The sequence below is a fragment of the Aeromonas sp. A04 genome (assembly GCF_047780465.1).
Classification (GTDB): domain Bacteria; phylum Pseudomonadota; class Gammaproteobacteria; order Enterobacterales; family Aeromonadaceae; genus Aeromonas; species Aeromonas bestiarum.
In genome coordinates, this window is the sequence record NZ_JBLNHP010000013.1 from 1 (window position 1) to 56931 (window position 56931).

Annotated in this window: 51 protein-coding genes (1 of these 51 only partly in view); 28 read left to right on the forward strand and 23 right to left on the reverse strand. The window is 61.0% G+C overall.

Annotated features, from left to right (window positions below; all coding sequences use genetic code 11):
- Positions 1-271: 271 nt before the first annotated feature.
- Genes hemG through pepQ form a run of 4 tightly spaced genes read right to left on the reverse strand, consistent with a single transcriptional unit; the run spans position 272 to position 4237 of the window.
- Positions 272-796: a menaquinone-dependent protoporphyrinogen IX dehydrogenase gene (gene hemG / locus ACM3N8_RS21265; protein WP_043135870.1), complete on the reverse strand. Its 525-nt coding sequence runs from the start codon at positions 794-796 to the stop codon at positions 272-274.
- 7 nt (positions 797-803) lie between these two features.
- Positions 804-2261 (reverse strand): TrkH family potassium uptake protein, encoded by a 1458-nt coding sequence (locus tag ACM3N8_RS21270; RefSeq protein WP_043135869.1) that lies wholly within the window; start codon positions 2259-2261, stop codon positions 804-806.
- Positions 2262-2297: 36 nt separating this feature from the next.
- Positions 2298-2915, reverse strand: a complete 618-nt coding sequence (locus ACM3N8_RS21275) for a YigZ family protein (protein ID WP_290019721.1) — start codon at positions 2913-2915, stop codon at positions 2298-2300.
- A complete protein-coding gene (gene pepQ, locus ACM3N8_RS21280) occupies positions 2915-4237 on the reverse strand; it encodes a Xaa-Pro dipeptidase (protein WP_416016571.1) in 1323 nt (440 codons plus the stop codon). Before pepQ ends, ACM3N8_RS21275 begins: the two co-directional genes overlap by 1 nt.
- Positions 4238-4427: 190 nt before the next feature.
- On the opposite strand from pepQ, the gene ACM3N8_RS21285 reads away from it, so the two are divergent.
- The 6 genes from ACM3N8_RS21285 to ACM3N8_RS21310 all read left to right on the forward strand — a co-directional run bounded on the left by ACM3N8_RS21285 (position 4428) and on the right by ACM3N8_RS21310 (position 13649).
- On the forward strand, positions 4428-6365 hold the full coding sequence (locus tag ACM3N8_RS21285; RefSeq protein WP_416016572.1) for an acetoacetate--CoA ligase: 1938 nt from the start codon (positions 4428-4430) through the stop codon (positions 6363-6365).
- 202 nt (positions 6366-6567) lie between these two features.
- Positions 6568-8715, forward strand: coding sequence for a fatty acid oxidation complex subunit alpha FadB (fadB, locus tag ACM3N8_RS21290; RefSeq protein ID WP_416016573.1), 2148 nt, complete (start codon positions 6568-6570; stop codon positions 8713-8715).
- 21 nt (positions 8716-8736) lie between these two features.
- A complete protein-coding gene (gene fadA, locus ACM3N8_RS21295) occupies positions 8737-9900 on the forward strand; it encodes an acetyl-CoA C-acyltransferase FadA (protein WP_416016574.1) in 1164 nt (387 codons plus the stop codon).
- Between the two features lie 286 nt (positions 9901-10186).
- A complete protein-coding gene (locus tag ACM3N8_RS21300; RefSeq protein WP_042867409.1) occupies positions 10187-10909 on the forward strand; it encodes a response regulator in 723 nt (240 codons plus the stop codon).
- A gap of 51 nt (positions 10910-10960) precedes the next feature.
- Positions 10961-12406, forward strand: a complete 1446-nt coding sequence (locus ACM3N8_RS21305; protein ID WP_042867408.1) for an ATP-binding protein — start codon at positions 10961-10963, stop codon at positions 12404-12406.
- Between the two features lie 4 nt (positions 12407-12410).
- Positions 12411-13649: an ABC transporter substrate-binding protein gene (locus ACM3N8_RS21310; RefSeq protein WP_098981351.1), complete on the forward strand. Its 1239-nt coding sequence runs from the start codon at positions 12411-12413 to the stop codon at positions 13647-13649.
- A 74-nt stretch (positions 13650-13723) separates the two neighbouring features.
- Here the strand turns inward: ACM3N8_RS21310 and ACM3N8_RS21315 are convergent, their stop codons facing one another.
- Positions 13724-13915 carry a hypothetical protein gene (locus ACM3N8_RS21315; protein ID WP_042036104.1) on the reverse strand — a complete coding sequence of 64 codons (192 nt, stop codon included), beginning with the start codon at positions 13913-13915 and terminating at the stop codon, positions 13724-13726.
- Positions 13916-14306: 391 nt separating this feature from the next.
- On the opposite strand from ACM3N8_RS21315, the gene tusA reads away from it, so the two are divergent.
- Genes tusA through ACM3N8_RS21330 form a run of 3 tightly spaced genes read left to right on the forward strand, consistent with a single transcriptional unit; the run spans position 14307 to position 15037 of the window.
- Positions 14307-14552 (forward strand): sulfurtransferase TusA, encoded by a 246-nt coding sequence (gene tusA / locus ACM3N8_RS21320; RefSeq protein WP_103472982.1) that lies wholly within the window; start codon positions 14307-14309, stop codon positions 14550-14552.
- A 19-nt stretch (positions 14553-14571) separates the two neighbouring features.
- Complete coding sequence (locus ACM3N8_RS21325; protein WP_043135848.1) at positions 14572-14919, forward strand: RidA family protein; 348 nt, start codon at positions 14572-14574, stop codon at positions 14917-14919.
- A gap of 10 nt (positions 14920-14929) precedes the next feature.
- A complete protein-coding gene (locus ACM3N8_RS21330) occupies positions 14930-15037 on the forward strand; it encodes an endoribonuclease L-PSP (RefSeq protein WP_098981349.1) in 108 nt (35 codons plus the stop codon).
- A 145-nt stretch (positions 15038-15182) separates the two neighbouring features.
- Here ACM3N8_RS21330 and ACM3N8_RS21335 read toward each other — a convergent pair whose 3' ends face one another.
- Positions 15183-15839: an OmpA family lipoprotein gene (locus ACM3N8_RS21335; RefSeq protein ID WP_043135845.1), complete on the reverse strand. Its 657-nt coding sequence runs from the start codon at positions 15837-15839 to the stop codon at positions 15183-15185.
- 254 nt (positions 15840-16093) lie between these two features.
- A complete protein-coding gene (locus tag ACM3N8_RS21340) occupies positions 16094-16666 on the reverse strand; it encodes a DNA-3-methyladenine glycosylase I (protein ID WP_416016575.1) in 573 nt (190 codons plus the stop codon).
- A 221-nt stretch (positions 16667-16887) separates the two neighbouring features.
- Here ACM3N8_RS21340 and glyQ point away from each other — a divergent pair, with 221 nt between their 5' ends.
- From glyQ to ACM3N8_RS21355, 3 genes are read left to right on the forward strand one after another with little or no spacing between them, the layout of a single operon-like run.
- Entirely contained in the window at positions 16888-17811 is a 924-nt protein-coding gene (gene glyQ / locus ACM3N8_RS21345; RefSeq protein ID WP_005320598.1) for a glycine--tRNA ligase subunit alpha, read from the forward strand.
- A 9-nt stretch (positions 17812-17820) separates the two neighbouring features.
- Positions 17821-19890, forward strand: a complete 2070-nt coding sequence (glyS, locus tag ACM3N8_RS21350) for a glycine--tRNA ligase subunit beta (protein ID WP_290019715.1) — start codon at positions 17821-17823, stop codon at positions 19888-19890.
- A gap of 26 nt (positions 19891-19916) precedes the next feature.
- Complete coding sequence (locus ACM3N8_RS21355) at positions 19917-21164, forward strand: DUF3800 domain-containing protein (RefSeq protein WP_290019714.1); 1248 nt, start codon at positions 19917-19919, stop codon at positions 21162-21164.
- Between the two features lie 151 nt (positions 21165-21315).
- Here ACM3N8_RS21355 and ACM3N8_RS21360 read toward each other — a convergent pair whose 3' ends face one another.
- Positions 21316-21912 (reverse strand): AAA family ATPase, encoded by a 597-nt coding sequence (locus tag ACM3N8_RS21360; protein WP_416016578.1) that lies wholly within the window; start codon positions 21910-21912, stop codon positions 21316-21318.
- A 150-nt stretch (positions 21913-22062) separates the two neighbouring features.
- Here ACM3N8_RS21360 and ACM3N8_RS21365 point away from each other — a divergent pair, with 150 nt between their 5' ends.
- Positions 22063-22542, forward strand: coding sequence for a DM13 domain-containing protein (locus ACM3N8_RS21365; protein WP_290019712.1), 480 nt, complete (start codon positions 22063-22065; stop codon positions 22540-22542).
- A gap of 146 nt (positions 22543-22688) precedes the next feature.
- On the opposite strand, the gene ACM3N8_RS21370 is transcribed toward ACM3N8_RS21365, so the two are convergent.
- The 6 genes from ACM3N8_RS21370 to norV all read right to left on the reverse strand — a co-directional run bounded on the left by ACM3N8_RS21370 (position 22689) and on the right by norV (position 29399).
- Positions 22689-23243: a hypothetical protein gene (locus ACM3N8_RS21370; protein WP_043135890.1), complete on the reverse strand. Its 555-nt coding sequence runs from the start codon at positions 23241-23243 to the stop codon at positions 22689-22691.
- Between the two features lie 262 nt (positions 23244-23505).
- A complete protein-coding gene (locus ACM3N8_RS21375; protein ID WP_103472976.1) occupies positions 23506-24732 on the reverse strand; it encodes an aromatic amino acid transporter in 1227 nt (408 codons plus the stop codon).
- Positions 24733-25017: 285 nt separating this feature from the next.
- Positions 25018-26235, reverse strand: a complete 1218-nt coding sequence (locus tag ACM3N8_RS21380; RefSeq protein ID WP_290019711.1) for a 4Fe-4S binding protein — start codon at positions 26233-26235, stop codon at positions 25018-25020.
- Positions 26236-26358: 123 nt separating this feature from the next.
- Positions 26359-26700: a DUF1971 domain-containing protein gene (locus ACM3N8_RS21385; RefSeq protein ID WP_241280909.1), complete on the reverse strand. Its 342-nt coding sequence runs from the start codon at positions 26698-26700 to the stop codon at positions 26359-26361.
- A 51-nt stretch (positions 26701-26751) separates the two neighbouring features.
- Positions 26752-27918 carry an NADH:flavorubredoxin reductase NorW gene (gene norW / locus ACM3N8_RS21390; RefSeq protein ID WP_290019710.1) on the reverse strand — a complete coding sequence of 389 codons (1167 nt, stop codon included), beginning with the start codon at positions 27916-27918 and terminating at the stop codon, positions 26752-26754.
- Complete coding sequence (gene norV / locus ACM3N8_RS21395) at positions 27915-29399, reverse strand: anaerobic nitric oxide reductase flavorubredoxin (protein ID WP_290019709.1); 1485 nt, start codon at positions 29397-29399, stop codon at positions 27915-27917. Before norV ends, norW begins: the two co-directional genes overlap by 4 nt.
- Before the next feature lie 171 nt (positions 29400-29570).
- Here norV and norR point away from each other — a divergent pair, with 171 nt between their 5' ends.
- Positions 29571-31100, forward strand: coding sequence for a nitric oxide reductase transcriptional regulator NorR (gene norR / locus ACM3N8_RS21400; RefSeq protein ID WP_098981322.1), 1530 nt, complete (start codon positions 29571-29573; stop codon positions 31098-31100).
- Between the two features lie 103 nt (positions 31101-31203).
- Here the strand turns inward: norR and ACM3N8_RS21405 are convergent, their stop codons facing one another.
- Positions 31204-31911: a GntR family transcriptional regulator gene (locus tag ACM3N8_RS21405; RefSeq protein WP_043135820.1), complete on the reverse strand. Its 708-nt coding sequence runs from the start codon at positions 31909-31911 to the stop codon at positions 31204-31206.
- A gap of 284 nt (positions 31912-32195) precedes the next feature.
- Between ACM3N8_RS21405 and ACM3N8_RS21410 the strand changes: the two genes are divergently transcribed.
- A complete protein-coding gene (locus tag ACM3N8_RS21410) occupies positions 32196-33785 on the forward strand; it encodes an alpha-glucoside-specific PTS transporter subunit IIBC (RefSeq protein WP_290019708.1) in 1590 nt (529 codons plus the stop codon).
- The gene (locus ACM3N8_RS21415) at positions 33782-35107 is read left to right on the forward strand and encodes a 6-phospho-alpha-glucosidase (RefSeq protein WP_290019707.1); all 1326 of its coding nucleotides are present in this window, start codon (positions 33782-33784) and stop codon (positions 35105-35107) included. Before ACM3N8_RS21410 ends, ACM3N8_RS21415 begins: the two co-directional genes overlap by 4 nt.
- Before the next feature lie 80 nt (positions 35108-35187).
- Here ACM3N8_RS21415 and ACM3N8_RS21420 read toward each other — a convergent pair whose 3' ends face one another.
- Positions 35188-36192 carry a substrate-binding domain-containing protein gene (locus ACM3N8_RS21420; RefSeq protein WP_043135813.1) on the reverse strand — a complete coding sequence of 335 codons (1005 nt, stop codon included), beginning with the start codon at positions 36190-36192 and terminating at the stop codon, positions 35188-35190.
- 435 nt (positions 36193-36627) lie between these two features.
- Here ACM3N8_RS21420 and ACM3N8_RS21425 point away from each other — a divergent pair, with 435 nt between their 5' ends.
- From ACM3N8_RS21425 to ACM3N8_RS21450, 6 genes are all read left to right on the forward strand, one after another.
- A complete protein-coding gene (locus ACM3N8_RS21425; protein WP_043135811.1) occupies positions 36628-37749 on the forward strand; it encodes a branched-chain amino acid ABC transporter substrate-binding protein in 1122 nt (373 codons plus the stop codon).
- A 65-nt stretch (positions 37750-37814) separates the two neighbouring features.
- Positions 37815-38741 carry a high-affinity branched-chain amino acid ABC transporter permease LivH gene (gene livH / locus ACM3N8_RS21430; RefSeq protein WP_042867383.1) on the forward strand — a complete coding sequence of 309 codons (927 nt, stop codon included), beginning with the start codon at positions 37815-37817 and terminating at the stop codon, positions 38739-38741.
- A complete protein-coding gene (locus ACM3N8_RS21435; RefSeq protein WP_043135809.1) occupies positions 38741-40009 on the forward strand; it encodes a high-affinity branched-chain amino acid ABC transporter permease LivM in 1269 nt (422 codons plus the stop codon). The genes livH and ACM3N8_RS21435 overlap by 1 nt, the downstream gene beginning before the upstream one ends.
- Before the next feature lie 97 nt (positions 40010-40106).
- The gene (gene livG, locus ACM3N8_RS21440; RefSeq protein WP_065402307.1) at positions 40107-40880 is read left to right on the forward strand and encodes a high-affinity branched-chain amino acid ABC transporter ATP-binding protein LivG; all 774 of its coding nucleotides are present in this window, start codon (positions 40107-40109) and stop codon (positions 40878-40880) included.
- A 10-nt stretch (positions 40881-40890) separates the two neighbouring features.
- Entirely contained in the window at positions 40891-41592 is a 702-nt protein-coding gene (locus ACM3N8_RS21445; protein WP_098981311.1) for an ABC transporter ATP-binding protein, read from the forward strand.
- Positions 41593-41595: 3 nt separating this feature from the next.
- Positions 41596-42438 (forward strand): AraC family transcriptional regulator, encoded by an 843-nt coding sequence (locus tag ACM3N8_RS21450; protein WP_241280904.1) that lies wholly within the window; start codon positions 41596-41598, stop codon positions 42436-42438.
- On the opposite strand, the gene ACM3N8_RS21455 is transcribed toward ACM3N8_RS21450, so the two are convergent.
- Complete coding sequence (locus tag ACM3N8_RS21455) at positions 42417-43010, reverse strand: LysE family translocator (RefSeq protein WP_098981309.1); 594 nt, start codon at positions 43008-43010, stop codon at positions 42417-42419. The genes ACM3N8_RS21450 and ACM3N8_RS21455 overlap by 22 nt on opposite strands.
- Positions 43011-43180: 170 nt before the next feature.
- Between ACM3N8_RS21455 and glpE the strand changes: the two genes are divergently transcribed.
- Complete coding sequence (gene glpE, locus ACM3N8_RS21460; RefSeq protein ID WP_043557281.1) at positions 43181-43504, forward strand: thiosulfate sulfurtransferase GlpE; 324 nt, start codon at positions 43181-43183, stop codon at positions 43502-43504.
- A 29-nt stretch (positions 43505-43533) separates the two neighbouring features.
- Entirely contained in the window at positions 43534-44367 is an 834-nt protein-coding gene (gene glpG / locus ACM3N8_RS21465) for a rhomboid family intramembrane serine protease GlpG (RefSeq protein ID WP_103472987.1), read from the forward strand.
- A 199-nt stretch (positions 44368-44566) separates the two neighbouring features.
- Here the strand turns inward: glpG and ACM3N8_RS21470 are convergent, their stop codons facing one another.
- Positions 44567-46990 carry a VolA/Pla-1 family phospholipase gene (locus ACM3N8_RS21470; protein ID WP_290019704.1) on the reverse strand — a complete coding sequence of 808 codons (2424 nt, stop codon included), beginning with the start codon at positions 46988-46990 and terminating at the stop codon, positions 44567-44569.
- 300 nt (positions 46991-47290) lie between these two features.
- On the opposite strand from ACM3N8_RS21470, the gene ubiK reads away from it, so the two are divergent.
- Positions 47291-47548 (forward strand): ubiquinone biosynthesis accessory factor UbiK, encoded by a 258-nt coding sequence (ubiK, locus tag ACM3N8_RS21475; protein WP_042867376.1) that lies wholly within the window; start codon positions 47291-47293, stop codon positions 47546-47548.
- 99 nt (positions 47549-47647) lie between these two features.
- Here the strand turns inward: ubiK and fre are convergent, their stop codons facing one another.
- The 5 genes from fre to trxA all read right to left on the reverse strand — a co-directional run bounded on the left by fre (position 47648) and on the right by trxA (position 52971).
- Entirely contained in the window at positions 47648-48346 is a 699-nt protein-coding gene (fre, locus tag ACM3N8_RS21480; protein WP_043135798.1) for an NAD(P)H-flavin reductase, read from the reverse strand.
- A 214-nt stretch (positions 48347-48560) separates the two neighbouring features.
- Positions 48561-50030: a 4-hydroxy-3-polyprenylbenzoate decarboxylase gene (gene ubiD / locus ACM3N8_RS21485; protein WP_043135797.1), complete on the reverse strand. Its 1470-nt coding sequence runs from the start codon at positions 50028-50030 to the stop codon at positions 48561-48563.
- Positions 50031-50060: 30 nt separating this feature from the next.
- Positions 50061-51065 (reverse strand): hypothetical protein, encoded by a 1005-nt coding sequence (locus ACM3N8_RS21490; protein WP_290019703.1) that lies wholly within the window; start codon positions 51063-51065, stop codon positions 50061-50063.
- 107 nt (positions 51066-51172) lie between these two features.
- Positions 51173-52438 carry a transcription termination factor Rho gene (gene rho / locus ACM3N8_RS21495; protein ID WP_042036072.1) on the reverse strand — a complete coding sequence of 422 codons (1266 nt, stop codon included), beginning with the start codon at positions 52436-52438 and terminating at the stop codon, positions 51173-51175.
- Positions 52439-52644: 206 nt separating this feature from the next.
- Complete coding sequence (gene trxA, locus ACM3N8_RS21500; RefSeq protein ID WP_005307306.1) at positions 52645-52971, reverse strand: thioredoxin TrxA; 327 nt, start codon at positions 52969-52971, stop codon at positions 52645-52647.
- 113 nt (positions 52972-53084) lie between these two features.
- On the opposite strand from trxA, the gene rhlB reads away from it, so the two are divergent.
- The 3 genes from rhlB to ACM3N8_RS21515 form a co-directional block, all read left to right on the forward strand.
- Positions 53085-54374: an ATP-dependent RNA helicase RhlB gene (gene rhlB, locus ACM3N8_RS21505; protein WP_042867371.1), complete on the forward strand. Its 1290-nt coding sequence runs from the start codon at positions 53085-53087 to the stop codon at positions 54372-54374.
- 13 nt (positions 54375-54387) lie between these two features.
- Positions 54388-55878, forward strand: coding sequence for a guanosine-5'-triphosphate,3'-diphosphate diphosphatase (gene gppA / locus ACM3N8_RS21510; RefSeq protein ID WP_043135795.1), 1491 nt, complete (start codon positions 54388-54390; stop codon positions 55876-55878).
- A gap of 208 nt (positions 55879-56086) precedes the next feature.
- Positions 56087-56931: the 5' portion of a DUF4382 domain-containing protein gene (locus ACM3N8_RS21515; protein ID WP_290066487.1), read on the forward strand. Its footprint extends 133 nt past the window's final position; only the first 845 of its 978 coding nucleotides appear in the window; it begins with the start codon at positions 56087-56089; the stop codon falls past the right edge of the window.

A 56931-nucleotide genomic window follows, 5' to 3' on the forward strand; every position in this document is an offset into this window, starting at 1 on the left:
CGCGTTGAGGAGGCGCATATTACGCTCCTCACTTCGAAAGTCAAGCGGTTGTTTTCGCTTTTCTTTCGGCGCCGGCTTCACGAGGAAGCTGGCTCATCAGGTTGGCGTGTTCTGCCGTGCTGGTAGGGGCGCATTATAGGGAGCCGCGCCGCGATGACAAGAGGAAATCTGCGAAAAATGGCACTTTTTGCCGTTTAGCGGTTCGAATGCCTATTTATCAAACAAAAAGCCCCGCATCCGCGAGGCTCAAGCCAGCAATGGCGCGGAGTTGCTATCTTTTTGACCAGAATTCACGGGCAAAACTGCGCACCTTTTCCCAATCGGTAAACTCGAGGTCCTTGCTGGTATCCGTACTGCCACCCGTGATCTTCATGATCAGCTGAATGATGCGGGTCTGCCACCAGTTATAGCGGGAGTACTGCAGTGCGCCGGCAAACACCCCCAGCGTTTTCGGCTTCCAGGGGGATAGACGCAGGAACTTCTTCATATAGGCATTGGTCTGCGGCGTCTGCTTCTCCGGCTTGCGCGCGGTCAGGTTGACGCAGAAGAAGGCCGCATTGGCCACCTCCAGCTGTTCATGGTGCGCATGGATAAAGCTGAGCAGGCTGGGATGGAAGTTGCCGTAACGAATGGAGGCACCGATCAATACCTTCTTGAACTTGCTGAGGTTGCACATGGGCAATGTGTGCAGGTCATGCATCACCACCTCGCAGCCTGGCATTTCCTCCAGCATGACATCCACGATTTTCCGTGTTTGCCCATCCCGAGAGGAATAAAGCACCAAAATCTTGTCCATACCTACCTCAACTACGCCAGAATGCGGGGGTAAACAGTACCAGAAGCGTGAAAATTTCCAATCGACCAAACAGCATGGCGACTATCAGGATCCACTGGGCCGTCGCCGATATATTGCCAAAGTTGCTGGAGACCTCACCCAGCCCGGGCCCCACGTTGGTGAAGGCGGCTGCCACGGCCGTGAATGCGGTCACCTCGTTCAGCCCTGTCATCAGCAACAGCAGCATAAAGATGAAGAACAGGATGATGTAGGTGGCGAAGTAGCCCCACACCGCCTCGACGATCCGCTCGGGCACAGCGCGGCGCCCCAGTTTGAGGGTATAGATGGCGCGTGGGTGTACCAGTCGCTTGAGCTCGCGCATCCCCTGCAGGAACAGGATCATGAAGCGCATGACCTTGATGCCGCCCCCGGTGCTGCCGGCACAACAGCCAATAAAGGCGGAGAACATCAGCAGCATGGGCAGGAAAGAGGGCCAGTCGGCATAGCTGGTCGTGCTATACCCTGTAGTCGTACCTAGGGACACAGCCTGGAACAGACCGTGGTTGAGCGCCTCCTGCCAAGTGGCGTAGTGGCCGTGGGTCAGCAAGGCGACGAAGCAAATCAGCACCAGGGTCGCCTGGATCGCCAGAAACACCTTCAATTCGGGATCGCGCAGATAACTGCTCAAGCGGACCGGCTTGTGGGCAAACACCATGAAGTGCAGAGCGAAGTTGACGCTAGCCAGCAGCAGGAACAGCACAGTGATCAGGTTGATGGCCGGGCTGTTGAAGAAACCGATACTGGCGTCATGGGTCGAGAAGCCCCCCACCGACAGGGTGGAGAAGGAGTGGCAGATGGCATCGAACAGCGTCATGCCGGCCAGCCAGTACGCCAGAGCGCAGAGCATGGTCAGCAACAGGTAGATGAACCAGAGTGCCTTGGCCGTCTCGGCGATGCGCGGCGTCACCTTGTTGTCCTTGACCGGCCCGGGGATCTCGGCGCGGTAGAGCTGCATGCCCCCGATACCGAGCAGCGGCAGTATGGCCACCGCCAGCACTATGATCCCCATACCCCCGAGCCACTGCAGCAACTGGCGATAGAAGAGGAAGGCCTTGGGCAGATTGTCCAACCCGGTCAGCACGGTCGCCCCCGTGGTCGTCAGGCCGGAGAAGGATTCGAAGAAGGCCTCGGAAACCGTCATGCCGGGCACCTCTCCCAGCAGGAACGGCAAGGCCCCCACGCTGCCCAGCACCACCCAGAACAGCACCACGATAAGAAAACCCTCCTTGGATCTGAGGTCTTTCTTATGATGGCGGTTGGGAAACCAGAGCAGAGCACCGAGCAACAGGGCGATGAAGAAGGCATTGACAAACTCGGCACCGCCACCGTCACGGTATCCAAAAGCAACCATCGCGGGCAGCAACATGGTCGAACTGAATAGCGCGACCAGCAGGCCAACGATACGAATGATGCTCAGAATCTGCATTCCGGCTCCCTCTTCAGGCTAAAAGAGCGATGGATTCTAGCCATCTAAGGGGCGAAGGGATACCCGTCCATGGGTCCGGTCGGTCAATTCTCGGTCAACCTGGGCCCAAACAGCGGATCCCCACGCAACCCGCAGGGTGACGCGGGAGCCATAGTCGGCCTCCAGCAACTGGCCGTGATGGCTGCCGAGCAGCGCCTCCACCACCCCCATATCGGCATAGTCACAACAGATGAGAGAAGGAGTCTGCTGACGCTTGATCCGGGTCTCGAGTCGCTTGAGCGCGGCGCCCACACCACCGCCATAGGCCTTGACCAGACCGCCAGTGCCCAGCAGCACGCCGCCGTAGTAACGCACCACCACGGCGGCCACTTCACCGAGTCCTGAGCCCATCAGCTGGGCCAGCATGGGCTTGCCGGCCGTCCCCGAGGGCTCACCATCATCGCTGAAACCGTAAACCTGGCTGTCCTGCGGTGCACCGGCGACAAAGGCCCAGCAGTGATGCCGGGCCCCGGGGTGTTGCTGCCTTATCTCGTTGACCCACGCCTTGGCGGCCTCGACCGTCGGGGTGTGCGCGATCAGGGTGATGAAGCGGCTCTTCTTGATCTCTTCACTCACCGCCAGCGGCGCGGCCGGAATGGCATAGTCTGCCGTCATCAGAGTCCCGCTTGTCTGGTCAGGTTCTCCACCCCGTTGGCGTGCAACACTATGTTGTCCTCGATGCGGATGCCACCAAACGGACGCAGCGCCTCCACCTTGTTCCAGTTGACCCGCTTGCCCTGCTCGCCCTGACGCAGCGGCTCCAGCAGGCTGTCGATGAAGTAGAGGCCCGGCTCTATGGTGAACACCTGGCCCACCTCCATCACCCGGGTACAGCGCAAATAGGGGAACTGTTCGGGAGCCGCCAGGTGAGTGCCGCGCTCGTCCTGCATGAAGCCGCCCGCATCGTGCACCTGCAGGCCCAGGAAATGACCCAGACCATGGGGGAAGAAGACGTTGGTCACCCCTGTGTGGATCATCTCATCCACCGACATGTCCACCAGTTCGACCGCTTGCAGCAAGCGCGCCAGCCTGTGATGCATCTGCAGATGCAGCTCGTTGTAACGGCGACCCGGTTTGATCTCCTCGATGATCTCCTGTTGCTGCGCATCCAGCGCCGCGATCAGATCGGCAAACTCGCCACGACGCCAGGCCCAGGTACGGGTGATGTCGGAGGCATAACCGTGAAAATCCACTCCGGCATCGATGAGGAAGGAGTGGCGCTCCGCATCCGGCACCCGCAGGGCGGAGAGATGGGTGTAGTGGAGGATGGCCGCATTGCGGTTGATGGCGACGATATTGCCGTAGGGTGCCTCATTGGCCCCCTGCCCAACCGCCTTCATGTAGGCCAGATTGATCTCGAACTCGCTCGCCCCCGCCATGAAGGAGTCCTTGGCCGCAATGTGGCCGCGCACGCCGATGCGGTTTGCTTCGCGCAGGCACTCCAGCTCATAGGGCGTCTTGTAGGCGCGATGATAGTGCAGATAGTTGAGCACGGCCTCCGGGTTGGGCTGACCCAGCCCCAGCAACTCGGCGACCTCGAGATGACCGCCCAGATAGGCCCACTCCTGCTTGCCGGCAGGCAGGTGATCGGCAACCTGCTCCGGCCTCGTCAGGAAGCGGATATCGAAGAAGTCGATCCAGAAGGCATTGGGCAAATCCGCCACCTTGTGCCAGAAATCCACCGGCCGGTAGAACAGCAACACCGGCTTGTTCACACCATCCACCAGCAACCAGCAGTGGGGGTTGTCCAGCACCGGCAGCCAGGCCTTGAAGTGCGGATTCACCTTGAAGGGGTAATCCTGGTCGTCGAGGAAGATGCGGTGGGTCTGGCCGGAGTGGATGGCCAGGCCGCTGAGCCCCTGCTGTTGCAGTATGTCGCGGGTGCGCTGCTGCAAGGTATCTAGGTGCTGGGCAAAAAGTTGGCTGTAGCTGCTCATGGCGTCCTGCTCCGGGAGAAATGTGATTTCAGCATAACATCAAGCGAATCAAGGCTCGAACCGTCAAGCTATCGCTTCGTGAGGTAACGCATACGTTACAAGGCTTTTGTTATGAAACAAAAACCAACCATTAACAAATAAAAAACAATTCAATACACTGCCGGTAGATACATGCAGTCAGGGACTACTCATGCACAACCTTTGCCTGTGGCAACCGGATCAGGAACGGATTCAACAATCCAACCTCCAGCAGTTTATGGCCGAGGTCAACCGCTTCCATGGCCTGCAGCTGCACAACTATGCCCAGCTCTACCAGTGGTCGGTGGAAAAGACCACCCGCTTCTGGCCACTGGTGTGGCAACACTGCGGCGTCAAGGGCGAGCTGGGGGACATAGTGGCAGAAAACCGCCAGGATATGCAGCGCACCCGCTGGTTCCCCGACAGCCGGCTCAACTTTGCCGAAAACCTGCTGCGCCGTCAGGATGAGAGCCCGGCCATTATCTCCCGCATCGAAGGCAGCCCAAGCCACACCCTGAGCTGGCGTGAACTGGCGGATCAGGTGGCCAGGCTGGCCCAGTGGTTGCGCAGCCAGGGCATAGGCAGTGGCGACGTGGTCGCCGCCTACCTGCCCAATATCCCGGAAACCGTGGTGGCCATGCTGGCAACCACCAGCCTGGGCGCTATCTGGACCTCCACCAGCCCCGACTTTGGCGAGGCCAGCGTGGTGGAGCGCTTCGGCCAGACCCGGCCGCGGGTACTGTTTGCGGTAGACGGCTACCGCTACAACGGCAAGGCCATCGACATTCAGGACAAAGTGGCGGGCGTGGTCGGCCAGATCGACAGCATAGAGCAGATTGTGCTGATCCCGCTGCTCGGCAATCCCCTGCGGCTTGGTCACGACTGGCATCAGGTGCTGGCGAGCCAGCCCGGGGCCCAGCTCGCCTTCGAGCCCATGGGCTTCAACGATCCGCTCTACATCCTCTATTCGTCCGGCACCACTGGCAAGCCCAAGTGCATAGTGCACGGCATAGGCGGCACCCTGCTGCAACATCTGAAAGAGCACCAGCTGCACTGCGACATCAAGCCGGGGGAGCGGGTGTTCTACTTCACCACCTGCGGCTGGATGATGTGGAACTGGCTGGTGAGCGCGCTCGCCTCCGGCGCGACTCTGGTGCTCTATGACGGCTCCCCCTTCTATCCGGACGGCAATGTACTGTGGGATCTGGCTCGCGATGAGCAGGTCGCCCTGTTCGGCACCTCGGCCAAGTATCTGGATGCGCTCAACAAGCAGGGCTATGCCCCCATCAAGACCCACGAGCTGCCGCAGCTGCGGCTCATCTGCAGCACGGGCTCAGTGTTGTCGCCGGAAGGGTTCGACTACGTCTACCAGCAGATCAAAAAAGATGTACAACTCAGCTCCATCTCCGGCGGCACCGACATCTGCTCCTGCTTCGTCATCGGCAATCCCATCAGCCCCGTCTATCGCGGCGAGAGCCAGGGACGCGGCCTCGGCCTCGCGGTGCAGGTGTTCAACGAGGCGGGCCAACCGGTACAGGGCGAGAAGGGGGAGCTGGTCTGCACCAAGCCATTCCCGGCCCAGCCCATCGGCTTCTGGGGCGACGATAGCGGCGACAAATACCACGCCGCCTATTTCGAGCGGTTCGACAACATCTGGTGCCACGGCGACTGGATCGAGCAGACCGACACCGGCGGCATCCTCTTCTATGGCCGCTCCGACGCCACCCTCAATCCGGGGGGCGTGCGCATCGGCACCAGCGAGATCTATCGCTACGTGGAGCAACTCGACGAGGTGGAAGAGAGCATAGTCATAGGCCAGCAGTGGCAGCAGGACGAGCGGGTGGTGCTGTTCGTCAAGCTCAAGCCCGGCCTCAAACTGGACGAGCCGCTGCGCGAGCGCATTCGCCAGCAAGTAAGGCAGCACTGCACCGCCCGCCATGTGCCCGCCCGCATCCTGCAGGTGGATGCCATTCCCCGCACCAAATCCGGCAAGATAGTGGAGCTGGCTGTGCGGGAAGTGGTGCACAACAGACCCGTCAACAACACTCATGCCCTCGCCGATCCCGAGGTGCTGAGCCAGTATCGGGACAGGCCCGAACTGGCCAGCTGATGGCACACAAGGTTAATAAAGGCGTCATGAGACGCCTTTATTTTGGCTGTTAGTCTGAGGCGAGCTTTTACTCGAGATCTGTTAAACAAATGTTTTAAATAGGTGTTGAAATTGTCTTCTTTTGGATCAATAGTGAGCCTCGCCCCCTGCTGGGGATAAAGGAGCAACACCCCCCACCGAGTGGGAACAAGGAGACACTCTCATGATCTACCAAGGCGAAACCCTGTCGGTCAGCTACCTCGAAAACGGCATTGCCGAACTGAGGTTTGATGCCCCGGGTTCAGTCAACAAGCTGGATCGCGCTACCCTGCTCTCACTGAGCGAAGCGATCGCCGCATTAAAACAAGAACGTGAACTAAAAGGTCTGATCCTCACCTCCGGCAAAGACGCCTTTATCGTCGGCGCCGACATTACCGAATTCCTGGAACTGTTCGATCTGCCGCAAGAAGATCTGCTCGGCTGGCTGAAGAAAGCCAACGACATCTTCAGCGCCATCGAAGATCTGCCGGTGCCGACCCTCTGTGCCATCAAGGGCCACGCCCTGGGCGGCGGCTGTGAGACCATACTCTCCACCGATTTTCGTCTGGCCGACACCAGTGCCAAGATTGGCCTGCCGGAGACCAAACTCGGCATCATGCCGGGCTTTGGCGGCACGGTTCGTCTGCCGCGCCTGATCGGTGCCGACAACGCGCTGGAGTGGATTACCACAGGCAAGGATTACCGTGCCGATGACGCCCTCAAGGTGGGTGCCGTCGATGCCGTGGTCGCTCCCGAGGCACTGCACAGCGCCGCCGTGCAGATGATGAAAGACGCCATCGCGGGCAAGCTGAACTGGCAGAGCCGCCGCGCCGCCAAGAAGGCCCCGCTGCGTCTCTCCAAGCTGGAAGCCATGATGAGCTTCAGCACCGCTGCCGGCATGGTTGCCGCCGTGGCGGGCAAACACTATCCGGCCCCCATGACGGCGGTGAAAACCGTCGAAGCCGCCGCCGGCATGAGCCGTGACGAAGCCTTGGTGGTCGAGGCACAGGGCTTTATCAAGCTGGCCAAGACAGACGTGGCCAAGGCGCTGGTCGGTATCTTCCTCAACGATCAGCACATCAAGGCGCTGGCCAAGAAGGCCGCCAAGCAGGCAGCCAAGGCCACAAGCCACGCCGCCGTGCTGGGTGCCGGCATCATGGGGGGCGGCATCGCCTACCAGTCTGCCAGCAAGGGCATTCCGGCTGTGATGAAGGACATCAACGAGAAGGCGCTGGCGCTCGGCATGGGTGAAGCCACCAAGCTGCTCAACGGTCAGCTCGAGCGAGGCCGCATCGATGGTATCAAGATGGGCCAGGTGCTCTCCGCCATCACCCCGACCCTGAGCTATGACAGCGTCAAGCACGTGGATCTGGTGGTCGAAGCCGTGGTCGAGAACCCCAAGGTGAAGGCCGCCGTGCTGGGCGAAGTGGAAGGCATTATCGGTGACGACGCCGTCCTCGCCAGCAACACCTCCACCATCCCCATCTCCCTGCTGGCCAAGGGGCTGAAGCGTCCGCAGAACTTCTGCGGCATGCACTTCTTCAACCCGGTGCACCGCATGCCGCTGGTGGAGATCATCCGCGGCGAGCAGACCTCCGATGAAACCATCAACCGCGTGGTGGCCTACGCCGCCGCCATGGGCAAGTCGCCGGTGGTGGTCAACGACTGCCCGGGCTTCTTCGTCAACCGCGTGCTGTTCCCCTACTTCTTCGGCTTCAACAAGCTGGTCGCCGATGGCGCCGACTTCGCCGCCGTCGACAAGGTGATGGAGAAAGAGTTCGGCTGGCCCATGGGCCCGGCCTACCTGCTGGACGTGGTCGGCATCGACACAGGTCACCATGCCGGTGACGTCATGGCGCAGGGCTTCCCGGCGCGCATGAGCAAGGAAGGTCGCACCGCCATCGATGTGATGTACGACGCCAGCCGCTTTGGTCAGAAGAATGGCAAGGGCTTCTACGCCTACGAGCAGGACAAGAAGGGCAAGCCGAAGAAGGTGGCCGATGTGGCCGCTTACGAGCTGCTGGCCCCCATTGCCAAGCCGAAACAGGATTTCGACAAGGAAGCCATCATAGCCCGCATGATGATCCCCATGATCAACGAGGTGGTGCTCTGTCTGGAAGAGGCCATAGTCGCCACGCCGGCCGAGGCCGACATAGCGCTGGTCTATGGTCTGGGCTTCCCTCCCTTCCGTGGTGGCGTGTTCCGCTATCTGGACACCATAGGTCTGGATCGTTACGTGGCCATGGCCGACCAGTATGCCGATCTGGGCCCGCTCTACCGCGTCAGCGACAAGCTGCGTGAGATGGCCGCCCAGGGCAAAACCTTCTACTGATTGCGGAAAGGAGATCCATTCATGAAAGACGTAGTCATTGTCGACTGTATCCGGACCCCCATGGGCCGGTCCAAGGGCGGCGCCTTCCGCAACGTGCGTGCAGAAGATCTGTCCGCGCACCTGATGAGCTCCATCCTGCTGCGCAACCCCAATCTAGACCCTAACGAGATCGAAGACATCTACTGGGGCTGCGTCCAGCAGACTCTGGAACAGGGCTTCAACATAGCCCGCAACGCCGCCCTGCTGGCCGGCATTCCCAAGCAGGTGGGGGCGGTCACCGTCAACCGCCTGTGCGGATCCAGCATGCAGGCGCTGCACGATGCCTCCCGCGCCATCCAGGTGGGTGATGGGGACATCTTCATCATCGGCGGCGTCGAGCACATGGGCCATGTGCCCATGAGCCACGGCGTCGACTTCCACCCCGGCATGGCCAAGTCGGTGGCCAAGGCCTCCGGCATGATGGGGCTGACCGCCGAGATGCTGGGCAAGCTGCACGGCATCAGCCGTCAGCAGCAGGACGAGTTTGCCGCCCGCTCCCACCGCCGCGCCTATGCCGCGACCGTGGAAGGACGCTTCGCCAGAGAGATCGTCGGGCTGGAAGGGCATGACGCCAGCGGCGCCCGCTTCTTCTACGACTACGACGAGGTGATCCGCCCGGAGACCACGGTCGAAACCCTGAGCCAGCTGCGCCCAGTGTTCGACCCGGTCAACGGTACAGTCACCGCCGGTACCTCCTCGGCCCTGTCCGACGGCGCCTCCGCCATGCTGGTAATGAGCGCGGATCGGGCCAAGGCGCTGGGGCTGACCCCGCGCGTCAGGGTGCGCTCCATGGCCGTGGCCGGTTGCGATGCCGCCATCATGGGTTACGGCCCTGTGCCCGCCACCCAGAAGGCGCTCAAGCGTGCCGGTCTGACCATAGGCGACATAGATCTGGTCGAGCTGAACGAGGCGTTCGCCGCCCAGTCCCTGCCCTGCGTCAAGGACCTGGGACTGCTGGACGTGGCGGAGGATAAGGTCAACCTGAACGGCGGCGCCATCGCGCTGGGCCACCCGCTGGGCTGCTCCGGCTCCCGCATCTCCACCACCCTGATCCACCTGATGGAGGAGAAGGACGCTACTCTGGGTCTGGCCACCATGTGCATAGGTCTGGGCCAGGGCATAGCCACCGTGTTCGAACGGGTGTGATGTCAACGGCTCGCCCTCCCTTCGACAGCGAGGGCGAGCCAGAATTGTCTCTTTTGGGGTCGGCCTTGCCGGCCCGTCATCGAGTCTGTGGAGATCGCCACACGGGGTGATCGCCTGTCGTCGGAATCTGCGTGTTGGCCGCCCCGTTTGGGTCGGCCTTTTTTATTTACGGGACGCGATATGGGAGGATATTGCCCATAACCTCACATTAGATGGGGGGCTTGCTTGCTTTTTGCTCCCCCGACAGGTTCAATCTGCACAAAAAAATGGGTGGATGCACATACATATGTCAACGAGCAAACAACTGCTGATCGTCGACGACGACCAAGAGATCCGCGAGCTGCTCAATGAATACCTGACCAGGGCGGGTTTCCAGGTATTGACGGCGGCGGAAGGAAACGAGATGCGCCAGCAGCTCGCCCTGCACAGCCCTGACCTGATTATTCTCGATATCATGATGCCAGGCGACGACGGTTTTACCCTCTGCCAGCAGATCCGTCGCGACTCCCAGGTGCCCATCATAATGCTGACCGCCGCCTCCGATGAAGCGGACCGGGTGATCGGCCTCGAACTCGGTGCCGACGACTACATCGCCAAGCCATTCAGCCCGCGCGAACTGCAGGCCCGCATCAAGGCGCTGCTGCGCCGCGCCGAATTCCGCCAGCCGGAAAAAGAGAAGGAACCGAGCCGCCGGCTGCGTTTTGCCGAGTGGACCCTGGACACCCTGAGCCACCAGCTGACCCACGAGGATGGCAGCCTGCTGGATCTCTCCGGCAGCGATGCCCTGCTGCTCGGCATGTTCCTGCAACAACCCGGCGTGGTGCTGGACAGAGACACCATCTCGGACGCGACCCGCGGCCGCGAGAGCCTGCCGATGGAGCGCGGCATAGACGTGCAGATCAGCCGTCTGCGCCAGAAGCTGGGTGACAACGGCAAGAGCCCGCGCATCATCAAGACCATTCGCGGCAGCGGCTACATGCTGATTGCCGAGGTGCACGAGATCCCATGAAGGGTAAAAAGGTAGCGATGGCATGCTGATCGACAAGAGGCACGAGACCCCATGAGAACGAGGTGGTTCTGGCGGGCGCTGGTACCCCGCTCCCTGTTGTCGCGGATGCTGCTGCTGTTGCTGCTCGCCATCCTGCTCTCCCAGACCATACTCACCGGCATCTGGATGCAGCAGATCCAGAAGCGGGAGCTGGAAGGCATGCTCAGCACCACCCGCAACCTGGCGCTGTCGGCCGCCTCCACCGTCAACTTCTTCAAGTCCCTTCCGCTGCAGTACCGCCACATAGCGCTGGACCAGCTGCGCAACATGGGCGGCAGCCGCTTCTTCGTCTCGCTGAACGAGGAGGAGATCCACATCAGCGCCATCCCGGAGAGTGAGCGCAAGACGCTGGTGCTGAAAGAGGTGCAGGGCGTGCTGACCCGCAAGCTCTCCGATGCCATGGCCATCAAGGTGGACTTCTCGCGCCCGGAAGAGCTGCACGTCTTCAACAACGACACCCTGCTGGCGGACCTGCCCTCCTCCTGGGCCCGCTATACCCTGTCGCTGGAGCCGCTCAATCCGCCGGTGCTGGTGACCCAGATAGAGATAGAACCCGGTGAGTGGCTCTATCTGGCGGCCCTGCTGCCCGCCCCCTACATGACGCTCGACGATACCGTCATGCCGAGCAACCAGGTGCGTTTCATCGCCCTGATGACTGTCTTCCTCTGCTTCTTCACCTTCCTGCTGGTGCGCTGGCAGACCCGGCCGCTGCGCCGGCTCGCCAAGGCGGCGGTCAATCTCGGCAAGGACATAGACCAGCCCTCGCTCAAAGAGGAAGGGGCGTCGGAAATCGTGGCGGCCACCCGCGCCTTCAACATCATGCAGCACCGCATCCGCCGTTATATCGATGACAGGGAGCGGCTGTTCAGCTCCATCTCCCACGATCTCAAGACCCCCATCACCCGGCTGCGGCTGCGGGTCGAGCTGCTCGATGACGAGGTGCAGATCGGCAAGTTCAACAAGGATCTGGACGAGCTGGAGCTGATGGTCAAAGGGGCGCTGCAGACGGTGAAAGACACCGACATCCACGAGAACATAGAGCAGCTGGACATAGACGCCATGCTGGAGCAGATGGCCGAGTCCATGAACCTGCATGACGAGCGGCTGACCATAGAGGGCCACTGCAAGCAGCTCTACCGTGGCAAGCCGCTGGCCCTCAAACGCTGCATCGGCAACCTGGTGGACAACGGCATCAAGTACGGCCAGAAGGTGCGCATCATCATCATGGACGACGAGGAGATGCTGATCCTCTTCATCATGGATGAGGGCCCGGGCCTGCCGGACGATCAGTTCGAGCGCATCTTCGAGCCCTACTACCGGCTCAGCACGGATCTGGCCGGTACCGGCCTTGGCCTGGGCATAGCCCGCAACATAGCCCACGCCCACGGTGGCGATCTGGTGCTGGAAAATCGCCCGCAGGGCGGCCTGCAGGCCACCCTCTCCCTACCAAGGCAGTAACCTTATGAAGTTGTTCCCGTTTGCCATTGTCGCCCTGCTCTCCCTGCCTGTAGGCGCCTCCCAGGTGGAGGTGCTGCACTGGTGGACCTCCGGCGGTGAGGCCAAAGCGGTGGAGGTACTCAAGTCCGAGTGGACCGAGCAGGGCAACCAGTGGAACGATTTCGCGGTGCAGGGCGGCGGCGGCAAGAGCGCCATGACGGTACTCAAGAGCCGGGCGCTGGCGGCCAACCCGCCGGAGGCGGCGCACCTCAAGGGCTATGAGCTGAGGGAGTGGGCCGGGCTCGGCTTCCTGCGCGATCTCACTCCCATGGCCGAACACCTGGGCTGGTATCCACAGCTGCCCGCCATGGTGCGGGAGACCCTCAGCCAGAATGGCGCCCTGATGGCGGTGCCCACCGGCATCCACCGCGTCAACTGGCTGTGGCTCAACCGCAAGCTGTTCGACAAGCTGGGGCTGACCCCGCCCACCGACTGGAACCAGTTCGTGGCCGTGGCCGAACGGCTCAAGGCGCAGAACATCACACCGCTCGCCATCGGCAACGAGCCCTGGCAGCTGGCGGTGTTGTTCGAAACGGTGGCGCTCGGCGAAGGAGGCAAGGAGTTCTATCGCAAGGCCTTCGTCGAACTGGACGGCGCCACCCTGACCGGTCCCGACATGGTACGGGTGCTGACCCGCTTCCAGCAGTTGCGCGCCTATGTGCCCAAGAGCTTCATCGGCTTGAAGTGGCACCAGGCCACCAACCAGCTGGAGACGGGCGAGGCCGCCATGCAGCTGATGGGGGACTGGGTGAAGGGGGAGCTGAGCGTCAGCAACTACAGGCCCGGTGAAGACATAGAGTGCCTGCCCAGCCCGGGCAGCGAAGGGCTGTTCAGCTACAACCTGGACTCCATCGCCATGTTCAAGCAGCGGGATCCCGCCCAGTTGCAGGCACAAGGCGAGCTGGCCCAGTTGCTGATGACGCCGCGCTTCCAGCAGGAGTTCAACCGGGTGAAGGGCTCGATCCCCGCCCTCACCAAACCGGACATGAGCAAGTTCGATCGCTGCGCCCTGCGCTCCTACCAGGATTTCCTGCTGGCGGAGCGCGAGGGCAACCTGCTGCCCAGCATGGCGGAAGGGATGGCGACGCCCACCAACATGCGCCAGGCGATCATGGATGTGCTGAGCAACTTCTTCAACGACCCCAGGGCCAACCCGGAGCAGACGGCGCTGCATCTGGAACGGGCCATGCGCTCGACCCGCTAGCCCTTTCCCGACGGCCAGAAACGACAAAGGCGGATGATGCATCCGCCTTTGTCATCGTGGGAGAAATCCGGGAGCTAAGTGTTGTCGTTCTCGTCCTCATCTTCGTCGTAGTAATCGCTGAGCTCGATCCAGAGCCCCAGTCCGATCATCACCATGGAACCGAACCAGGTGCCTGTGTTACCGATCGGGCTGCCCATCACTATCATGGCGAAAGCCAAGAACCCCATGCCTGCGTAGGCTTGCAATCTGCCGTAGGAGACCTGCATATTCACACCTCCTTGTTGAATATGGTTCAATTTTTATATTACTCACAAGACGGGGACTAGATAGGGCCAGATAACACTTTGGTTACATATGCTGCTTCCAGCCCCAGTAGTTTGATTATTTTTTCGCCGTGAGTATCATTGGCAGCTGAATTGGTTGAAGGTTGATTATTGATGAGTGCTTTATTCTGCGATGCAACCCATGAGTTGGACGCAATCGGGCTTCGTTATCCCGAACCCGTGACGATAGCGCGCAAGAAAGTGCGGCTGAAGGTTGATTATTAATGACTACTTTATTCTGCAATGCGACTCACGAACTGGACTCAATCGGGCTTCGTTGCCCGGAACCCGTGACGATTGCGCGCAAGAAGGCGCGGCTGAAGGTTGATTATTCATGAGTACTTTATTCTGCGATGCGACTCACGAGTTGGATGCAATCGGGCTTCGTTGCCCGGAACCCGTGATGATGGTGCGTAAAAAAGTGCGGCTGATGGCCCAGGGCGAGACCCTGCTGGTCAGCGCCGACGATCCCTCAACCACCCGCGATATCCCCAGCTTCTGCCGCTTCATGGATCACACCCTGATCGCCAGCGAGACAGAGCAGGCCCCCTACCGCTATCTGATCCGCAAGGGTCAATAAGCCCAGTTTCGGAGCAAACATGACAACCATTACCCGAGTCGGCACCACCCAGCGTTGGTCAGACGTGGTCATTCACAACGGCACCCTCTATGTGGTGGAAGTCCCCGTCAGCGAAGAGGCCGACATTCACCAGCAGACCCGCGAAGTGCTGACCAGCCTGCAGCGCCTGCTGGAAGCCAACGGCTCCGGGGTCGACAAGATCCTGATGGCCAACATCTATCTCAAGGACATTGCGGACATAGCCGCCTTCAACGAGCTGTGGGATGCCTGGATCCCGGCGGGTACGGCGCCTGTCCGGGCCTGCGTACAGGCTCGCCTGGCCCACGAAGGCTACAAGGTGGAAATCCAGCTGACTGCGGCTGTCTAAGCCGAGCGGGATGCCTGGCTCCCCTCACGCCAGCACGGCGCCCGTCCGGGCCTGCGTGCAGGCTCGCCTGGCCCACGAAGGCTACAAGGTGGAAATCCAGCTGACTGCGGCCGTCTAAGAGGCTGTTTTCCCCCTCATCCCCAGCCCTTCTCCCGCAAGGGGAGAAGGGTGCAAAGAACAAGGCGCCATTGCTCGCAACGGCTCCAATAAAAAAGGCCCCGCCATCACTGGCGGGGCCTTTTTGTTACCACAAACCGGACGACTTAGGCAGTCGGGGTCAGGGTAATGGTCACGCGGCGGTTCTGGGCCTTGCCGGCGGTGGTGCTGTTGCTGGCAACCGGCTGATCCGGGCCCACACCGCTAGTAGCGATGCGGCTGCCGGTCACGCCCTGACCGATCAGCTGGGCGGCAACGGCATCGGCACGCTGGGCGGAGAGCTTCATGTTCAGATCGCGAGAGCCTGTGCTGTCGGTGTGGCCGACCACATTCAGGCGGGTCTTGTCGAACTCGGCAACCACCATGGCCACGCCGGACAGGGTGTTGGCACCGGCCGCTTTCAGCTGGGCGCTGGAGCTGTCGAAGGTGACGTTGTTCGGCATGTTGAGGATCAGCTCGTCACCATTGCGGGTCACGCTGACACCGGTGCCCTGCAGCTTCTCGCGCAGCTTGGCTTCCTGCACGTCCATGTAGTAACCGATACCGCCACCCAGGGCGGCACCGGCGGCCACGCCAGTCAGGATCCCCTTCTTGCGATCACCCTTGCTGGAGGAGAGCGCGCCCACGGCGGCGCCCGTCGCGGCGCCGGCCAGCGCCCCCCAGGCACCCTTGGAGGTCTGGGATTCACCGGTATAGGGATTGGTAGTACAGCCGGTCAGGGCAATGGTCAGTGCCAGAGCTGGCACCAGGATCTTGGCTCGCATGAAAAAACCTCTATGAATACAGTCCGGCACCATGCCGGGGGCCGGATTGTAACGCGCCACCACGCCATTGTCTGACGCAGGTCTGAACGGTTGGCGAGAGTGAGCGATTTTTGCGCACCAGCGGCGCTTGGCGGGCCAAATTCGGCTACAAATGCAGCCGAATTCGTCGCGAGGAGGAGGATAACCGACAGCCCCAGGCAATTCGGTGTGACCGATGGCCCTTGGCAGGCATCTGGCACGGGCGATAAGCAGCCTCAGGCGGGCTGCTGACACTCGCCGTGGCAGGGGCAGGTCACCAGATGATCGTTCACCATGCCCACCGCCTGCATGAAGGCGTAGCAGATGGTGCTGCCGACGAACGTAAAACCCAGCTTCTTGAGCGCCTTGGCCATGGCATCCGATTCTGGCGAGGTGGCGGGAATATCGCCGTTGCCCTGCCGTTGATTGACGATGGGGGCGCCGCCGACGAAGCCCCAGAGATAATCCGCGAAGTCGATGCCCTGTGCCTCCAGCGCCAGATAGGCGCGAGCGTTTTTGATGATCGACTGCACCTTGAGGCGGTTGCGGATGATGCCTTTGTCCTGCATCAGCCGCTCCACATCCTGTTCGTCAAACCGGACGATGAGGTTGGGATCGAAGTCGGCATAGGCGCGGTAATAGCTGTCGGTGCGCTTCAAGATGGTGATCCAGGAGAGCCCCGCCTGCTGGCCATCGAGGCAGAGCTTGGCAAACAGCTCGCGCGGGTCACGCACCGGCCGCCCCCACTGCTTGTCATGGTATTCGATATATTCCGGGTCCTTGGTCACCCAGGCGCAGCGCAGTTCCATTTCTTGTCTCCTGTTATTTTTCTCTGCCCGACTCTCTGTCCGACAAGGGGATTTCATCGGCCACATGATGGGGCGTCCATCCCGGGCCAACCAGGCCCGGCGCAGCCCCGCCCCATGAATCCCCTACAATTTCGCCTATTATCCGACCATGCCAGACGGTATACTCCTTCGGTTCACATTCAGCAAATCTTGCTCTGATTTCACTTCGCGCGAAAAACACTATGCAAAAATTCGATGTCAAAACCTTTCAGGGCCTGATCCTGCAGCTGCAGGACTATTGGTCCCGCCAGGGCTGTACCATCATTCAGCCGCTGGATATGGAAGTGGGTGCCGGTACCTCCCACCCCATGACCTGCCTGCGCGCCCTGGGCCCGGAGCCCATCGCCTGCGCCTACGTGCAACCGTCCCGCCGTCCGACCGACGGCCGCTACGGTGAGAACCCGAACCGCCTGCAGCACTATTACCAGTTCCAGGTGATCATCAAGCCGTCCCCCGACAACATCCAGGAACTCTACCTCGGCTCTTTGAAAGAACTGGGCATGGATCCCGAGATCCACGACATCCGTTTCGTGGAAGACAACTGGGAAAACCCGACTCTGGGTGCCTGGGGTCTGGGCTGGGAAGTCTGGCTCAACGGCATGGAAGTGACTCAGTTCACCTACTTCCAGCAGGTTGGCGGCCTCGAGTGCAAGCCGGTCACCGGCGAGATCACCTATGGTCTCGAGCGTCTGGCCATGTACATCCAGGGCGTGGACAGCGTCTACGATCTGGTATGGTCCGATGGCCCCCTGGGCAAGACCACCTACGGCGATGTGTTCCACCAGAACGAGGTGGAGCAGTCCACCTACAACTTCGAACACGCCGACGTGGACTTCCTGTTCCACTGCTTCGAGCAGTACGAGAAGGAAGCCCAGCACCTGCTGGCACTGGAAACACCGCTGCCGCTGCCCGCTTACGAGCGCATCCTCAAGGCCGCCCACTCCTTCAACCTGCTGGATGCCCGCAAGGCCATCTCGGTCACCGAGCGTCAGCGCTACATACTGCGCATTCGCACCCTGACCAAGGCCGTGGCCGAGGCTTACTACGCCTCCCGCGAAGCGCTGGGCTTCCCCATGTGCAAGCGCACTGAGAACAAGCAAGGTTAAGGAACGGACATGGCACAACATACATTTCTGGTAGAGATCGGCACAGCTGAGCTGCCGCCAAAAGCCCTGCGCTCCCTGGCCGAAGCCTTTGCCGACAACTTCAAAGCCGAGCTGACCAAGGCCGATCTGGCCTTCGGCGACGTCGAGTGGTTTGCCTCCCCGCGCCGCCTGGCGCTGAAGGTACACGCGCTGGCCAGCGAGCAGCCGAGCAAGAGCGTCGAGAAGCGCGGCCCGGCCGTCTCCCAGGCGTTCGATGCTGATGGCAAGCCGACCAAGGCCGCCGAAGGCTGGGCCCGTGGCAACGGCATCACAGTCGAACAGGCCGAGCGTCTGGTCACCGACAAGGGCGAGTGGCTGGTTCACACCGCCAAGGTTGAAGGTCGTCCGGCGCGCGAGCTGCTGGGTGAACTGGTTGCCTCCGCACTGGCCAAGCTGCCCATCCCCAAGATGATGCGCTGGGGCGACAAGACCATCCAGTTCGTGCGTCCGGTGTTCACAGTGACCCTGCTGCTGGACGGCGATCTCGTGCCTGCCACCATCCTGGGGATCGACTCCGCCCGCACCATCCGCGGTCACCGCTTTATGGGCGAAAGTGAATTCACCATCGACAACGCCGGCCAGTACCCGCAGATCCTGCTGGAGCGCGGCATGGTTGTGGCCGACTTTATGGCCCGCAAGGCCAAGATCAAGGCTGACGTCGAAGCGGCCGCTGCCGCCTTCGGTGGCGTCGCCGATCTGGACGACGCCCTGCTGGAAGAAGTCACCGCCCTGGTCGAATGGCCCGTGGTGCTGACCGCCAACTTCGAAGAGAAGTTCCTGGCCGTACCGGCCGAGGCGCTGGTGCACACCATGAAGGGTGACCAGAAGTACTTCCCGGTCTACGACAAGAACGGCAAGCTGCTGCCGAAGTTCATCTTCGTCACCAACATCGAGTCAAAAGACCCGAGCCAGATCATCAGCGGCAACGAGAAGGTGGTTCGCCCCCGTCTGTCTGACGCCGAGTTCTTCTTCAAGACCGATCTGAAGCAGAGCCTGGCCTCCCGCCTGCCGCGCCTCGAAACCGTGCTGTTCCAGCAGCAGCTCGGCACCGTCAAGGCCAAGGTCGAGCGTATCGAGACCGTCGCCGGCTTCATCGCCGAGCGCATCGGCGCCAACGTGGCTCAGGCCAAGCGTGCCGGCCTGCTCTCCAAGTGTGATCTCATGACCAACATGGTCGGCGAGTTCGCCAGCACCCAGGGTGTCATGGGGATGCACTACGCCCGTCACGATGGCGAAGACGAAGTGGTGGCCGTGGCCCTGAACGAGCAGTACATGCCGCGCTTCGCCGGTGATGCCCTGCCGTCCGCTCTGGAAGCCTGCGCCGTGGCGCTGGCGGACAAGCTCGACACCCTGGCCGGCATCTTCGGCATCGGCATGCTGCCCAAAGGCGACAAGGATCCCTTCGCCCTGCGCCGCGCCGCCATCGGTGCCCTGCGCATCATGACCGAGAAGCAGCTGGACCTGGATCTGGTTGAACTGGTTGAAGAAGCGGTTCGCGTCTACGGCGACAAGCTGACCAACAAGACCGTCGTCACCGACGTGGTCGACTTTATGCTGGGCCGCTTCCGCGCCGCCTATCAGGACGAAGGCATAGGTGCCGATGTGGTGCTGGCTGTGCTGGCCCGCCGCCCGACCCGTCCGCTGGACTTCGATCGTCGCGTCAAGGCCGTCAGCCACTTCCGCAGTCTGGATGCCGCCCTGGCCCTGGCCGCCGCCAACAAGCGCGTGAGCAACATCCTGGCCAAGGTGGAAGGCGAGTTGCCGACCACCGTCAAGCCGGAGCTGTTGCAGGACGCCGCCGAGCAGGCGCTGGCCACTCAGGTTGCAGCACTGCAATCCGAGCTGGCCCCGCTGTTCGCCGCCGGTGACTACCAGGCCGCCCTCACCCGTCTGGCCGCCCTGCGCGAGCCGGTCGACACCTTCTTCAACGAGGTGATGGTGATGGCAGATGACGAGGCCCTCAAGGCCAACCGTCTGGCGCTGCTGAACAACCTGCGCAACCTGTTCCTGCAAGTGGCGGATATCTCCCTGCTGCAGTGATTGGAGTTTGTTAGCAAGCTCTCAAAATGGCGCCGAAAGGCGCCGTTTTTATTAAAAATGGATTAATCTATAACCTTCGTTTGCGCACGATAGGTAACACTAATATGTTTTTTCATGTGGATGAATCAGGTAATACAGGCAATCAACTTTTTGATAAAAATCAGCCTATATTAACTTATGGCGTTCTATCCAGTACATTGAACGTAGATGCATTAGGGAAGCAGTGGTTCAAGAATATAACAAAGAAGCTAGACATTGATTGTCTTCACGCAAATCATCTCGGAGTCAATAAACTAACTGAGATCTCACGAGAGCTTTATCTATTACAGGATAAATTCAAGTTTTCATTTGATTATTATTTTATTGAAAAAAGAGCCCTAGCTGTTGTTTGTCTTTTTGACGCTATATTTGATGCGGGTATCAACCCTGCTGTTAGATGGGATACATATTGGACTCCTATGCGCTATCTTATAATACTTAAGTTAGCTGCTATTTTAGACGATGACATTTTAAAGAAAACATGGGTGCTATGTACATGTAAATACATAGAAAATAAAGAAGCTGAGATCATTCAGACCTTAGAAGAAATAAGCTCTATTACAAACACATCATTCTTGGATGCTCGCTCAAAAGAAATAATAATTAATGCGCTTGGATTCGCAATAAAAAACCCTCTAGCAATGGACTTTGGTCAACCTGATGAAAAAGTGATATCACCAAATGCAGTTGGATTTCAATTCGTTGCCTCAAGTATTTCTAGACGACTAAAATTAAAAAACAGAAAAAAAGCTCTATCAATAATAGTTGATATGCAAACACAGTTTAATAAAGCACAAATTGAGACATATCGAAATGCTAGTTTAATATCTGATGGAATGAAAAGAGCAACACAGGAAGACAGAAACAAATATCTTAACCATCCATTATTTGCATCAATAGAAAAAGGAGACTTGATAAATAAAAACATAATCAACAGTAACCTTGAAATATCTAGAAGCCAAGAGTCTATTGGCCTACAGATTGTTGATATATATCTCTGGATAACCAATAGGATTTTGCTAAAGAAAGAACTGTCAGCTGAATTACATGTTATAGGCTCATTGGTTTTAAAAAATTCTTTTGTAGATGGAATATCCTTCTCTGGTATGGAAAAGCGATTTAAAAGATTTGAATCGATACTTCCAAACATAGGAGATATAACAAAGGAACAAACAGACATGGCCAACAAACTTATGGCTTCACACCGTTCAACGCTAAACGATTTGGGACTGTAGGCCGTAGCACCTAGGTTCGCTTCGCAGGTAGGCTTAATCAGATATCGATTCTCCCGCTATAACGGCCACCAGCATTTCTCCATCAGCTGGCCAACCCTGACTCATGGCCACAGCCGCAATCAAAACATCTCGATCGTCCGATGACGCCGCGCTAATCGAACCTACAGATTCTTGCCAACGCGGCGACAATCTTTTCCACGCTCTGGGTTACCGACAGGGTGGCGCTATCCAGTATCAAGCGCTCCCTGTCCCAAGGTTCATAGTCACGGTCGAGCACAGCCTGCCAGTCCGGCAATGCAAATCCCACAATATCGGCCGTCCGGCTCTCGACCCGTTCACGGTGCACACTCGGGTTGGAGCAGATCACCTCTATATCGAGACAGGGCACCCCGGCCGAGAGGGCGATATCGTGGTAAGCATCCCGGGTGAGCTGTATGGGGTTAACGGAATCCGTGATGACGGTCGAGCCAAGTGCCAGGTTTTCTCTGGCCAGCTCATAGGCAACGAAATACCCGGCGGGCCCCATCTCTTTGTTTGTCTGGTCGGCGTCACGAATGGCCTGCTCTATGGTATCAATGCGCAGATAGACGGCCCCCAACCGCTTGGCCAAGGCTCGCGCAATCGTGCTCTTTCCACTGCCCGGCAAGCCACCGAAGATAATCAGCATCATGTCTCCCCTGTGATGAAAAAGCTTGCCGGTATTTTCCCCGCGATGGAGGCCCTGAGTCCAGCGCGGGTGTGCCGGCAGCCCACCAACAGGCTCGCCCGATCACCACAACCCCATGCAGGCACAGGTTGCGTGGCACCCCACAGAGTGAACTTTGCCGCGTTCGGGTATGGGCATGGGAAGCTGCCGCTGCTAGGGTATGACCATCAATTAATCGACGACCGAGGCGTTATGCAACGCAAGACCCTGGCCCTGTTGCTGGCCACCCATCTGCTGGTAGGGGCGGCCGGCTTTGCCGCCGGCATCTATGCCCTGCCGATCCTGATAGCGCCTGCCGCACCGAGCAGTGAACAGGTGGCGGCCAGCCAGCAGCAGGCCAGTTTCAGCGGCACCTTTCGCCGGGATCTGAAAGAGAGCGACCGGCTGCACTGGGGCGAAGGCCAGGTGAGCATAGGGCCAGATGCCATCAGCCTGATGGGCAAGCTGGCGCCGGGACCCGATTACCAGCTCTATCTGTCGCCGGAATTTGTCGAAACCGAGGCGGACTTTGCCCGCCTGAAGCCACAAATGGTGCGGGTCGGGCCGGTGAAAACCTTCAACAACTTTATCGTGCCGCTCCCCGCCAATATCGATCCCGCCCGCTACGACAGCGTGATCGTCTGGTGCGAAACCTTCGGCCAATTCATCACGGCCGCCCGCTATCGGCAGTAGATGCCATGCCCGCTTCCCGCCGTCATGAGCCAGCAGATCAAAGAGGAGGTTTCTTCTCCCGCGACAGTCCAATACAAAAGGCGCCAACGGGCGCCTTTTGATGATCGGCAGCGGCGAGCCGCACCGACCCCATTGCACGGAACGCCTTACTCCACCGGCGCCATCAGGTGCTGGTAGGGGGTGCCAGACCACATGATATAGGGTATCGAGGTGTCAGGAGCGGCACCTTTCGGGTACTGATCGTAGAAGGCGTCATCCGCCCCGACAACCATCACGTGGGGCCCGGTCTGCAACCAGTGATTGCTGGTGGTGGGCTGGGTGGCGTAAGGATCTGTGTTGCTGGCATCGGTGCCACCCTTGAGCATGTACATAAAGCCGATCTTGCCCTTGGGCGGGGTCTGATGGCCGATCCAGGCGTGAGCCCAGGCCATCGCCGCCGCATCCATGCACATGGGGTCCGGCCCCGGCGTGGCCGGGTTGTCGGGCATGCAGGTAAAACCGTTGCTGCCTTCCCGCAGGGTACGCATCTTGCCATCGGCGCCCATGGCGACAATGGTGGCGCCGGCACCGACCCTGGTGGGGGCCGCCGCCATGGCGCTGGTGATCATCGCCTCGTCCGTCATAGCCGCAGCGCCGGCCATCTCTTCGGCCTGCACCAGGCCGGCCAGGGTGATGGCCGCGAGTGCTCCAAGGGTGGACATGTGCTTGCACATAACGTCTGTCTCCCGGTTGATTGGATAGATCACGCGCGGCCTGACTACCATGGCGGCCGTGCTGCCGGGCAGCAGCTGTCTGGTGGGGGACGGAGTGATCGGAAGGTGGCGCCATGGGGTCGCAGCCCGGGGGCGTGCGGTGGGCCGCCGACGTCATCTGTCTGACTATAGTCCCTCCAGCTCCCTGCGCCGGATGGCGCAAAAAACAAGGCGCCACCCGGGCGCCTTGTCATAGGGTGAGGACAAAAAACTAGCCCATGTAGACCGGCAGCAGTCCCGCCATGTTGAGCAGATGGAAGAGGGCTGTCAGCACACCGAACAGCAAGACGCCCACTATCATCGGCATGCCGCCCGGCGCGCGGAAGCCGTCGCCTTTGCCGCCTTGCTCGCCCTTGCCGGCGCGCACCTTCCAGGCCAGCAGCGCGGGTATGATGCAGGTCCACAGGGTGGCCACGGCGCCCGCGTAGCCGATGGCCATCAGGAAGCCGAACGGGAACAGCAGGGAGAGCAGCAGCGGCGGCAGGAAGGTGGCCGCCCACGACTTGGCGCGGCCGCCACGGCCGTTGTCGAACTTGAACAGATCCGCCAGATAGTCGAACACCCCCAGACCCACACCGATAAAGGAGGAGAGGATGGCGGCCATGGAGAATAGGTTGAGGGCGCTGGAGACGGCCTCCGACTCTATCACCGAGGCCAGCGCCTTGAGCAGCACGTCGACGTTGCCGCCCTGGGCCACCACGGGCCCGAACTCGCTGCGCGGCAGGTTGCCGAACACGCTCACCAGCCAGATGAGGTAGAACAGCAGTGCTATGGCGGTGCCGCCGAGGATGGCGTAACGGGCGCGACGCTCTTCACCGTAGTAGGCGCGCATGGACGACACCGAATGGTGATAGCCGAACGAGGTGAGCGCCACCGGCAGCATGGCTAGGGCATAGGGGGCATAGCTGGCGTGCTGGCTCAGGGTATCGAACAGCAGGGTCGGCTTGATGTTGAGCGACAGGCCCGAGATGCCGAACACGAAGCTCAGCCCCATGGCGATGACCAGCACCACTGAGATGCGATCCACCGCCCGGGTCGAGTGCCACACCAGGCCGGAGAAGCCCAAGGTAAACAGGATGGATCCCCAGTGGCTGCCGATACCGGTCATGCCATCTATAATGAGGCCGGCCGAGGTGATATAGGCGTAGAGCAGTATGCCGCCGACAAAGTAGACGGTGAGGTTGTTGAGGACGTTGACCTTGTCCCCCAGCAGTTCACGGGTGACGGTATCGAACGACACGCGCAGCGGGTAGCCCTGATAGGACTCCAGCAGCATCCAGCCGGACACCGTCATCACCACCATGGTCAGGGTGATGGCCAGCACCGACCAGATGGTCCAGGCACCCGCCCCGGCACTCGGCAAGCCCAGCATGCCGGCCCCTACACAGACGCCGGCAATGATGCATGCCCCGCCCACCAAAGATGGTTTCTGTCCCATTTACTTCTCCAAAGACGATTGTGGATCTGGTCGCGACCGCGGACCGTTGCATTTGCTACGCCGGTTGTCATGGTAGATCGCGCTCATCTATGTGCCGGCGCCCAGTGCTTGTTGCTTCGAAAGCGAAGCAAGGTGGTTAAGGCGGGCTGCCGGCCCGACACGGCAGCAGGGCCGCCATGTCGGGCAGGGACTTTACCCTGCTACCCCTCAGGTATCAAATGCGGGTGCATCTTCAGAGCGCCCGGCGGCCCCTCAACAGACAGCCTGCAACTGGCGCATCGGCACTCAATGAGCCAGTTGCGGCAACAGCTGCAGCAGCTGGGCGCGATCCGCCAGCGGCGTCTGGCTGACCCAGATACCCAGCAGGCCGTAGGAGAGCAGCGGCAATATCAACAACAGCAGGCAGAGCAAACCCAGCAGCCAGCGGGGCTCAAGCCTGCGTGCCTTGCTGCCAAGGTGCAGCGCATCGGCCCGCTTGGGGCAGGCGGTGATGCAGCTCATACAACTGGTGCACTCCAGGCTCTGCACCGCGATCAGCTGGTGCACCTGGATGCGGGACGGACAGGCCCGGCTGCACTTGTCGCAGTCATGGCCAGCACTTCGCAGGCAGCGGGCCGGGTCACGGCGAATGCGCAGCGGTGTCAGCAGGCCGAGTAAAGACAGCCAGGCGCCGTAGGGGCAGAGGTAGCGGCAGAAGCCCTGGCGGAAGGTGGCGGTGAGCAGCAGCACCCAGCCGAGGCAGAGGCCCGAGATCAGGGTCAGGTTGAAGAAGAAGGCCCCCATCTTCATGTCCGCCGCCTGATGGTAGGGGCTGGTGAAGTAGCCGGGCAGAGCGGCGCCTGGCACCGCGATCAGCACGATAAACAGCAGGAAAGCGAGCACCAGGAATTTCTGGGAACGCAACACGACATCGAGCCAGCGCGGCGGCGTCCACTCCCCCACTATCCATCGGCTGCGCAGGCCGTGCAGCCACTCGCCCACCAGCCCGAGCGGGCAGAACCAGGCGCAGAAGGCCCGCCCCAGCAGCAGGGCCGACAGGCAGAGCGCCAGTACTGTGATGGTGGCCGCCGGATGATGGGGATCCACTATGCCCTGACTGAGCCAGGCCCGCAGCCCGAGCCCACCGGCGATGGGCAGGAAGCCGTCCACCACGTCCGGACGCACCAGCCAGGGGGATATCCCCTGCCCCAGCTGCCAGATATGGATGCCGTACTGCAGCGCCACCAGCCCCCAGCAGAACAGCAGCAGCCGGCGTGTGCGTGCCCGTAGCCACTGGCTGTCGAGCGCCTCGAGGGCGGGCAGCGGCCGCCGCTGGCGCCACAGGGCGAGGGGGACGACCACCAGCCCCAGCGCGAACCAGAGCAGGCTGTCCGCCGCCACCAGCCAGATCAGGCCCAGCAGGCCGAGGACAAGACGCCACTGCCAACCAGTGCGCGCCTGCCAACCCAACAGGGCCAGATAGACCAGGCCAGCCACCATGGTCATCGCTTCAATCAGGCTCATGCATCTCCCTCATAGCACTCATTCGGATAAGGGGGCAGGATAACGAACATCTGAATTGATTATTTTGATCTGCATGGGCAGAGGGGGACATTCGCGCCCAATGCCCCTGGCGAGGGTTGAACCTTATGCCTTGCGGCTGTTGAACAGCGGCTGGTCCGATTCGGCCTGCTCGGCCCAGAAGTGGATGTTGAAGCGGGCATCCTCCGACAGCTCGACCCTGTGCCAGTATTGGGGCGGGCTGGTGGCAAACTGGCCGGCATGGATCACCAGGCTTATCTCTGGCTCCTCGGCCTGCTCGTCGGCAAAGCCGTGGTAGGTGACTGTGCCCTCCATCACGCAGAGCTGACCGAAGACACCGGCTGCCGTGTTGTGATGGGTGAGCAGGGCTGCGGGTACGCTCTGGCGGGTGAAGAAGGGGGTGGAGCGACGCACCACCCAGTGGGCGGGGATCAGGTGCAGTGACATAGACATTCTCCTCAGATGGCCGGGTCAACCCGGCCGATGCAATGAAAGGGGTTAACGGGGCAGCTGACGCAACAGAGGGAAGGCGGCGCTCATCTGATCGCCTCCCACCACGAAGCCGCACAGCTCGCCATCCTCGCCGTGCGCCTCGGCCACCATGCCGTGGCTGTTCCAGCGGCACTGCCAGGCGAGATCCTCGCCCTTGGTACGGCCCGCCAGCTGCAAGGGGTAACGCGGCGTCTTCACCTTCACCAGCATGGGCGGCAGGGTCAGCGGGGTTGGCGTGCCAAGCAGAGTGCGCGCCAGCGCATTGGCCCCCAGCACTATTGGTTGCAGGAAGGGGAGCAGCTGACCCTGCCACTGCACGCAATCCCCCAGCGCGAATATATGGGGATCGCTGGTCTGCAGCCGATCGTCGACCAGGATGCCGCGCTCCACGTCCAGCCCGGCCCCCCGGGCCAGGGCCAGATTCGGCCGCAGGCCGATCGCGGCGATCACCAGATCCTGCTCGCTGGTGCGGCCATCGGTCAGGGTCACCCGCCAGCCGTCGCCGGGCTGGGCATCTATCCTGGCGATACCCAGCCCGAATTGCAGGCTGACCCCCTGACTGCGCAGCGCCTGTTGCAGCGGAGGGGTCAGGGCGGCCGGCAACAGGGCGCTGAGCGGGCTGTCGGCCAGATCCAGCAGGGTGACCTCGCGGCCATCGCTCGCCATGTCCATCGCCAGCTCGCAGCCGATGAGGCCGGCCCCCAGCACCAGGATGCGGCGGGCCTGCTGGATCAGCCCCTCGGCAGCGGCGTACTCCTGCTGGCTGTTGAGGGTCACCAGATGCTCGCTGCCCGGTATCTCGGGGCGCGCCGCGCTGGCGCCGGTGGCCAGCACCAGCTGGCCGTAGGGGAAGCTGCCCTGCGAGGTCAACAGGGTGCGCCGGGCGGGATCTATACCCAGCACGGAGCAGTGGGGCAGCAGCGCGATGCGCTGCTGCTCGGCAAAGTCGCTGCCGCTCTGCCGGGTCATGGCCGCGGCGGCGCAGCCCCGGCTCACCACGTGGCTCAAGTCCGGCTTGTTGTACTCGTCGCCGCTGTCGGCCGTGATGAGGCGGATGGGTCTGTCGGCGTCCAGCTTGCGCAGGCTCTTGACCAGCTGCTGGGCGGCGAAGCCGCTGCCGATCACCACGATTTCCCGGCTGATGCCGGCGTCATTCAGGGTTGCTGCGTTCATACACAGGCCTCCACGGCGCAGGGTTCGAATACCTCCTTGCCGATGCCACAGCCGGGGCAGAGGAAGCTGTCAGGTACCTGGGCCCAGGGAGTGCCCGGTGCCACCAGCTGATCCGGCTCACCCAGTGCCGGGTCATAGACCCACTGGCAGACGACGCAGAGCATGCTCTGGTCATCGTCCCACTCAGCGGCGGCCGGGGTGGCGACACGCGCAACCGGCACCTCGATCACGGGCGCCGTCACTGCGGCGTTGTTTGTGATGATCGGGCGGGGCGCCTCGAGCGGGTGCAGCGCCCACTGGCGGGCCAGCTGGCGGCCGTGCTCGCGGCATTCGGCCAGGGCCGAACCATCCGGGCGCCACTTGGCCTTGAGGGAGATGCTGATGTCGAAACCCGCGTCCATCAGCCGGGTCTGGATCCGGTCCACGGCGCCGCCGGTCCAGCCGTAGCTGCCGAAGGCCGAGGCGCGCTTGTTGCGAAAGCGCAGGCCGGTGATCTCTTCGAGCATGCCCGCCACCTTGGGCATCATGACGTTGTTCATGGTGGAAGAGCCCACCAGCACCCCCTTGGAGCGGAACACCTGGGTCAGGATCTCGTTCTTGTCGTGGCGCGCCACGTTGAAGATCTTCACCGCCACACCCGGGTCCACCTCGTGGATGCCCTGGGCGATGGCGTCGGCCATCATGCGGGTGTTGTTGGACATGGAGTCGTAGAACAATGTGATGCGGTCTTCCTGATAGTGGTCGGCCCACTCCAGGTATTTCAGGATGATCTGGGTGGGGTCCTCGCGCCAGACGATGCCGTGGGAGGTGGCCACCATGCTCACCGGCAGGTTGAAGCCGAGCACTTCCTTGATCTTGGCGGTCACCAGCGGGCTGAAGGGGGTCAGTATGTTGGCGTAGTAACGCTGGCACTGCTCCATCAGCTCGGTCTGATCCACCTCGTCGTTGAACAGGTGCTCGTCGCAGTAGTGCTGGCCGAAGGCGTCGTTGGAGAAGAGCACGGCGTCCTCAGTCATGTAGGTCATCATGCTGTCGGGCCAGTGCAGCATGGGGGTCTCGATGAAGACCAGCTGCTTGCCGTTGCCTATGTCCAGGCTGTCCCCTGTCTTGACCGGGTGGAAGTTCCACTCTGGATGATGATGATGGCCTGTGATGGAGTCGATGGCGTTGTGGGTGCAGTAGATGGGGGTGCCTGGGATGCGGGCCATCAGCTCGGTCAGGGCGCCGGCGTGATCCTCCTCGGCGTGGTTGATCACCACGAAGTCGATGGAAGCGAGATCGATCTCCGCCGCCAGGTTCTGCACGAACTCCCGGCTGAACTTGTGATCGACGGTATCGATCAGCACGTTCTTCCCTTCGCGGATGAGGTAGCTGTTGTAGCTGGTGCCCTTGTGGGTCTTGTACTCGGTGCCGTGAAAGTCGCGTACCTCCCAGTCCCGTTGGCCGACCCAGTGAATGTTGTTTTTGACGTGAATGCTCATCAAGTTGTTCCTCAGAATACAATAGCGAATGTGCGACTGAATCAGCTATTGCAGTTGACGTGCCAACTTGTAACTTATTGTTTTTGCTTGATACTCATATCCGACATTGTCATTCAGACAGCCACTCTTTATAGTCAAAACCACAAGCACACTGTCATTTGGACAATCACCGTGATCTCGACCGACAGCCTGGCGCGCATCGCCCTCGACCTGCAACTCGGCATCTCCCATCAGGACAGGTTCCACCGCCTGATCCAGAGCGTGCGCAGCCTGCTGCACTCGGATGCTTCGGCCCTGCTGCGCTACGAGGGGGGCCAGTTCATCCCGCTGGCCATCGACGGCCTGATGCAGGACGTGCTGGGCCGCCGCTTCGCGCTGGCGGACCATCCGCGCATGGAGGCCATAGCCCGGGCCGGCGACGTGGTGCGCTTCCCCGCCGACAGCAATCTGCCCGACCCCTATGACGGCCTGATCCCGGATCACGACGACTTCAGGGTGCACGCCTGCGTCGGCCTGCCACTGTTTTCGGATCAGACGCTCATCGGCGCCCTGACCATAGACGGCATGAATCCGACCCAGTTCGACGGCATCAGCGACGAGGAGCTGCGGCTGGTGGGCGCCCTGGCCGCCGCCGCCCTCAGCAACGCCCTGCTGCTGGAACGGCTCGCCCGCCAGAGCAGCGAGCCCCTCGCCCCCTCCAGCCAGAATGGGCCGGGCCAGCCCGAGATGATAGGCCGCTCCCCCGCCATGGAGCGGCTACGCCACGAGATAGCCGTGGTGGCGAGCTCAGAGCTGAACGTGCTGATCCTGGGGGAGACGGGGGTCGGCAAGGAGCTGATCGCCAAGGCAGTGCATCAGGGTTCACCCCGCGCCAGCGCACCCCTGGTCTATCTCAACTGCGCCGCCCTGCCGGAATCTGTGGCGGAGAGCGAGCTGTTCGGCCACGTGAAGGGGGCCTTTACCGGCGCCATTCACAACCGGGCAGGCAAGTTCGAGCTGGCCGACAAGGGCACCCTGTTCCTGGACGAGATCGGCGAGCTCTCCCTGCCCCTGCAGGCCAAGCTGCTGCGGGTGCTGCAATACGGCGATCTGCAGCGCATCGGTGACGACACCCCGCTCAAGGTGAACGTGCGCATCCTGGCCGCCACCAACCGGGATCTGAAACAGGCTGTGGTCGAGGGGCAGTTTCGAAGCGATCTCTACCACCGCCTGAGCGTCTTCCCGATCCATGCCCCCGCCCTGCGGGAGCGACCGGACGACATACCCCTGCTTGCCGGTTATTTTTGCGAACGCTGCCGGGTCAGCCTGGGGCTGGAGCGGTTGCGCATCCAGCCCAGGGCGCTGCAACTGCTCGCCAGCTACGACTGGCCGGGCAACGTGCGGGAGCTGGAGCACGCCATCCACAGGGCTGCCGTGCTGGCGCGGGCCGAACAGGGCAGTCAGGCCCCCGCGCTGGATTGCCACCACTTCAACCTGGCGGCCACCGGCGCCCCCTCATCCAGTCGCATCCCTGTGGAACAGGCAGCGCAGCAGATGACGGCTGGCATTGGACTGCGCACGGCTACCGATGCCTTCCAGCTCCAGCTGATCGAGCAGACCCTGGCGGCCCAGCAGGGCAACTGGGCCGCCACCGCCCGGGCGCTTGAGCTGGACGGCGGCAACCTGCACCGGCTCGCCAGACGGCTCGGGCTCAAGGCCTGATGCTGGCGACACCCCACAAACAAAAACCCCCTCGGTGACGAGGGGGTTTTTCGTGGTGCCTGTGCGATGACCGGGGCCGCAGCATGGTCCATCGGCGGCAGATTCAGTCGCGGGCACGGCGCAGGTGGTAGTCGACGTGATAGTCGTTGGCGTTGCGGAACATGATGGAGTAGTTGAGAAACTCCCCGTTCTCGCCATAAGAGAGGGAGGTCAACCGCAGGATGGGCGCCCCCTGCTCGATATGCAGCAGCTCGGCCATCTGCCGGTCGGCCAGCACGGCGCTGAAGCTCTCGTAGTTGCCGGCGATGGGGAGCTGGCACTCGTTCTCGATGTAGGCAAACTTGGAGCCCTCCAGATGGGCCACCGACAGGGTGCGAAACAGCCGCACCGGCATGTAGCTCTCCTCCAGCAGCAGGGCCCGGCCATCCACAGAACGCACCCGGCTGGAGTAGTAGACGGGTTCGTTCACCTTGACCCTGAGCTGGCTGGCAATCGCCGGTGGGGCCGGCATGGTACGAAACTCCAGCACCTGGCTGGTGAGCTCCCGGCCCTGATCGCGCATCAGCTCGGTAAAGCCGCTCAGCCCCTTGGTCTCATGCTGGACATCCTTCTTGGTCACATAGGTGCCGCTGCCGTGGCGCCGCGCCACCAGCCCCCACTCGATCAGCATGTCCACTGCCTTGCGCACCGTCATGCGTGACACGCCGAACTGGCTCGCCAGCATCTTCTCGCTCGGCAATACGTCCCCCACCCGGCAATCCGCGCCATTGACCCGGATACGCAACCGATCCGCCACCGATTTATAGATCACTGCTAGACCTCTCCCAGCCTGTACCCGCGGCCTCCTCATTCAGGGGCTTCAGGCCCAACCAATTGAAAATAAACAACTTTAAATTCAAATAAACCGACAAGAACGTCACAAAAACAAGATGTACAACAATATCTCAAAATTTAGATCTCTTTGTCTAAATAAGAGCATGCGCCGGATCACATAACCACCACATATTTCATGAGGGCTTGACCCATTGTTGTTAGGTTCAATTCAGCAACACAAACAACACCCTATCAAAAACTCTCTTAATAAAGGGACAATATATGCTCAGTCAAATTCAACGCTTTGGCGGAGCAATGTTTACTCCTGTACTACTGTTTCCATTTGCAGGTATGGTAGTGGGCATTGCAATCATGCTGAAAAATCCCATGTTCGTGGGAGAGGCGCTGGCAAACCCGCAAGGGTTGTTTTTTCAAATAGTACATATTATTGAAGAAGGTGGCTGGACCGTATTCAGAAACATGCCGCTTATATTTGCCATCGGTTTACCGATTGGGCTGGCAAATAAGGCGCAGGCACGAGCCTGTCTCTCCGTATTGGTCAGCTTCATGACCTGGAATTATTTCATCAATGCCATGGGGATGACCTGGGGCGACTATTTCGGGGTCGATTTCAATCAGGCGGTCGGCGGCGAAAGCGGCCTGGCCATGGTCGCCGGGATCAAGACGCTGGACACCAGCATCATAGGAGCCATCGCCATCTCGGGTATAGTCACCGCCCTGCACAACCGGCTGTTTGATCGGCAGCTGCCCGTCTTTCTCGGCATCTTTCAGGGCAGCTCCTTTGTCACCATCATTGCCTTCTTCCTCATGATCCCCTGTGCCTGGCTGACCCTGCTGGGGTGGCCCAAGGTACAGATGGGCATCGCCTCCCTGCAGGAGTTCATGCTGATCTCGGGCCCGCTCGGTGTCTGGGTCTACACCTTCCTCGAGCGCATCCTGATCCCGACCGGACTGCATCACTTCATCTATGGCCCCTTCATCTTCGGCCCGGCTGCGGTGGAAGGCGGCATCCAGCTCTACTGGGCCCAGCATCTGCAGGAGTTCAGCCAGAGCACGCGTCCGCTCATCGAGCTGTTCCCCCAGGGTGGCTTCGCACTGCACGGCAACTCCAAGATCTTCGGTGCCATGGGGATTGCCCTGGCCATCTACGCCACTGCAGCCCGTGAAAACAAGGCCAAGGTGGCCGGTCTGCTGATCCCGGCGACCCTGACCGCCATGCTGGTGGGCATCACAGAGCCGCTTGAATTCACCTTCCTCTTCATCTCGCCACTGCTGTTTGCCATCCATGCCCTGCTGGCCGCCACCATGGCCACAGTCATGTACCTGTTCGGTGTCGTCGGCAACATGGGCGGCGGCCTGCTCGACCAGTTCCTGCCGCAGAACTGGATCCCCATGTTCCACAACCATGCCGGCATGATGTTTACCCAGATAGCCATAGGCCTGGTGTTTACCGGACTCTGGTTCCTGATATTCAGGAGTCTCATTCTGAGATTCAATTTGAAAACCCCGGGGCGGGAAGACAGCGAAATAAAGCTGTATTCCAAGGCCGATTATCAGGCAGCCAAACAACAACGAGGCTGTGATATTGCGGAGCAAATTATCGAGGCACTCGGCGGCAGCAAAAACATAAGAAGCCTGAATAATTGCGCCACCCGCTTAAGAATATCGCTGATAAATTCCAGCCAGGCTGCGGCAGATGACATATTCAAACAACTGGGCGCCCATGGTGTGGTTCGTCATGGCGACAGCATTCAAATAATCATAGGTCTGCATGTGCCTCAGGTACGTGAAAATATGGAATCGATAATGAACAACCCCACTCAATCCTCTTCTTTCGTAACGGAGTCATGATCATGAAAAAATTCTCTGTAGTCATCGCCGGCGGCGGCAGCACTTTCACACCGGGTATCGTCCTCATGCTGCTGGAGAACCAGCATCGTTTCCCGCTCAAGGAGATCAAGTTCTACGACAACGATGGCGCCCGCCAGGAAGTCATCGCCGAGGCATGCAGGATACTGCTGAAAGAGAAGGCACCCGAGATTGCCTTCAGCTACGGTACCGATCCCAAGGCGGCCTTCAGCGAGGTGGATTTTGTCATGGCCCACATCCGGGTCGGCAAATACCCCATGCGCGAGCAGGACGAGAAGATCCCCCTGCGTCACGGCGTGGTCGGTCAGGAGACCTGTGGCCCGGGCGGCATCGCCTACGGCATGCGCTCCATCGGCGGCGTACTGGAGCTGGTCGACTACATGGAGCAGTACTCCCCCAACGCCTGGATGCTGAACTACTCCAACCCGGCCGCCATAGTGGCGGAGGCGACTCGTCGCCTGCGTCCCAACGCCAAAATCCTCAACATCTGCGACATGCCGATCGGGATCGAGGGGCGCATGGCCCAGATCGCCGGCCTCAAGTCACGCAAAGAGATGCGGGTACGCTACTACGGTCTCAACCACTTCGGCTGGTGGACCCGCATCGAGGATCTGGCAGGCAACGATCTGATGCCGAAGATCAAGGAGCACGTCGCCCGCCACGGCTATGTGCCCAACAGCGCCAGCCATGCCGAAGCAAGCTGGAACGATACCTTCGCCAAGGCCAGGGATGTGTGGGCGCTCGATCCGGATACCCTGCCCAACACCTATCTCAAGTACTACCTCTACCCTGACTATGTGGTGGCCCATGCCAACCCTGAGCATACCCGCGCCAACGAGGTGATGGAGCACCGCGAGAAGCAGGTATTCAGCGCCTGCCGCGCCATCGTCAAGGCGGGTCATTCGGAGGCAGGCGAGCTGGAGATCGACGAGCACGCCTCCTATATAGTGGACCTGGCCACCGCCATCGCCTTCAACACCCAGGAGCGGATGCTGCTGATAGTCCCGAACCGGGGCGCCATCAACAACTTCGACCCCGAGGCCATGGTCGAGATCCCCTGTCTGGTGGGCAGCAGCGGGCCAGAGCCCTTGCAGGTCGGCAATATTCCCCTGTTCCAGCAGGGCCTGATGGGCCAGCAGGTGGCGGTCGAGAAGCTGGTGGTGGAAGCCTGGGTCGAACGCTCCTACCAGAAGCTGTGGCAGGCGATCACCCTGTCCAAGACTGTGCCCAGCGCCTCGGTGGCGAAGGCCATCCTGGATGACCTGGTGGCCGCCAACAAGGATTACTGGCCGCCGCTGCAATAAATCGCCCACAAACAAAAACCCCCTCGTGACGAGGGGGTTTTTCGTGGTGCCGACTATCGCCGTGCAATACAGCGGGGCGGTCAGCGCAGGGATTTGACCGAGCGGCGGACGATAAGCTCGGGCTCTACCGTCATGGACTCGACTTCCAGCGCCTTGTTGCGGATCCGGCTCACCAGATGCTTCACCGCCAGCAGGCCGAGCTCGGCCTTGGGGTGGCGAATGGTGGTGAGCGGCGGGCTGGAGAAGCGCGCCATCTCCACGTCGTCATAGCCGATCATGGAGATATCGTCCGGTACCTTGACCCCGGCTTCCCAGGCGGCGCAGATGGCGCCGATGGCCATGGGATCGTCGAAGGCAAACACAGCCGTCGGGCGAGGTGTGAGGGCCAGGATGCGCTGCATGGCATCGAAACCGCTCTGGCTCTCGTAATCCCCTTCGAAGATCTGCTCGTCCTTCAGGGTCAGGCCATGCTCGCCCAGGGCATCGCGTACCCCGTCCAGCCGCTGCTGGGTGGTCGGCTTGGAGAGCTGGCCGGTGATGCAGACGATCTCTTTATGGCCCTGCTCCAGCAGATGACGTACCGCCAGCCGCGCGCCTATGCGGGCGTTGTCGTTGATCACGTTGGCGAAATCGCACTCGGTGCCCCAATCCAGCACCACCTGTGGCACGTTCTTGTGGATGCGCAACATGTCGCGCAACGGGGTGTCGATATCGGTTCCCAGCACCAGCAGGCCGTCGACCCGCTTCTCCATCAGCATTCTCAGGTAATGCTGCTGACGGGGCGGCTGGTTTTCGGTGTTGCACAGGATCAGACTGTAACCCTGTTCGAAACAGTACGCCTCCACCCCCTGCACCACTTCCGCGAAGAAGGGGTTGGCACTGGTGGTCACCAGCATGCCTATGGTTTTGGTTGAGTTTATCTTGAGGCTGCGCGCTACCGAGTTGGGCGCGTAGTTGAGTTCTGCCACCGCCTCAAGCACTTTTTGGGTTGCATCTTCGCTGACCCGACGGGTGTGATTGAGTACATGTGAGACGGTGGAGATGGATACGCCTGCACGGGAAGCGACATCCTTGATAGTGGCCATCTCTGTCTCCTGAAGATCAAAAGCGGAACATTAGCAGATTTCCCGAATAAAGGCTTGGTTTTAACAGGCACTGCCAATGAATTGTCAATGCTGGCTAATCTAGGCGCTCATTTCTATTTGCGCAAACGGATTTTGGTCAAAATGGGAGCAGTGTCAGGGTAAAATATCGTCAGTTTTTTCATCTGCCATTTGTCACCAGCACACCTTGTTGTGAAGATGTTAACTGAACAAATCAGTATTAATATCTACAAGGGTAGATGAAATTAGCTATTTGTTTCAAAAAAGCACTATCCCACCCACTCTGGTTAGTATCTTTAACAGCTTGTTATTGCCCAGCGAGGAATGATAGAACCATACCTATTACCGGACTGGCGGGATCCCGGCCCGGAATGGCACACGGAAAATGAAACAATCCACTGATTAAGGGACGAATCAATGCATAAGTTGAGCAAAATCACAGTAAGCGCAGCGGTTTCTTTGGCTCTGTTTGGATCGATATCCATCGCCAACGCGGCTGACACCATCAAGATCGGCATCGCCGGCCCGGTCACAGGCCCGGTCGCCCAGTACGGTGACATGCAGTTCACCGGCGGCAAGATGGCGGTCGAGCAGATCAACAAGGCTGGCGGTATCGCAGGCAAGCAGATCGAAGCCGTCATCTATGACGATGCCTGCGATCCCAAGCAGGCCGTGGCGGTCGCCAACAAGGTGATCAACGACGGCGTCAAGTTCGTGGTCGGCCACCTCTGCTCCGACAACACCCTGCCCGCCTCCGACATCTATGAAGATGAAGGCGTGCTGATGATCACCCCGGCCTCCACCAACCCCAAGATCACCGAGCGCGGCTATCAGCTGGTGCTGCGTACCATAGGTCTGGACAGCGACCAGGGTCCGACCGCCGCCAAGTACATCATCGAGCAGGTCAAGCCCAAGCGCGTGGCCGTCATCCACGACAAGAAGCAGTACGGTGAAGGCATCGCCACCAGCGTGAAGGCATCCCTGGACAAGGCCGGTGTGAAAGTAGTGGCGTTCGAAGGCATCACAGCCGGTGACAAGGACTTCTCCGCCCTGATCGCCAAGCTGCAGAAAGAGAACGTCGATTTCGTCTACTACGGCGGCTACCACCCGGAGCTGGGTCTGATCCTGCGTCAGGCTGGCGAGAAGGGTCTGAAGGCCAAGTTCATGGGTCCGGAAGGGGTAGGCAACAAGGACATCTCCGCCATCGGTGGCCCGGCTTCCGAAGGTCTGCTGGTCACCCTGCCGAACAAGTACGATCTGGTGCCGACCAACGCCCCGCTGGTGGCGGCGTTCAAGGCCAAGGGTCAGGACTCCTCAGGCCCCTTCGTCTGGACCACCTATGCGGCGGTACAGACCCTGGCTGCCGGTATCGCCAAGGCGGGTGAGGATGACCCGGCTGCAGTCGCCGCCGCCATCAAGGCCACGCCGATCGATACCGTCATGGGCACCCTGAGCTGGGCGCCGAGTGGTGACCTGAAAGGCTTTGAATTCGGTGTGTTCCAGTGGCACGCCGACGGTACCTCCACTCAAGTCAAATAATCTGCCGGTCGGGGTGACATGAGTCACCCCTCCTTTTCTTTGCGGGCAAGTACAGGGATCGCAGTATGTCCGAACACCTCCTTTACCTGGTTCAGCAGCTGCTGAACGGGTTAACCATAGGCAGCACCTATGCGTTGATCGCCATCGGCTACACCATGGTCTATGGCATCATCGGCATGATCAACTTCGCCCACGGCGAGGTTTACATGATCGGCTCCTATGTCGCCTTTATGGTGATGGCCGGGCTCGCCATGATGGGCATCGACAGCACCTTCCTGCTGCTGGGAGGCGCCTTCCTGGTCAGCATCATCATCACGGGAACCTATGGCTGGACCATAGAGCGGGTCGCCTATCGCCCGCTGCGGGGCGGCAACCGCCTCATCCCCCTCATCTCCGCCATCGGCATGTCGATCTTCCTGCAGAACATGATGCGAATGGCACAGGGCTCGCGCGACATCGCCATGCCCACCCTGATCTCCGGGGGCTGGACCCTGGGCGCCGAAGACGGCTTCCAGGCCAGCCTCTCCTACATGCAGCTCATCATCTTCGTGGTGACCTTCATCACCATGCTGGCGCTGACCCAGTTCATCGGCCGCTCCCGCATGGGCCGTGCCTGCCGCGCCTGTTCGGAAGACATCAAGATGGCCAACCTGCTGGGGATAGACACCCATGTGGTCATCTCCATCACCTTCGTGCTGGGGGCCACCCTGGCCGCCGTCGCGGGCGTGCTGCTCGGCATGTATTACGGCGTCATCAACCCCTATCTCGGCTTCATGGCCGGGCTGAAAGCCTTCACTGCGGCTGTATTGGGCGGCATCGGCAGCATTCCCGGCGCCGTGCTGGGCGGCCTGCTGCTGGGGGTGGTGGAAGCACTCACCGCCGGCTATCTCAGCACCGAGTACAAGGATGTGATGGCCTTCGCCCTGCTGATCGGCGTCTTGCTGTTCATGCCCACCGGCATTCTCGGCCGACCGGAAGTGGAGAAAGTCTGATGAAACGCCAATTCATTCACGCCTGTATCGCCAGCCTGGTATTGCTGGTGCTCTCCTTCTGGCTGCTCGGCTTCAAACTCGAGACCGACGGCACCCGCTTGCTGGTAGTCAGCCGCCTCGACGTGTCGCTGGCCTGGCTGGTGGGCGGTGCCGCCCTGGTGTTCTGGTTCCAGATGTTGCGCGGCCAGATCAGCCGGCTGTTCAAAGGCTCCATCAGCGGCTTCTCCATCGGCTTCACCAAGCTGGTGCTGCCCAGCCCGGAAGAGGCACCCAAGCTCTATAACCTCACCGCCGTGCTGGTGCTGCTGTTTGCGGTGAGCTGGCCCTTCATGGCCTCGCGAGGCGCCATCGATCTCGCCACCCTCACCCTGATCTACATCATGCTGGGGCTGGGCCTGAACGTGGTGGTGGGTCTGGCCGGTCTGCTGGATCTGGGCTACGTCGGCTTCTACGCGGTCGGCGCCTACAGCTATGCCCTGCTCAACACCTACTTCGGCCTGAGCTTCTGGGAGTGTCTGCCCATCGCCGGCCTGACGGCGGCCACCTTCGGCTTCCTGCTCGGCTTCCCTGTGCTGCGGCTGCGGGGGGACTATCTGGCCATAGTCACCCTGGGCTTTGGCGAGATCATCCGCATCCTGCTCAACAACATGACCAGCCTCACCGGCGGCCCGAACGGCATCTCCGGCATTCCCAAACCGACGCTGGGCGGACTCGAGTTCAACCGTACCGTCAAGGACGGGGGCTTCGGCACCTTCCACGACTTCTTCGGCATCGCCTACAACGCCAACCACAAGGTGATCTTCCTCTACCTGATGGCGCTGGTGCTGGTGGTGGCCACCCTGTTCGTCATCAACCGCCTGCTGCGCATGCCGCTGGGCCGCGCCTGGGAAGCGCTGCGGGAGGACGAGATTGCCTGCAAGTCGCTGGGGCTCAACCCCACCATCATCAAGCTGACCGCCTTCACCATAGGCGCCTGCTTCGCTGGCTTCGCCGGCAGCTTCTTCGCCTCGCGCCAGGGCTTCATCAGCCCGGAGTCCTTCGTCTTCATCGAGTCGGCCATAGTCCTTGCGATCGTGGTGCTGGGGGGCATGGGCTCCCAGATCGGGGTGGTGCTGGCAGCCATAGTGATGACGGTACTGCCCGAGCTGGCCCGTGAATTCAACGAGTACCGCATGCTGATGTTCGGTCTGCTGATGGTGTTCATGATGATCTGGCGGCCACAGGGACTGCTGCCAATGACCAGACCTCACCTGGAGCTACAAAAATGAGCAATCAGACGTTGTTAGAAGTCTCTGATTTGTCGATGCGCTATTTGGCTGGATTGCTGGCGGTGACTTGCTCCACCTTGAATCGGGGGCTGAAAAAATGAGTGCCAACCAGAAGTTAATGGAAGTCTCTGATCTGTCGATGCGCTTCGGCGGTTTGTTGGCGGTCAACGGCGTCAAACTGGACGTGGACAAGGGGGAGGTGATCTCCATCATAGGTCCCAACGGTGCGGGCAAGACGACCGTCTTCAACTGCCTGACCGGCTTCTATCGCCCGAGTGGCGGCATCATTCGCTACAAGGGTGAGGAGATCCAGGGGCTGCCCGGTCATCTCATCGCCCGCAAGGGGATAGTGCGCACCTTCCAGCACGTACGGCTGTTCAAGGACATGACGGCGGTGGAGAACCTGCTGGTGGCCCAGCATCGCCACCTCAACACCAGTTTCATCGCCGGCCTGTTCAAGACCCCGGCCTTTCGCCGTGCCGAGCAGGAGGGGCTGGAACACGCCGCCTTCTGGCTGGAGAAGGTGGGCCTCAAGGATCTCTCCAATCGCGCCGCCGGCAACCTGGCCTATGGTCAGCAACGCCGGCTCGAGATCGCCCGCTGCATGGCGACCCGACCCGATCTGCTGATGCTGGACGAGCCGGCCGCCGGCCTCAACCCGCACGAGACAGATGAGCTGAACGAACTGATCATCAGCCTGCGGGACGAGTTTGGTGTCTCCGTCCTGCTTATCGAACACGACATGAAGCTGGTGATGGGCATCTCCAACCGCATCTTCGTGGTCAATCAGGGCACCCCGCTGGCCCACGGCAAGCCGGATGAGATCCGCAACAATCCGGCCGTGATCAAGGCCTATCTGGGCGAGTCGTAAGGAAAAATAGATGTTAGAACTTCGCAACGTATCGACCCACTACGGCAAAATTCAGGCGCTGCACGACGTCAGCGTCGAGGTGAAAGAGGGGGAAATCGTCACCCTGATAGGTGCCAACGGCGCCGGCAAGACCACCTTGCTGATGACATTGTGCGGCGAGCCCAAGCCCAGCAGCGGCAGCATCTGGTTCGAGGGGGAGCAGATAAGCTCCCTCACCACGGCCCGCATCATGCGCAAGGATATCGCCGTGGTGCCGGAGGGGCGCCGCATCTTCGCCCGCCTGACGGTGGAGGAGAACCTGCTGATGGGCGCCTTCTTCGTCGACAAGGAGGAGCAGCACGGCCTGCTGGATCAGGTGTTCACCCTGTTCCCGCGCCTGCACGAGCGGCTGCAACAGCGCGCCGGCACCATGTCCGGCGGCGAACAGCAGATGCTGGCCATAGGCCGCGCCCTGATGAGCAAGCCGCGCCTGCTGCTGCTGGATGAACCCTCGCTGGGGCTGGCCCCCATCGTCATCCAGCAGATCTTCGACACCATAGAGCAGCTGCGCCAGAAGGGGATGACCATCTTCCTGGTGGAGCAGAACGCCAACCAGGCGCTCAAGCTGGCCGATCGGGGCTATGTGCTGGAGAACGGCCACGTGGTGCTGCAAGACACGGGGGCCGCCCTGCTGGCCAACCCCGCAGTACGGCAGGCCTACCTGGGTGGTTAACCCATGAGCAGGGCCGGTGCTGAGCGGGATCGCCACCTGTTCTGGCGCGACCCTGCCCTGCCCTTCATAGAGGCGCGGGCGGTGCAGGATGGCCGCCGCGTCTGTTACGACAAGCACAGCCACGCCCACTTCTCCATCGGCGCCATCACCGGCGGCCACAGCCACTACCTCAACCAGCGCAGCAGACAGGAGGTCGGTTCCGGCTCCCTGGTGCTGATGAACCCGGAAGAGGTGCACGCCTGCAACCCCATCGCAGACCAGCCCTGGTCCTATCTGATGTTCTACCTCGATACCGACTGGCTGCGCAGCCAGCAGGAGGAGGCCGGACTGGGGGCCCATTTTCGCCCCTTCGACATGACGGCCAGCCGGGATCCCCTGCTGTATGCCCGCTTGCAACACCTCTATCGCACCCTGCAAGATGACCGCCAGGATCGCCTCGCCAAGGAGGTGGCCTGCCATCTGTTCAGCCACCAGCTGCTGGCCAGGCTCACCCCCGCCAGATGGGACGCGCGCCCGCCCCTGCATCTGAGGCGCGCCGCCGAGCTGATGCAGGACGAGTACGCCAGCCCCCTCACCTTGCAGTACCTGAGCACAGTCGCCGGGCTGACCCCGTCTCACTTCGTGCGCGCCTTCAGCCGCCATTACGGCATGACCCCTCACGCCTACCTGCTCAACCAGCGCATTCGCCATGCCCGTGCCCTGCTCGTTCAGGGGCGTCCCCTGGTCGAGGTGGCGCTGGCGACGGGTTTCGCCGATCAGGCCCACTTCCAGCGCCAGTTCAAGCGGCTGGTCGCCGCGACCCCGGGCCAATACCAGTGCCTCCCTCAGCGCTCCAGCACAAGATAGCCAACGCTGAGCAACAGCAGCATCGCCATCCCGCGGTTGAACCAGCGCAGACGGCGAGGCGCGAGCAGGGCCTCCTGCAGACAGCTGCCGACATAGGCCCAGCAGGCGATGGAAGCAAGACAGATCACCAGATAGAGGCTGGTGAACCATATCGTCTGACCCACATTGCCCACGGCCCCATAGGCCCCCATGCCCATGCTGGCCGCCAACCAGGCCTTGGGATTGAGCCACTGCATCAGGGCACCGTATAAAAAGGCGGGTGGGGTGGCGCCCTCACGCTTCAGTTCTCCCTTGTCCGTCATCAGCAGCCAGGCCAGATAGCAGAGGAAGAGGATGCCTCCCCAGCGGATGCCGCTGAGCGCCACTGGCCAGTGCGACAAGGCGGCCCCCAGGCCCAGCCCCATCAGCAGCAATAGCAGGATGAAGCCCAGGGTGGCCCCCACTACATGGCGCAGGCTGGCGCGAAAACCATATTGCGCCCCCGCACCGAGGGCGACCAGATTGACCGGGCCGGGAGAGATGGACATGGCCAGGGCAAACCCGGCCATGGACAACAGCAGACTCATTTCCATGGATGACACTCGTTGAAGGTGTTGAGCCCTCACCCTACCCATGAGCCTGGCGCCGATATTGAAGAAAATTGCGATCTCCTCCGGCGGGACGAGTCGACACATTGCGGGCTTAGCACGGACGCAGGCTTGCGGTAAACTGACCCACAATCACCTATTCACAGGACATGTTAATGGACCAGTTTGCCCATATCAGTGCCCATGATGCCCACCAGAAGATCGCTGCCGGTGAAGCCCGCCTCGTGGATATTCGCGATCCGCAATCCTTCGAGGCCGCCCACGCGGTCGGCGCCTTCCACCTCACCAATGGTTCTCTGGTTCGCTTCATGGACGAGGTGGATTTCGATACCCCTGTGATAGTGATCTGCTATCACGGCAACAGCAGCCAGGGCGCGGCCCAATACCTGCTGCAACAGGGCTATGACCAGGTCTACAGCCTGGATGGCGGCTTCGAGGCGTGGCGCAAAGAGTTCCCCGTCCAGGCAGGCGACGCATGACAGGGGCGGGCAAGCCCTCCTCAACCGGCATGATCCAGCTGCTGGTGCTCGACAACGCCCGCATGGCCCAGGCGCTGGTGGACTACCTCGCCACCCTCGGCATCTCGTGCGAGCTGACCCAGTCCGAGCTCGGCGTTTCGGTCTGGCTGGCGGACGAGCAGCGCCTCGCCCAGGCCCAGCTGGAGGTGAAACGCTTCCTGGCAGAGCCGGCCCACCCGCGCTACATGGAGGCCTCCTGGCAGTCGGGTCGGGCGGATGCCCGTATCGACTACAGCAAGGGGATGACGGATCCCGTCACCGACTTCCTCCATCAGGCGGGGCCGCTGACCCTGGTGGTGATCATCGCCTGTCTGGCCATCTATGCGCTCAATGCCATAGGCCTGCCGATCTTTGACGAGCTGGCGTTCCACCCGACCCTGGCCCAGTTCACCGACTGGCAGGCGTGGCGTTACTTCACCCCGGCCTTTATCCACTTCTCGGTGCTGCACCTGGTGTTCAACCTGCTGTGGTGGTGGTATCTGGGGGGCCAGATAGAGCAGCGCCTCGGCGGCGGCAAGCTGCTGATCCTGCTGCTGGTGGGCGCGGCCCTGCCCAACATCGCCGAGTTCTTCGCGAGCGGCCCGCTGTTTGGCGGCCTCTCCGGCGTTGTCTATGCCCTGCTCGGCTACTGCTGGCTGCGCGGCAAGCTGCAACCTGCCTGTGGCCTCACACTGCCACCGGCGCTGATGGGCTTCATGCTGTTCTGGCTGGTGCTCGGTTTCTTCGACCTGCTCGGCACCAGCACGGCCAACATGGCCCATCTGGTGGGTTTGCTGGTCGGCCTGCTGCAAGGTTGGCTGGATCGCAACCACCAACCGGCTTGAACCCTTGCGGTCATCGGGTTTTCTTCGACCCACTCGGCAGCCGCATCACAGTCAACATGGCCCACCTGGTGGGTCTGCTGGTCGGCCTGCTGCAAGGTTGGCTGGACAGAAACCACCAGCCAGCTTGACGGTTGGCCCTGCCCAATCACCGAAACGAAAACGCCGCCCCAAGGGGCGGCGTTTTTATTGGCCGGTTGGCTTACTGCTTGAGCAGGCCACCATTGGTCACCTGGACCGCGGTACCGCCACTCATGAAGAAGCTGCCGAACTGGGACTGCATCTCTGTGGTGACATCGCCGCTCGGATCGAAGTTCTCGTCCGGTGCCAGCAGCGAGCTGTGACCACCGGCCACGAAGCGGGCCGCGTTGTGGCTGGCCGCGCCTGTGGCGGTCAGGGGTTGCAGCGCCAGCACCTTGAACAGCGGCTCGGTGCCACCCAGCGGGGCGGACGCTATGCTGTTCGGGATCACCTGATCCGACAGGCTCAGGGCACCGTCACCCACGATCTCGGTGGCAAACAGCGGGAAGTCCGCCTTGATGCCACGGCCGAGGTTGATCGGGTCAGCCGAATCCAGCACCGACTGGGCCGCGAAGCTGTAGCTCTGCAGCGTGCTGGCTGCGGTCGCCTGAGTGGCCGCGTCCAGGCTCGGCAGGAACTCGTTGACGAAGCAGGTCGGTACCGCCGTCTGGCAGTTGGGAGCATAGGCGGTGAAGCCGGCCTTCAACTCGGCACTGCCGCTGGTCAGCACGCCCATCTTGATGGTCGGGCCGAAGGTCGGCGAGTTCAGCAGCAGCGGCGCTATGCCGCCACCCGGCATGGCCAGACCACCTGTGTCGAACTTGAACAGGGCATCCGCCTGCGCGTTGCCCAGGGTCTGGTTGGCGACCGCCAGCAGGTTGGTACCCGAAATGGCCCCCAGGGAGTGACCCAGGAAGTGCACCTTGAGGTTGCCGGGCGTCCCGATGGCGCTATTGGCGTTGGCCAGGCCAACTGCCAGACGCAGACCCAGCAGGTCCGCCACGCTCTGTTTCAGGTTGTCCCGCGCCACTGTCAGGTAGCTCAGGTTCAGGTACGGCGTTGGGTTGTCGGGGGTGGTCACAGTATCCATGCTGCCACTCAGGGCGAAGCCACGCTCACCGTGCAGCGGATGATCAATCACCACCAGCGCCACCTTCTTGCCCGCCTGCATGCCGGCATAGATCTGGCCCAGTGCCAGCGCGTAGGCGTTCTCTTTCACCGAGGTCACGCCGTGCTGATAGATGATGACATCCGTGATGGTGTTGAGGGCATCCTTGGCGAAGACTCGCATCGGCACGGATTGCACCTCTTCCAGCATCGGCAGCGGGTTGAAGCGGCCTATGTTCTGCTCGGTGTCCAGCGGCTTGCCGCCGGAGGTGAGGGTCACCCCGATCAGCTTGCTCGCTTCGGCCAGCAGCTCGCTCTGGCGGGTCGGATCGGCAATCAGCGTCGCCAGCAGGGCCGGATCCACACCCGCCCCCACCAGCCCACCGATCACTTCGCTGTCAGACGCTTTCAGTGCATTGGCGATGGCGTACAGGCTGGGGATGGCACCGTGCCAGGACTGGGTCTTGGCCTTGCTCCAGGAACCGGCGGTGGCCGGCGAGGAGAGGAAGTAAGGCAGCTTGACGGTACCTGTGTAGACCTTGGTGCCCTGGGCAATGGGATTGAGCGGAGTGCCAGGGCCAAAGGCGGTGGCGATCGCGTCTTTCTGCTCCTGCGGCAGGAACTGCTCGGCATCCAGCTGGGTCAGGAAGGCATTGTTGCCAGTCACGGCCAGGGTATAGGTGCCGGGCAGGCTGGTGTTGCCCAGGGCATCCTGCTTCCAAAGCTTGGCGGCATCCAGGGTAACGGGGTCGGCCTTGAGCACGGACGCCGCAGCCCCCTTCACCGCCACCAGCACATCGGCGCCGGATTGGGTGCCGAACCAGTCGGAGAAGATCACATGATCCGTCGCTATGCCGGTCGCGGACTTGAACAGCCCTTCCTGCAACGCGATCAGACCGTTGATGGTCTGCTCCTGGGCATTGCTGCCGACGTTGTTCTTGTAGTTGCCGTAGTCACTGCCTGCCTTGAGGGCATCGCCACGGCTGTCTTTCAGCGAGTCTGTGGCCACTATCATGTAGTAGGAGGAAGGGTTCAACGGCTTGAGCGGAACCAGGTTCAGCTTGCCGGCCGAGGCGGCGACCACGAAGTCCACGCCGTAGGTCAGCACCTTCTTCACGCCATTCGGGCGCAGGGCGGCACTGTCAAAGCTCAGCTCCAGCAGGTAGAGCGGTGCCACCGAGGCGCCAAACTCGGCCGCGGCCGGGGCCTGCACCTGGATGCCGGATGAAGTCACTGGCACTATCTGGATAGCCTGGGTCGTGGACCAGCCATCCAGGGTCGACATGGCGGAGACGGGGTTGGAGAGATCCGCGGTCTCGGTGGAGAATTTCAGGGTACCATCGCTGGCCCGGGCCGCCAGGGCGCTGGGGCGCACGGCGTTGGAACCGGTCAACAGATAGTCGAGATAGCTTGAGGTGTCGCCTTTGTTATCGTCACTGCCACCACAGCCAGCCAACAGGGCACTGACAACTGCGGCATAAATTAGCTTCTTTTTCATATCCTTATCTCTTTTTAGTTGTTATCCATGATGTGCTGACGGGGGAGGGTGAAAACCCGACCGAACCATCTTAACAGCAACGCAACAATTGTTAAGCGTCTGGTCGGTCATCTGATCTGCTTTTTTTGTGTACAACATCAAGGAATTGGAATAGAAACGGGACTCGATAGGTTAACAGCTTCATTCCGGATACCAGACCCGACCAGCGACTCCCCTGCTCCTGATGGCAAAAAGCCACCCCGATCTCGGCAAAGCGGCTGAATTGTCGGTAGAATGTCGCCATTGCTTAAGGAGAACCACATGATCGACCCGAAGAAACTGGAAGAGATCGCCAAACAGGTGCACAACTCCCTGCCGCCCGGCATTCGCAGCATGGGTGAAGAGGTGGAGAAGAAGATCCGTCAGGTGTTGCAGTCCCAGCTCAACAAGCTGGATCTGGTCAGTCGCGAGGAGTTTGACGTGCAGACCAAGGTGCTGCTGCGCACCCGCGAGAAGCTGACCGCCCTCGAGGCCAAGCTGACGCAGCTGGAACAGCAGCTCGGCGCCAAAGGCGAGTAACAAACGCTGACATCGCCGGCTCGCACGGCGCATAAAACAAACCCCAGCCAGGCTGGGGTTTGTTGTTTCTGGCTCGCCGAAGAGACCCCCGGCTAGCGCTCAGATAAACTCGTAGGCGTCGCCGAAGATACGCTCAGGCTCTGCGCCGAGGATCTTGAACTCCTCCCGCGCCGCGCCGGCCATCTCGAAACGGCCGGCCACATAGATGTCGTAGTCATGCAGACTGACGAAGTCATCCATGATGGCCTTGTGCACCAGCCCCGTCTTGCCGGTCCAGTCGCTTTCAGGCTCCTGCACCACGGGGATGAAGGTCAGCGGTGCATAGTCGCGCGCCCACTGCTGCATCTGCTCCTGTTCATAGAGCCAGTGCGCCTGGCGCACGCCCCAGTAGAAGAACACAGGGCGCTTGCTGCCGGTATCGATCAGGAACTCCAGAATGGAGCGGGCATAGGAGAAGCCGGTTCCCCCCGCCATCAGGATCAACGGACGGGGCGACTCTTCCCGCAGGAAGGCCTTGCCTGCCGCCAGTTCAATCTCTATCTCGCCCTGCTCGCGCATGCGGGCCAGCACCTGACCTGCATAAGCGTTCTCGGGGGTGGCACCGATCTGCAGCTCCAGCACGCCGGGGCGGGTCGGTGAGTTGGCGATGGAGAAGGGGCGCTTGTCCGAATCGCTCATCACCACCAGCAGATACTGGCCCGGCTTGAAGCTGACCGCTTGCTGCGGCGTCAGGGCCACGTGCCAGATGGTGTCGACATATTCGCGCAGTTCCTCTACGCGGCACTTGATACGTTGCATTCTTATCCTTGTGACGGGCTCGCTCGGCCCGCTTTCGCTCATTGATTCACTGTGGACTGACGACCAGTGCAGCTGGTCAGGTTCCCCGAGCATACCCAATTCCGCCCGGAGATCATCAACCTTTTGCACCAGAACGGCGGTGGCACCGCGGATCCTCTGGCTGGCCGGGCATGTTCGACCCGGCCCGAGTGATATAAATCCCAGGCAGCCGGGCCTAGCCGAGAATAGCCAGCTCGTCCCAGATGGCATCCACCTTCTGCTTCACCGCCTCGTCCTGGACTATGGGTTGCCCCCACTCGCGGTTGGTCTCCCCCGGCCACTTGTTGGTGGCATCCAGCCCCATCTTGGAGCCAAGGCCGGAGACGGGCGAGGCGAAGTCCAGATAGTCGATCGGGGTGTGCTCGATCAGGGTGGTATCCCGGGCCGGGTCCATCCGGGTGGTGATGGCCCAGATCACATCCTTCCAGTCGCGGGCGTTGATGTCGTCGTCGCAGACGATCACGAACTTGGTGTACATGAACTGGCGCAGGAAGGACCAGACTCCCAGCATCACCCGCTTGGCATGGCCTGGGTAACGCTTCTTGATGGTCACCACCGCCATCCGGTAGGAGCAGCCTTCCGGCGGCAGGTAGAAGTCCACAATTTCGGGGAACTGCTTCTGCAGCAGCGGCACGAACACCTCGTTCAGCGCCACCCCGAGCACCGCCGGCTCATCGGGCGGTCGGCCCGTGTAAGTGCTGTGATAGATGGCATCGCGACGCATGGTCATGTGGGTGATGGTGAAGACAGGGAACTCGTCCACCTCGTTGTAGTAGCCGGTGTGATCCCCATAAGGCCCTTCGGGAGCCATCTCCCCCGGCTCCAGATAGCCTTCCAGCACGATTTCGGCGCTGGCGGGCACCTCAAGCTCACAGCTCAGCGCCTTCACCACCTCGGTGCGGCTGCCGCGCAGCAGACCGGCAAACGCATATTCGGAGAGAGAGTCAGGCACAGGCGTCACAGCGCCGAGTATGGTCGCAGGATCGGCACCCAGCGCCACCACCACGGGGAAGCGCTCGCCCGGATGAGCTTCCTGCCACTCGCGAAAATCGATGGCACCGCCGCGGTGATCCAGCCAGCGCATGATCAGCTTGTTCTTGCCGATCTTCTGCTGACGGTAGATACCGAGGTTCTGGCGCTTCTTGTAGGGACCGCGGGTGATGGTGAGGCCCCAGGTGACCAGAGGCGCCACATCGCCAGGCCAGCAGTGCTGGATCGGGATCTGGTCCAGATCGACCGCCTCCCCTTCCAGCACCACCTGCTGACAAGGGGCGGAGGAGAGCCGCTTGGTCGGCATGTTGAGCACCTGCTTGAAGATGGGCAGCTTCTCCATCAGCTCCTTTAGGCCGCGCGGCGGCTCGGGCTCCTTCAGATAGGAGAGCCAGACCCCGACCTGGCGCAGGGCGCCGACGTTGGGCTGACCCATGCCCATGGCGACCCGATCCGGGGTACCGAACAGGTTGGTCAGCACCGGCATGCGGTAACCTTTGGGATTTTCGAACAGCAGGGCCGGGCCACCCGCACGCAGGGTGCGATCGCTGATCTCCGTCATTTCCAGATAGGGATCTATCTCGCGGGTGATGCGCTTGAGTTGTCCGTTTTGTTCCAGCTGCGCGATGAAATCACGCAAATCCTTGTATTTCATGCAGGTACCCTGTGTTCAGGCGATGCCGCATTATAACCCTGGCGGGGCGACGGGTGTACCCGTATCGGGCAGCATCACAGGACTTGCATGACGCTTTTCCTGCCGGGTGAGCCGATCGGCGAGCTGGGCCAGCAGCCTGGGTTCATCCATCTGCAACAGCAGACTTGCCACCTGACCGCTGTACTGACGATTGCCGAGCTCGGCCAGCAGGAACTGCTGCGCCGTGTCGGGCAGGGGCGAGAGCTGGCTAAGTTGTTGCAGAGCGGGCAGTTTCAGGCGGCCGTTGCGGCTGGCGGCGATCAGCAGGTCGCTCGCCGCCTGACCCTGGTGAAAACGGGCCACGCTCCGAAGGGCGGCAACGCTGTCGTGATCCACCGGCTGGTGCCACAACTTCTGATAGAGGGCGCTGTCGCCGGTGCGCTCGAGCAGCTGTCGCAGCAGCTGGTTGTCGGGCAGGAAGATGCTCATGGTGGCCAGCTTGCGCGCCTCGCGCTGCAAGACAAAGAGCGGCTGCCGCTCGAGTACCGCCAGCAACACCTGCTGCTGCTGGGCCAGGTCCGGGTTGCGGCTGTTGTAGATCTGTTTGAATTCGAAGCTGTTCTGTTCCAGCAACTGGCGGTAGTTGTCCTGCCAGGCCTGTTGCTGCCAGCGGCTCAGTACCAACCGCGCCGCGGCGGCAAAATCATAGGCGGGCTGCTGGATCAGAAAACCGTCCACCTCCTTCTCCACCAGCCAGCGGGGCGCCTTGACCGACTGGGCGCGCACCCAGGCCAGCAGTTCGGGGGAACTCGCTCTGGGGCTGGCATCCAGGGTGGCCAGCAACCGGCACAGCAGGTATTCCCGCTGGCCCACGGCCAGCGAGTCCAGCAGCGAGTCCATGGCGGCAAACTGCCCCTGCTGCAGACGGCTGCCCAGATAGTCGAGATGGCCCTGCAGCCCTTCATCGGCGACCAGCTCGGACTTGGCCACCGAGGGGGCAGCATGCACCGGCATGCCCATCAGCCAACCGAGCCATATCAGGAGTACCAGCTTCATGACGTCCCTGTCCTTGTGACATCGAGGTTTCATACTACTCAAGCGACCGGAAAATAGATAAACAAAAACCGCGACCTGAGCCGCGGTTTCGTCATTCTCCGACCGGATTACTTCTGTTGACGCCGCATGGAGTCAAAGAATTCGTCGTTGGTCTTGGTGGCAGCCAACTTGTCGATCAGGAACTCTATGCTGTCGATCTCCCCCATGGGGTGAATGATCTTGCGCAGGATCCACATCTTCTGCAGCTCGTCACCGGTAGTCAGCAACTCTTCCTTCCGGGTGCCGGAGCGGGTGATGTCGATGGCCGGGTAGACGCGCTTCTCGGCAATCTTGCGCGAGAGGTGCAGTTCCATGTTGCCGGTACCCTTGAACTCTTCGTAGATAACCTCGTCCATCTTGGAACCGGTATCAACCAGCGCGGTCGCTATGATGGTCAGGCTGCCGCCTTCCTCAACATTACGCGCGGCGCCGAAGAAACGCTTGGGTCTGTGCAGGGCGTTGGCGTCCACACCACCGGTCAGTACCTTGCCGGATGAGGGGATGACGGTGTTGTAGGCACGGGCCAGACGGGTGATGGAGTCCAGCAGGATGACCACATCCTTCTTGTGCTCGACCAGGCGCTTGGCCTTCTCGATCACCATCTCGGCGACCTGGACGTGACGGGATGCCGGCTCGTCGAAGGTGGAAGCAATGACTTCACCCTTCACCATGCGCTGCATCTCGGTCACTTCTTCCGGACGCTCGTCGATCAGCAGGACGATCAGTTCACAGTCCGGGTGGTTGTAGGCGATGCTCTGGGCGATATTCTGCAGCAGCATTGTCTTACCGGCCTTGGGCGGTGCCACGATCAGGCCGCGCTGGCCTTTACCTATGGGGGAAGCCAGGTCCAGCACACGGGCCGTGATATCTTCGGTCGAACCATTGCCCCGTTCCATGCGCAGACGCTCGTTGGCATGCAGGGGGGTCAGGTTTTCGAACAGGATCTTGTTGCGGGCGTTTTCCGGACGGTCGTAGTTGACCTCGTTGACCTTGAGCAGCGCGAAATAACGTTCGCCCTCTTTCGGTGGCCGGATCTTGCCGGAGATGGTATCGCCGGTACGCAAGTTGAAGCGGCGGATCTGGCTCGGGGAGACATAGATATCGTCCGGGCCTGCCAGATAGGAGCCGTCTGCACTGCGCAGGAAGCCAAAACCATCGGTCAGGATTTCCAGCACACCGTCGCCAAAGATATCCTCACCACCCTTGGCATGCGCCTTGAGGATCGCGAAAATAATATCTTTCTTGTGCGCCCGAGCCAGATTTTCTAACCCCATGGATTCGCCAAGCTTGACCAGCTCGGACACAGGAGTGTTCTTTAATTCAGTCAGATTCATAGTGGTGAAAGTCTGTAAGCAAGGATTGAAATGAGGAGACAGTCTGCTGGATTGATGCTGATCGGATTTGATTTGCCGGGCTGTTGTTAAGCAAAGAGTCAGGCAAAAAGGTTAGCAAACGAACGATAAACTAGCACCAATCGGGATGAGCGTCTAGGTGATAAAACACAAGGAGCGCATTATTGCAATGCGCTCCTTTTTGATTATTACAGGTTACCGTCCAGAAACTCTTTCAGCTGAGTCTTGGACAGGGCACCGACCTTGGTCGCTGCCACTTCGCCATTCTTGAACAGCAAGAGGGTCGGAATACCGCGAATGCCATACTTGGGCGGAGTGTCGGCGTTATGGTCGATGTTCAATTTCGCCACTGTCACACGACCGGCATACTCTTGGGCGACTTCGTTCAGGATCGGGGCAATCATCTTGCACGGACCACACCATTCGGCCCAGAAGTCGACCAGAACGGCGCCATCGGCTTTGATTACATCTGCCTCGAAGCTGGCATCGCTCAGCTGAACAATCTTGTCACTCATCTCCAACTCCAGTCAGTAATTAAGGCTTTATTGACGTATCAACAAAGGCAATAGTTGCCCTATTTGAAATGATCCTGTTTATTATTGCAAGCCTAACCTGATAACCTACCGCCATGAGCAAAACACACTTAACGACCGAAAAATTCGCCCAAATGGGCCTCGAACCCGAAGTTCTGGCTGGTCTGGAATCAAAGGGATTTCACTATTGCACGCCCATCCAGGCACTGTCTCTGCCACTGCTGGTAGAAGGCCATGACCTCGCAGGTCAGGCCCAGACAGGAACCGGCAAGACCATTGCCTTCCTGGCCGCGACATTCAACTATTTGCTGACCCACCCGCTGACCAATCCCCGTCTGGTTAACCAACCCAGAGCCATCATAATGGCGCCCACCCGGGAACTGGCAGTACAGATCTACAACGATGCCGACAGCATAGCCGCCTCTACCGGCCTCAAGCTTGGCCTCGCCTACGGCGGCGAAGGTTACGACAAGCAGCTGGCCGTGCTGGAGCAGGGCGTCGACATCCTGATCGGCACCACGGGCCGCATCATCGACTACTTCAAATCCAAGGTCATCGATCTGAGCAACATTCAGGTCGTGGTGCTGGATGAAGCGGATCGCATGTTCGATCTGGGCTTCATCAAGGACATCCGCTTCCTGTTCCGCCGCATGCCGGCGCCGACCGAGCGGCTGAGCATGCTGTTCTCCGCCACCCTCTCCCTGCGGGTGCAGGAGCTGGCCTACGAGCACATGAACCACCCGGAACACGTGCAGGTGGAGCCTGAGCAGATGACGGGCGTGCGCATCAAGGAGGAGCTGTTCTACCCCTCCAACGAAGACAAGATGCTGCTGTTGCTCTCCCTGATGGAAGAAGAGTGGCCGGAAAAGGCCATCGTCTTCGCCAACACCAAGCATGTCTGTGAAGACGTGCATGCGTGGCTGGAGAATGACGGCCACCGCGTCGGTCTGCTGACCGGTGACGTGCCGCAGAAGAAGCGGATGAAGATCCTGGAAGACTTCACCAAGGGAACGCTGGACATCCTGGTCGCCACCGACGTGGCCGCCCGTGGTCTGCACATCCCGGACGTGACCCACGTCTTCAACTACGACCTGCCCGACGACGCCGAGGACTATGTACACCGTATCGGTCGTACCGGTCGTGCCGGCAAGAGCGGTCACTCCATCAGCCTGGCCTGTGAAGACTATGCCTTCAACCTGCCGGCCATCGAGGAGTACATCCACCACCCGATCCCGGTCAGCAAGTATGACCGCGAGGCGCTGCTGGATGACGTGACCGCACCGAAACGGGTCGTTCGCAACCGTCAGCCGGTGAACCGCAACATGCGGGATCGCCAGGGCGGTGGCAACAGCAACAACCGTCGTCGTCCGCCGCGCAAGAGCTGAAGGACAGGCCCAGTTGTACAACTCGCCGCTCTATGCCGCCATCGACCTCGGCTCCAACAGCTTTCATATGCTGGTGGTGCGCGAGGTCGCCGGTGCGCTGCGCACCGTCACCAAGGTCAAGCGCAAGGTTCGCCTCGCCGCCGGGCTCGATCCGGAATTTCGTCTCAGCCGTGCCGCCATGGAGCGGGGCTGGGACTGTCTGCGCCTGTTCTCCGAGCAGTTGCAGGACATTCCGGCCGACAACATCCGGGTGGTGGGCACAGCCACCTTGCGCCTTGCCACCAACGTCGACGAGTTCCTCAGCGAAGCGGAACGGGTGCTCAACCACAGCATAGAGATCATCTCTGGCGAGGAAGAGGCCAAGACCATCTACGAGGGGGTCTCCTGGACCTCTGCCGGGGAAGGCAACCGGCTGGTGATCGACATAGGCGGCGCCAGCACAGAGCTGGTGATCGGCGAGCACAGCGAAGCGAAACTGCTCAACAGCCTGCACATGGGCTGCGTCACCTGGCTCAACAACCACTTCGGTGATGGCGAGCTGAGTGAAGCCCGCTTCGGGCAGGCCATCGCGGCCGCCAAGGCAGTGCTGGAGAAGGTGGCGGAAGATTACCGCACCCTGGGCTGGCGCACCTGTGTCGGCGCTTCCGGCACGGTGCAGGCGCTGCAGGAGATCATGCTGGCGCAAGGGAAGAGCGAGCGGGTCACACTGCCGAAACTGCAGGAGCTGATGGGTCAGGCCATCGCCTGTGGCAGGCTGGACCGGCTGCAGCTGGAAGGGCTGGCGGCCGAGCGGCTGACCGTGTTCCCCTCCGGCCTCGCCATCCTAATCGCCATCTTCGAGACTCTCGGCATCGAGAGCATGACCCTGGCGGGCGGCGCCTTGCGGGAAGGGCTGATCTACGGTCTGCTCGGCAACAATCACGACTGTGATGCCCGGGATCGCACCGCCGACAGCCTGATCAGCCGTTATCAGCTGGACAAGGAACACGCCGAGCGGGTGCGCGACACCGCCATCGAGGCCTTCACCCAGCTGCAGCCGAGCTGGCGCCTCTCGAAACGTTACGGTCGCCCCATCCTGCGTTATGCGGCTCTGCTGCACGAGATTGGCCTGTGCATCGAGTACAAGAAGGCGCCGCAACACGCCGCCTACATCATCGACAACATCGACATGCCTGGCTTCACCCCTGCGCAAAAGAAGCTGTTGTCGGCCCTGCTGTTCAACCAGCGGGACGAATTAAAGCTGGAAACCCTGGAGAAGCAGGGCGCAGTCACCGGTCGGCAGGCGATCCGGCTGGCCCGCATTCTGCGCATCTCGCTGATCCTCTGCATGCGCCGTACCCAGGGCACAGTCCCCAGCTTCACCCTGCAGGCCGATGAAGAGGCGCTGACCCTGACCCTGCCCAAGGGCTGGCTGGATGAGCACTACCTGCGCGCCAGCGAATTGCGACTCGAAGTGGAACGCCAGCAGAAGCTGGGCTGGCCCACCCGCTTGCTGGAAGCCTGATTGGGCCCACGCCCAATCAGCTCCCCTTTTCACCCCGCCTCACCTGTTCCGACAATCCCTTTCGCAGCCACACATGGCTTCATTCAAGACTTATCTTTGATTTCATTGGCTTTTCAGCCCGATCACGCCCCTCCTGATCGTCTTGCATTCCACCCAGTTTCTCCATCTCGGCTAGAGTAGGATCGTCTCTCAAACAGGAATGGACGCCATGAAACCTTTGACTCTGATAGGCCTGACCGCCCTGCTGACTGCCTGCGGTGGCGGCGGCGGTGACAACAACAGCCAGCAGAATGCCCAGCTGTCGCTGGCCTTCTCCGATGCCCCCGTGGATGCGGTCAGCAAGGTCTGCATCGCCGTCTCCAGCATCAGTATTCACCCAGTGACAGGCACCGAGCTGGGCTGGACAACCGCCAGCTTCCTGACCTCGGCCCAGGACGACGGTTGCACGCCGACGGGGGAGACAATTCCCCTCGACAGCGCGGGACATCCCCTATTCACCTACATAGATCTGCTGCAATACCAGGGCTCCGCCAGCCGTCCCCTGCTGGCCAGCCAGAGCGTGGTACCCGGTGACTACAGCCAGATGCGGCTGCGAGTGCTGGATGGACGGGAGGTCAGCAACCAGTTTCTGGGTGGCACCCCCTACTCCTACGTCAAACAGGATGATGGGGTGATCAAGCCGCTGGAGGTGCCCAGCAGCGAGCTCAAGCTGGACGCCTTCACCATAGCCGCCAACGGTCTCAGCGCCTTCACCACAGAGTTCGACCTGCGCCACGCCATGGTGCTGCCGGGCCACGAGCAGTATTACAAGCTCAAGCCCAGAGGGGTGCGGCTGGTGAACAATACCCAGGTCGCCACCGTCAAGGGCACTGTGGCGAGCGGTGCCTGCGGCGGTCAGCTGACCGACAAGGCCTTCGTCTATCTCTATCAGCCGAGAAACGATGACAACTACCCCGACATGGCCGACAGCGACAACGGCTTCTACGCCAGCGCCCCCGTGCAGCCCTTGACCGCGGGTGGCTTTGGCTACGAGCTGGGCTTTGTTGACCTCGG

Excerpts from the sequence above, each read along its gene's own strand:
- ACM3N8_RS21375 (WP_103472976.1), bottom strand. The coding sequence starts at position 24,732 with ATGGGACAGAAACCATCTTTGGTGGGCGGGGCATGCATCATTGCCGGC.
- fre (WP_043135798.1), bottom strand. The coding sequence starts at position 48,346 with ATGCAACGTATCAAGTGCCGCGTAGAGGAACTGCGCGAATATGTCGAC.
- fadB (WP_416016573.1), top strand. The coding sequence starts at position 6,568 with ATGATCTACCAAGGCGAAACCCTGTCGGTCAGCTACCTCGAAAACGGC.
- norV (WP_290019709.1), bottom strand. The coding sequence starts at position 29,399 with ATGAGCATTCACGTCAAAAACAACATTCACTGGGTCGGCCAACGGGAC.
- livG (WP_065402307.1), top strand. The coding sequence starts at position 40,107 with ATGAGTGCCAACCAGAAGTTAATGGAAGTCTCTGATCTGTCGATGCGC.
- ACM3N8_RS21300 (WP_042867409.1), top strand. The coding sequence starts at position 10,187 with ATGTCAACGAGCAAACAACTGCTGATCGTCGACGACGACCAAGAGATC.
- ACM3N8_RS21455 (WP_098981309.1), bottom strand. The coding sequence starts at position 43,010 with ATGGAAATGAGTCTGCTGTTGTCCATGGCCGGGTTTGCCCTGGCCATG.
- ACM3N8_RS21285 (WP_416016572.1), top strand. The coding sequence starts at position 4,428 with ATGCACAACCTTTGCCTGTGGCAACCGGATCAGGAACGGATTCAACAA.
- livH (WP_042867383.1), top strand. The coding sequence starts at position 37,815 with ATGTCCGAACACCTCCTTTACCTGGTTCAGCAGCTGCTGAACGGGTTA.
- glpE (WP_043557281.1), top strand. The coding sequence starts at position 43,181 with ATGGACCAGTTTGCCCATATCAGTGCCCATGATGCCCACCAGAAGATC.
- fadA (WP_416016574.1), top strand. The coding sequence starts at position 8,737 with ATGAAAGACGTAGTCATTGTCGACTGTATCCGGACCCCCATGGGCCGG.
- ACM3N8_RS21415 (WP_290019707.1), top strand. The coding sequence starts at position 33,782 with ATGATCATGAAAAAATTCTCTGTAGTCATCGCCGGCGGCGGCAGCACT.
- hemG (WP_043135870.1), bottom strand. The coding sequence starts at position 796 with ATGGACAAGATTTTGGTGCTTTATTCCTCTCGGGATGGGCAAACACGG.
- ACM3N8_RS21425 (WP_043135811.1), top strand. The coding sequence starts at position 36,628 with ATGCATAAGTTGAGCAAAATCACAGTAAGCGCAGCGGTTTCTTTGGCT.
- ACM3N8_RS21275 (WP_290019721.1), bottom strand. The coding sequence starts at position 2,915 with ATGACGGCAGACTATGCCATTCCGGCCGCGCCGCTGGCGGTGAGTGAA.
- ACM3N8_RS21335 (WP_043135845.1), bottom strand. The coding sequence starts at position 15,839 with ATGCGAGCCAAGATCCTGGTGCCAGCTCTGGCACTGACCATTGCCCTG.
- ACM3N8_RS21310 (WP_098981351.1), top strand. The coding sequence starts at position 12,411 with ATGAAGTTGTTCCCGTTTGCCATTGTCGCCCTGCTCTCCCTGCCTGTA.
- ACM3N8_RS21490 (WP_290019703.1), bottom strand. The coding sequence starts at position 51,065 with ATGAAGCTGGTACTCCTGATATGGCTCGGTTGGCTGATGGGCATGCCG.
- ACM3N8_RS21365 (WP_290019712.1), top strand. The coding sequence starts at position 22,063 with ATGCAACGCAAGACCCTGGCCCTGTTGCTGGCCACCCATCTGCTGGTA.
- ACM3N8_RS21315 (WP_042036104.1), bottom strand. The coding sequence starts at position 13,915 with ATGCAGGTCTCCTACGGCAGATTGCAAGCCTACGCAGGCATGGGGTTC.
- tusA (WP_103472982.1), top strand. The coding sequence starts at position 14,307 with ATGAGTACTTTATTCTGCGATGCGACTCACGAGTTGGATGCAATCGGG.
- ubiD (WP_043135797.1), bottom strand. The coding sequence starts at position 50,030 with ATGAAATACAAGGATTTGCGTGATTTCATCGCGCAGCTGGAACAAAAC.
- ACM3N8_RS21380 (WP_290019711.1), bottom strand. The coding sequence starts at position 26,235 with ATGAGCCTGATTGAAGCGATGACCATGGTGGCTGGCCTGGTCTATCTG.
- pepQ (WP_416016571.1), bottom strand. The coding sequence starts at position 4,237 with ATGAGCAGCTACAGCCAACTTTTTGCCCAGCACCTAGATACCTTGCAG.
- ACM3N8_RS21305 (WP_042867408.1), top strand. The coding sequence starts at position 10,961 with ATGAGAACGAGGTGGTTCTGGCGGGCGCTGGTACCCCGCTCCCTGTTG.
- rhlB (WP_042867371.1), top strand. The coding sequence starts at position 53,085 with ATGAGCAAAACACACTTAACGACCGAAAAATTCGCCCAAATGGGCCTC.
- ACM3N8_RS21330 (WP_098981349.1), top strand. The coding sequence starts at position 14,930 with ATGCCTGGCTCCCCTCACGCCAGCACGGCGCCCGTCCGGGCCTGCGTG.
- ACM3N8_RS21470 (WP_290019704.1), bottom strand. The coding sequence starts at position 46,990 with ATGAAAAAGAAGCTAATTTATGCCGCAGTTGTCAGTGCCCTGTTGGCT.
- ACM3N8_RS21355 (WP_290019714.1), top strand. The coding sequence starts at position 19,917 with ATGGCGCCGAAAGGCGCCGTTTTTATTAAAAATGGATTAATCTATAAC.
- ACM3N8_RS21340 (WP_416016575.1), bottom strand. The coding sequence starts at position 16,666 with ATGGAACTGCGCTGCGCCTGGGTGACCAAGGACCCGGAATATATCGAA.
- ACM3N8_RS21385 (WP_241280909.1), bottom strand. The coding sequence starts at position 26,700 with ATGTCACTGCACCTGATCCCCGCCCACTGGGTGGTGCGTCGCTCCACC.
- ACM3N8_RS21445 (WP_098981311.1), top strand. The coding sequence starts at position 40,891 with ATGTTAGAACTTCGCAACGTATCGACCCACTACGGCAAAATTCAGGCG.
- ACM3N8_RS21410 (WP_290019708.1), top strand. The coding sequence starts at position 32,196 with ATGCTCAGTCAAATTCAACGCTTTGGCGGAGCAATGTTTACTCCTGTA.
- ACM3N8_RS21420 (WP_043135813.1), bottom strand. The coding sequence starts at position 36,192 with ATGGCCACTATCAAGGATGTCGCTTCCCGTGCAGGCGTATCCATCTCC.
- glyS (WP_290019715.1), top strand. The coding sequence starts at position 17,821 with ATGGCACAACATACATTTCTGGTAGAGATCGGCACAGCTGAGCTGCCG.
- trxA (WP_005307306.1), bottom strand. The coding sequence starts at position 52,971 with ATGAGTGACAAGATTGTTCAGCTGAGCGATGCCAGCTTCGAGGCAGAT.
- rho (WP_042036072.1), bottom strand. The coding sequence starts at position 52,438 with ATGAATCTGACTGAATTAAAGAACACTCCTGTGTCCGAGCTGGTCAAG.
- ACM3N8_RS21370 (WP_043135890.1), bottom strand. The coding sequence starts at position 23,243 with ATGTCCACCCTTGGAGCACTCGCGGCCATCACCCTGGCCGGCCTGGTG.
- glyQ (WP_005320598.1), top strand. The coding sequence starts at position 16,888 with ATGCAAAAATTCGATGTCAAAACCTTTCAGGGCCTGATCCTGCAGCTG.
- ACM3N8_RS21435 (WP_043135809.1), top strand. The coding sequence starts at position 38,741 with ATGAAACGCCAATTCATTCACGCCTGTATCGCCAGCCTGGTATTGCTG.
- norW (WP_290019710.1), bottom strand. The coding sequence starts at position 27,918 with ATGAACGCAGCAACCCTGAATGACGCCGGCATCAGCCGGGAAATCGTG.
- ubiK (WP_042867376.1), top strand. The coding sequence starts at position 47,291 with ATGATCGACCCGAAGAAACTGGAAGAGATCGCCAAACAGGTGCACAAC.
- ACM3N8_RS21450 (WP_241280904.1), top strand. The coding sequence starts at position 41,596 with ATGAGCAGGGCCGGTGCTGAGCGGGATCGCCACCTGTTCTGGCGCGAC.
- ACM3N8_RS21270 (WP_043135869.1), bottom strand. The coding sequence starts at position 2,261 with ATGCAGATTCTGAGCATCATTCGTATCGTTGGCCTGCTGGTCGCGCTA.
- glpG (WP_103472987.1), top strand. The coding sequence starts at position 43,534 with ATGATCCAGCTGCTGGTGCTCGACAACGCCCGCATGGCCCAGGCGCTG.
- ACM3N8_RS21325 (WP_043135848.1), top strand. The coding sequence starts at position 14,572 with ATGACAACCATTACCCGAGTCGGCACCACCCAGCGTTGGTCAGACGTG.